This is a genomic window from Thalassospira xianhensis MCCC 1A02616, from assembly GCF_003326475.1.
Classification (GTDB): domain Bacteria; phylum Pseudomonadota; class Alphaproteobacteria; order Rhodospirillales; family Thalassospiraceae; genus Thalassospira; species Thalassospira xianhensis.
Map to the genome: position 1 here is coordinate 1 of NZ_JPWA01000027.1, position 57,671 is coordinate 57,671.

At 54.9% G+C, this 57,671-nt stretch carries 49 protein-coding genes (1 of these 49 running past the window's edge); 27 read left to right on the top strand and 22 right to left on the bottom strand.

Features of this window, described 5'->3' with window-relative positions; genetic code table 11:
• A partial coding sequence (locus TH5_RS18460) for an MFS transporter (protein ID WP_147250132.1) occupies window positions 1-879 on the top strand: 879 nt, incomplete at its 5' end.
• 3 nt (window positions 880-882) lie between these two features.
• Here TH5_RS18460 and TH5_RS18465 read toward each other — a convergent pair.
• From TH5_RS18465 to TH5_RS18475, 3 genes are all read right to left on the bottom strand, one after another.
• The gene (locus TH5_RS18465) at window positions 883-1,068 is read right to left on the bottom strand and encodes a hypothetical protein (RefSeq protein ID WP_062949325.1); all 186 of its coding nucleotides are present in this window, start codon (window positions 1,066-1,068) and stop codon (window positions 883-885) included.
• A gap of 4 nt (window positions 1,069-1,072) precedes the next feature.
• Window positions 1,073-2,641 (bottom strand): L-lactate permease, encoded by a 1,569-nt coding sequence (locus TH5_RS18470; RefSeq protein ID WP_114123128.1) that lies wholly within the window; start codon window positions 2,639-2,641, stop codon window positions 1,073-1,075.
• A 201-nt stretch (window positions 2,642-2,842) separates the two neighbouring features.
• The gene (locus TH5_RS18475; RefSeq protein WP_114123085.1) at window positions 2,843-3,859 is read right to left on the bottom strand and encodes an LLM class flavin-dependent oxidoreductase; all 1,017 of its coding nucleotides are present in this window, start codon (window positions 3,857-3,859) and stop codon (window positions 2,843-2,845) included.
• Window positions 3,860-3,994: 135 nt separating this feature from the next.
• Between TH5_RS18475 and TH5_RS18480 the strand changes: the two genes are divergently transcribed.
• Entirely contained in the window at window positions 3,995-4,504 is a 510-nt protein-coding gene (locus TH5_RS18480; RefSeq protein WP_114123086.1) for a P-loop nucleotide/nucleoside kinase family protein, read from the top strand.
• A 3-nt stretch (window positions 4,505-4,507) separates the two neighbouring features.
• Here TH5_RS18480 and TH5_RS18485 read toward each other — a convergent pair whose 3' ends face one another.
• A complete protein-coding gene (locus tag TH5_RS18485; protein ID WP_114123087.1) occupies window positions 4,508-5,425 on the bottom strand; it encodes a LysR family transcriptional regulator in 918 nt (305 codons plus the stop codon).
• 110 nt (window positions 5,426-5,535) lie between these two features.
• On the opposite strand from TH5_RS18485, the gene TH5_RS18490 reads away from it, so the two are divergent.
• Window positions 5,536-6,816, top strand: coding sequence for an MFS transporter (locus tag TH5_RS18490; RefSeq protein WP_114123088.1), 1,281 nt, complete (start codon window positions 5,536-5,538; stop codon window positions 6,814-6,816).
• Window positions 6,817-6,880: 64 nt separating this feature from the next.
• Here the strand turns inward: TH5_RS18490 and TH5_RS18495 are convergent, their stop codons facing one another.
• Window positions 6,881-7,879 (bottom strand): cysteine synthase A, encoded by a 999-nt coding sequence (locus TH5_RS18495; protein WP_007090011.1) that lies wholly within the window; start codon window positions 7,877-7,879, stop codon window positions 6,881-6,883.
• A gap of 130 nt (window positions 7,880-8,009) precedes the next feature.
• The gene (locus TH5_RS18500; protein WP_114123089.1) at window positions 8,010-8,642 is read right to left on the bottom strand and encodes an NUDIX domain-containing protein; all 633 of its coding nucleotides are present in this window, start codon (window positions 8,640-8,642) and stop codon (window positions 8,010-8,012) included.
• Window positions 8,643-9,009: 367 nt separating this feature from the next.
• Between TH5_RS18500 and TH5_RS18505 the strand changes: the two genes are divergently transcribed.
• From TH5_RS18505 to TH5_RS18515, 3 genes are all read left to right on the top strand, one after another.
• On the top strand, window positions 9,010-10,584 hold the full coding sequence (locus tag TH5_RS18505) for a sensor domain-containing diguanylate cyclase (protein WP_244204970.1): 1,575 nt from the start codon (window positions 9,010-9,012) through the stop codon (window positions 10,582-10,584).
• A gap of 47 nt (window positions 10,585-10,631) precedes the next feature.
• Entirely contained in the window at window positions 10,632-11,141 is a 510-nt protein-coding gene (locus tag TH5_RS18510) for a GNAT family N-acetyltransferase (RefSeq protein ID WP_114123091.1), read from the top strand.
• 146 nt (window positions 11,142-11,287) lie between these two features.
• The gene (locus tag TH5_RS18515) at window positions 11,288-12,748 is read left to right on the top strand and encodes an aminoacyl-histidine dipeptidase (RefSeq protein WP_114123092.1); all 1,461 of its coding nucleotides are present in this window, start codon (window positions 11,288-11,290) and stop codon (window positions 12,746-12,748) included.
• A gap of 58 nt (window positions 12,749-12,806) precedes the next feature.
• On the opposite strand, the gene TH5_RS18520 is transcribed toward TH5_RS18515, so the two are convergent.
• A complete protein-coding gene (locus TH5_RS18520; protein ID WP_114123093.1) occupies window positions 12,807-14,165 on the bottom strand; it encodes a DnaJ domain-containing protein in 1,359 nt (452 codons plus the stop codon).
• A 184-nt stretch (window positions 14,166-14,349) separates the two neighbouring features.
• On the opposite strand from TH5_RS18520, the gene TH5_RS18525 reads away from it, so the two are divergent.
• The gene (locus tag TH5_RS18525) at window positions 14,350-15,396 is read left to right on the top strand and encodes a methyltransferase domain-containing protein (RefSeq protein ID WP_114123094.1); all 1,047 of its coding nucleotides are present in this window, start codon (window positions 14,350-14,352) and stop codon (window positions 15,394-15,396) included.
• A gap of 150 nt (window positions 15,397-15,546) precedes the next feature.
• Window positions 15,547-15,672 carry a type B 50S ribosomal protein L36 gene (gene ykgO / locus TH5_RS18530; RefSeq protein WP_007090004.1) on the top strand — a complete coding sequence of 42 codons (126 nt, stop codon included), beginning with the start codon at window positions 15,547-15,549 and terminating at the stop codon, window positions 15,670-15,672.
• Between the two features lie 83 nt (window positions 15,673-15,755).
• Here the strand turns inward: ykgO and TH5_RS18535 are convergent, their stop codons facing one another.
• From TH5_RS18535 to TH5_RS18545, 3 genes are all read right to left on the bottom strand, one after another.
• Entirely contained in the window at window positions 15,756-17,594 is a 1,839-nt protein-coding gene (locus TH5_RS18535) for an adenylate/guanylate cyclase domain-containing protein (RefSeq protein ID WP_167443594.1), read from the bottom strand.
• A 97-nt stretch (window positions 17,595-17,691) separates the two neighbouring features.
• Window positions 17,692-19,536, bottom strand: coding sequence for an adenylate/guanylate cyclase domain-containing protein (locus TH5_RS18540; protein WP_114123096.1), 1,845 nt, complete (start codon window positions 19,534-19,536; stop codon window positions 17,692-17,694).
• A 45-nt stretch (window positions 19,537-19,581) separates the two neighbouring features.
• Window positions 19,582-20,019: an Lrp/AsnC family transcriptional regulator gene (locus TH5_RS18545; protein ID WP_114123097.1), complete on the bottom strand. Its 438-nt coding sequence runs from the start codon at window positions 20,017-20,019 to the stop codon at window positions 19,582-19,584.
• Window positions 20,020-20,195: 176 nt separating this feature from the next.
• Between TH5_RS18545 and TH5_RS18550 the strand changes: the two genes are divergently transcribed.
• The 4 genes from TH5_RS18550 to TH5_RS18565 all read left to right on the top strand — a co-directional run bounded on the left by TH5_RS18550 (window position 20,196) and on the right by TH5_RS18565 (window position 27,236).
• Window positions 20,196-21,278 (top strand): saccharopine dehydrogenase family protein, encoded by a 1,083-nt coding sequence (locus TH5_RS18550; protein WP_114123098.1) that lies wholly within the window; start codon window positions 20,196-20,198, stop codon window positions 21,276-21,278.
• Window positions 21,279-21,465: 187 nt separating this feature from the next.
• Window positions 21,466-23,877, top strand: coding sequence for a tetratricopeptide repeat protein (locus tag TH5_RS18555; RefSeq protein ID WP_114123099.1), 2,412 nt, complete (start codon window positions 21,466-21,468; stop codon window positions 23,875-23,877).
• Window positions 23,878-24,009: 132 nt separating this feature from the next.
• Complete coding sequence (locus tag TH5_RS18560; protein ID WP_167443595.1) at window positions 24,010-25,233, top strand: HlyD family secretion protein; 1,224 nt, start codon at window positions 24,010-24,012, stop codon at window positions 25,231-25,233.
• Window positions 25,233-27,236: a glycosyltransferase gene (locus tag TH5_RS18565; RefSeq protein ID WP_114123101.1), complete on the top strand. Its 2,004-nt coding sequence runs from the start codon at window positions 25,233-25,235 to the stop codon at window positions 27,234-27,236. Before TH5_RS18560 ends, TH5_RS18565 begins: the two co-directional genes overlap by 1 nt.
• Before the next feature lie 5 nt (window positions 27,237-27,241).
• Here the strand turns inward: TH5_RS18565 and TH5_RS18570 are convergent, their stop codons facing one another.
• The 3 genes from TH5_RS18570 to TH5_RS18580 form a co-directional block, all read right to left on the bottom strand.
• The gene (locus TH5_RS18570; RefSeq protein ID WP_114123102.1) at window positions 27,242-27,748 is read right to left on the bottom strand and encodes a universal stress protein; all 507 of its coding nucleotides are present in this window, start codon (window positions 27,746-27,748) and stop codon (window positions 27,242-27,244) included.
• Window positions 27,749-27,987: 239 nt separating this feature from the next.
• Window positions 27,988-28,746: a TIGR02186 family protein gene (locus TH5_RS18575; RefSeq protein ID WP_114123103.1), complete on the bottom strand. Its 759-nt coding sequence runs from the start codon at window positions 28,744-28,746 to the stop codon at window positions 27,988-27,990.
• Window positions 28,746-29,669 carry a sulfite exporter TauE/SafE family protein gene (locus tag TH5_RS18580; protein WP_114123104.1) on the bottom strand — a complete coding sequence of 308 codons (924 nt, stop codon included), beginning with the start codon at window positions 29,667-29,669 and terminating at the stop codon, window positions 28,746-28,748. Before TH5_RS18580 ends, TH5_RS18575 begins: the two co-directional genes overlap by 1 nt.
• Window positions 29,670-29,787: 118 nt before the next feature.
• On the opposite strand from TH5_RS18580, the gene TH5_RS18585 reads away from it, so the two are divergent.
• Window positions 29,788-30,042, top strand: coding sequence for a sulfurtransferase TusA family protein (locus TH5_RS18585; protein WP_114123105.1), 255 nt, complete (start codon window positions 29,788-29,790; stop codon window positions 30,040-30,042).
• Between the two features lie 45 nt (window positions 30,043-30,087).
• Window positions 30,088-30,594, top strand: a complete 507-nt coding sequence (locus tag TH5_RS18590) for a GNAT family N-acetyltransferase (RefSeq protein ID WP_244204971.1) — start codon at window positions 30,088-30,090, stop codon at window positions 30,592-30,594.
• On the opposite strand, the gene TH5_RS18595 is transcribed toward TH5_RS18590, so the two are convergent.
• The 4 genes from TH5_RS18595 to TH5_RS18610 all read right to left on the bottom strand — a co-directional run bounded on the left by TH5_RS18595 (window position 30,595) and on the right by TH5_RS18610 (window position 36,402).
• Window positions 30,595-31,965, bottom strand: coding sequence for a DUF2336 domain-containing protein (locus tag TH5_RS18595; RefSeq protein WP_114123107.1), 1,371 nt, complete (start codon window positions 31,963-31,965; stop codon window positions 30,595-30,597).
• Window positions 31,962-33,701, bottom strand: coding sequence for a sensor domain-containing diguanylate cyclase (locus TH5_RS18600; protein ID WP_114123108.1), 1,740 nt, complete (start codon window positions 33,699-33,701; stop codon window positions 31,962-31,964). Before TH5_RS18600 ends, TH5_RS18595 begins: the two co-directional genes overlap by 4 nt.
• Window positions 33,698-35,533 (bottom strand): sensor domain-containing phosphodiesterase, encoded by a 1,836-nt coding sequence (locus TH5_RS18605; RefSeq protein WP_244204972.1) that lies wholly within the window; start codon window positions 35,531-35,533, stop codon window positions 33,698-33,700. The genes TH5_RS18600 and TH5_RS18605 overlap by 4 nt, the downstream gene beginning before the upstream one ends.
• 182 nt (window positions 35,534-35,715) lie before the next feature.
• The gene (locus TH5_RS18610) at window positions 35,716-36,402 is read right to left on the bottom strand and encodes a GGDEF domain-containing protein (protein ID WP_114123109.1); all 687 of its coding nucleotides are present in this window, start codon (window positions 36,400-36,402) and stop codon (window positions 35,716-35,718) included.
• 148 nt (window positions 36,403-36,550) lie between these two features.
• Here TH5_RS18610 and TH5_RS18615 point away from each other — a divergent pair, with 148 nt between their 5' ends.
• Entirely contained in the window at window positions 36,551-36,862 is a 312-nt protein-coding gene (locus TH5_RS18615) for a DUF5818 domain-containing protein (RefSeq protein WP_114123110.1), read from the top strand.
• A gap of 15 nt (window positions 36,863-36,877) precedes the next feature.
• On the opposite strand, the gene TH5_RS18620 is transcribed toward TH5_RS18615, so the two are convergent.
• Window positions 36,878-37,678 (bottom strand): SPOR domain-containing protein, encoded by an 801-nt coding sequence (locus TH5_RS18620; RefSeq protein WP_114123111.1) that lies wholly within the window; start codon window positions 37,676-37,678, stop codon window positions 36,878-36,880.
• The gene (locus TH5_RS18625; protein ID WP_114123112.1) at window positions 37,679-40,063 is read right to left on the bottom strand and encodes a Lon protease family protein; all 2,385 of its coding nucleotides are present in this window, start codon (window positions 40,061-40,063) and stop codon (window positions 37,679-37,681) included.
• Window positions 40,064-40,292: 229 nt separating this feature from the next.
• On the opposite strand from TH5_RS18625, the gene TH5_RS18630 reads away from it, so the two are divergent.
• A complete protein-coding gene (locus tag TH5_RS18630; RefSeq protein ID WP_114123113.1) occupies window positions 40,293-41,177 on the top strand; it encodes a type 2 periplasmic-binding domain-containing protein in 885 nt (294 codons plus the stop codon).
• Window positions 41,178-41,191: 14 nt separating this feature from the next.
• Here the strand turns inward: TH5_RS18630 and TH5_RS18635 are convergent, their stop codons facing one another.
• A complete protein-coding gene (locus TH5_RS18635) occupies window positions 41,192-42,634 on the bottom strand; it encodes an aminotransferase-like domain-containing protein (protein WP_114123114.1) in 1,443 nt (480 codons plus the stop codon).
• A gap of 139 nt (window positions 42,635-42,773) precedes the next feature.
• Here TH5_RS18635 and TH5_RS18640 point away from each other — a divergent pair, with 139 nt between their 5' ends.
• From TH5_RS18640 to TH5_RS18685, 10 genes are all read left to right on the top strand, one after another.
• Complete coding sequence (locus TH5_RS18640; protein ID WP_231858158.1) at window positions 42,774-42,998, top strand: DUF1127 domain-containing protein; 225 nt, start codon at window positions 42,774-42,776, stop codon at window positions 42,996-42,998.
• A 116-nt stretch (window positions 42,999-43,114) separates the two neighbouring features.
• On the top strand, window positions 43,115-44,083 hold the full coding sequence (locus TH5_RS18645) for a threonine dehydratase (RefSeq protein ID WP_114123115.1): 969 nt from the start codon (window positions 43,115-43,117) through the stop codon (window positions 44,081-44,083).
• A complete protein-coding gene (locus TH5_RS18650) occupies window positions 44,080-45,513 on the top strand; it encodes a pyridoxal phosphate-dependent decarboxylase family protein (RefSeq protein ID WP_114123116.1) in 1,434 nt (477 codons plus the stop codon). Before TH5_RS18645 ends, TH5_RS18650 begins: the two co-directional genes overlap by 4 nt.
• A 48-nt stretch (window positions 45,514-45,561) precedes the next feature.
• On the top strand, window positions 45,562-46,389 hold the full coding sequence (locus TH5_RS18655; protein WP_114123117.1) for a PhzF family phenazine biosynthesis protein: 828 nt from the start codon (window positions 45,562-45,564) through the stop codon (window positions 46,387-46,389).
• Window positions 46,390-46,668: 279 nt separating this feature from the next.
• Window positions 46,669-48,540 (top strand): SLC13 family permease, encoded by a 1,872-nt coding sequence (locus TH5_RS18660; protein WP_114123118.1) that lies wholly within the window; start codon window positions 46,669-46,671, stop codon window positions 48,538-48,540.
• 161 nt (window positions 48,541-48,701) lie between these two features.
• On the top strand, window positions 48,702-49,907 hold the full coding sequence (locus tag TH5_RS18665) for a phosphoserine transaminase (protein WP_114123130.1): 1,206 nt from the start codon (window positions 48,702-48,704) through the stop codon (window positions 49,905-49,907).
• Window positions 49,908-50,050: 143 nt separating this feature from the next.
• Window positions 50,051-51,217 (top strand): ATP phosphoribosyltransferase regulatory subunit, encoded by a 1,167-nt coding sequence (locus tag TH5_RS18670; RefSeq protein ID WP_114123119.1) that lies wholly within the window; start codon window positions 50,051-50,053, stop codon window positions 51,215-51,217.
• A 36-nt stretch (window positions 51,218-51,253) separates the two neighbouring features.
• Window positions 51,254-52,549, top strand: coding sequence for an adenylosuccinate synthase (locus TH5_RS18675; protein ID WP_114123120.1), 1,296 nt, complete (start codon window positions 51,254-51,256; stop codon window positions 52,547-52,549).
• A gap of 186 nt (window positions 52,550-52,735) precedes the next feature.
• Window positions 52,736-54,901, top strand: coding sequence for a protein kinase family protein (locus tag TH5_RS18680; protein ID WP_244204973.1), 2,166 nt, complete (start codon window positions 52,736-52,738; stop codon window positions 54,899-54,901).
• Between the two features lie 9 nt (window positions 54,902-54,910).
• Entirely contained in the window at window positions 54,911-55,384 is a 474-nt protein-coding gene (locus tag TH5_RS18685) for a hypothetical protein (protein ID WP_114123121.1), read from the top strand.
• Between the two features lie 91 nt (window positions 55,385-55,475).
• On the opposite strand, the gene rpoH is transcribed toward TH5_RS18685, so the two are convergent.
• Together rpoH and TH5_RS18695 are read right to left on the bottom strand one after the other, a co-directional pair.
• A complete protein-coding gene (gene rpoH / locus TH5_RS18690) occupies window positions 55,476-56,342 on the bottom strand; it encodes an RNA polymerase sigma factor RpoH (protein ID WP_114123122.1) in 867 nt (288 codons plus the stop codon).
• Window positions 56,343-56,453: 111 nt separating this feature from the next.
• Window positions 56,454-57,449, bottom strand: a complete 996-nt coding sequence (locus TH5_RS18695) for an RluA family pseudouridine synthase (RefSeq protein WP_244204974.1) — start codon at window positions 57,447-57,449, stop codon at window positions 56,454-56,456.
• 212 nt (window positions 57,450-57,661) lie between these two features.
• Here TH5_RS18695 and TH5_RS18700 point away from each other — a divergent pair, with 212 nt between their 5' ends.
• On the top strand, window positions 57,662-57,671 hold the beginning of the coding sequence (locus TH5_RS18700; protein ID WP_147250133.1) for a hypothetical protein. 356 nt of this gene lie beyond the right edge of the window; only the first 10 of its 366 coding nucleotides appear in the window; it begins with the start codon at window positions 57,662-57,664; its stop codon lies off the right edge, out of view.

Sequence of the window (57,671 nt, forward strand, 5' to 3'; positions counted from 1 at the left end):
CTGGCGGTGGCGGTTATGATTGCCGGGGCCAGCACCGGTCTGGCATCGCCGCCGATGGCTGCTGCTGTTGCGGTGGCAGTGCGACGTGACCGGCAGGATATGACCAATACCGTGATCAATGCCGGGACCAGTGTTGGCGTGATGTTGTCGTGGCCAATTGCGTTGATGATTGGTGGCCAATGGCGGCTTGTCTTTGCGGTATTTGCCGGTGCCGCCATTATCCTGACGATTGTCCTTATACGGACAATTCCGCGCGGGACAAAGGCCGCGGCCACACAGTCCAAAGGTGGAATGCTGTCCCTGAAAGGGGATGTCGCCAGATTGATTTGCGCGGCCTTTCTGATGGGGGCGGCAAGCACGGCAATCTGGTCATTTGGCGGGCAGCTTGCACGGATGCAGCTTGATCTGGGGGAAAGCGGCAGCGGTGCATTGTGGGTTGCCATCGGGATCGGTGGTATTGCCGGTGCGTGGGCAGGGGCATTTTTGGCCCGGTTCGGGATCAACCGGGTGCACTGGGCTTTTCTGGCACTGATGGCGATCGGTATTCTTGCTGCGGGAACAGGCACGTTTATGGCCGTAACGTTCGCAGGCGGGGTTTTGTTTGGCGGGGCCTATGTCACGTTAACGGGGGTGTATCTGGTGTGGGGTGTGCGGGCACTTCGGGATCGGCCCGCCACTGGCCTGATGATCGGTTTTTTGACCATTGCCATCGGTCAGACGGCTGGCGCACCGGTTTTCGGGTTCCTGCTGGACCGCATGGGGCCAGATCGTGCCGTGGTTATTTTTGCCTGTCTTGGCCTTCTGGCCGGGACAATGAGAACACGCAAAAAACGGGTTGCCGTTGATCCTGAAATCCGGCGGGCAACCCCTACCGGCTAGCAGCTATTTCTTGATGACGATCAGGGCCATGATGGCTGCAAACAGGCCAAACAGAATGCCGCCCACAGGTATGCCAGACAGGATGCCGGAAAGGGCGGCATCTTCGTTGATCAGGGCTTCGAACGCGACCAGCGGCAGGATCAGGGATGCCAGAAACAGAAAGACCGGATTGAACAGTTTGTTTTTCATGGTCTTAACCCCCGATCATCGCAATCAGCAACAGGCCCAGCGCCATGAAGCCGCAAAGGGCGGTCAGAAGGACACCGGTTTTCAGCACGACCGATAAAACCGGCCCTTCCTTGCCCGAAAGCCCGACGGTCGAACAGCCGACCAGGATTTTTGACGGGGCCAGCATACTGCCAAGCGATGCGCCGGTTGCCTGTGCGGCCAGAACAAGGGCGGTGGAAATGCCCGAAAGTTCGGCGGTGTGACGCTGGAACATGCCAAAGACCACGTTGGAATTGTTGGTGCTGCCGGTCATGAAGGCCCCGAGGGCGCCGATGGCTGGTGCCACCACCGGATAGGCGATGGCAAAGGAGCCGGAAAACAGCGCAGCGCCACCTTCGGCCAGCGCGTAGGTCATGCCCGCGTGATCCATGATAATCGCAAGGCCGATAACCGGCACCATGCCGATGCTGGTCGGAAGGCCGCTTTTGACCGTGCGTTGCCAGATGCGTCTGGCGATGCCGTTATCATAGCGCCCGCGGATTTTGAAAAAGGCAAAGCTGATGGCGGCGGTATACAGCAGCAACGCGCCGGGATGGCCGAAAATGGCAATCGGTTTGGCGCTTTCGGCATCGATATTCCAGCCAAGATCGGTTGAAACCGCCGGGAAATCGAAGGTCAGGCGAAGGCCGGACAGGAAATCCTCGACCGGTGCGACGAAGGTTGCCAGACCGACAATCACCATGAAAACGAGGTAAGGGGTCAGTGCCTCGATCAAAGGCATGTGGTGATGGTCGTCTTCGGTGGTTTCGGCCACATCATCCGGATGGGGTTTCCAGAACCGGGTGACAATGATCGAGGTGACAAGCCCGGCAATCCCGGCAGTCAGCCCGCCCAGCGTCCAGACGCCGTAATTCGCCATCAGATATTGAACAACACCCATGACACCGGCAATCAGCACCAGCGGCACGATCCGGCGACGCACGGTGCGAAAACCGCCATCCAGCCACAGAACCGCCGCCCCACAGGTAAAGCCCGACAGGCCAAGCAGAATGGCGGAATAATGCGTTAGTTCAGTGCCGGGAATGCCGGTAACGCCGATCAGGGCCTCGAACGAGGTTGCCATATTGCCAAACAGCACCGACCAGCTATGGCCGATCATCGGGGCGGCAACCGCGATGACGGGCGAGAACCCCATGCCGAGCAAAAGCGGGGCGATCACCGCAATCGGCACACCGAACCCGGCGACGCCCTGCAGGAAGGTGGCAAACACATAACCAAGGATCAGCAACTGCAACGGGCGATCATCGGTTAGCTGGCGGATGGCCCGCCCGATGGTCTTGATGGCCCCGGCTTCTTCGGCCGCGAAATAAAGGATCAGGGCAGCCCAGACGATATAAAGGATATAAAGTGCCAGCATCACGCCCTTGGCCTGCGCGATGATCAGCATATCGGTCGGCGCACCAAACGCGATCATGGCGATGGCAACGGTGACGAACCATGCGGCCGCACCGGCGCGTGCCGCGCCCCAGTTTGCCTTGATCATCAGAAACAGAATGGTGGCGATTGGCAGGGCAGCCAGAAGGAAGTCTGTCATGGGGGCGAGCCAAAACCTTTTGGAACAATGTGTTGCGGTTGATTTCCCAACCGGGCCGACATCTTGTCCCAGCGCATCTGCAAGCGCAAGAAAACAGTTGGGGTCAGTGCGGATGCATTTCATATGATGAAATACAAGAACGGGCCCGATCAGCATGGATCGGGCCCGATAATTACCTGATGAAGTGTTTCAGGCGCAGTTTCATGCGATTTTTTCGGCCTGTTCGGCGTCAAGTTCGTCACGCAGTTCGGCGGCAATCGAGAATGATTTCAGCCGTGCCGCGTGATCAAAGATATTGGCGGTGACCATGATTTCATCGGCCTTGGTCATGTAAATGAAATCGCGCAGTTTTTTGCGTACGGTATCGCGCGAGCCGATTGCGGCACAGCGCATGGCATGATCAACCCCGGCCTTTTCCACCCGGTTCCAGATGTCATCCATCGATTTGACGGGTTTGGGTAATTGGCCCGGCGAACCGCGCCGCAAATTCAGGAATTGCTGCTGCATGGAGGTGGCAATAAATTCGCCTTCCTCGTCGGTATCGGCGGCAAAGAAGCCCATTGCGGCAATCGCATAGGGTTTATCAAGCTGTTTGCTGGGCTCGAACCGGTGGCGATACAGCGACAGCGCATCCATCAGCATATCGGGCGCAAAGTGTGACGCAAAGGCAAAGGGCAGGCCAAGACGGGCCGCCAGATCAGCGGAAAACAGGCTGCTGCCCAGAAGCCACATCGGGACTTCGGAGCCATAACCCGGAACGGCCCGGATTGGCGGGTTGCCTTCAAGCGGGGCAAGGAATTGCTGAACCTGAAGCACGTCCTGAATGAAGCGTTCCTCGGTCCCGTGCATATCACGACGAAGGGCGGCGGCGGTGCGTTGGTCGGTACCCGGTGCCCGTCCGATACCCAGATCGATACGGCCGGGATACAGGGCATCAAGGGTGCCGAACTGTTCGGCAATCACCAGCGGCGCATGGTTGGGCAGCATCACGCCGCCTGAACCGACACGAATGGTTTTGGTGCCCGCCGCAACATGCGACATGACGACCGAGGTTGCGGCACTGGCGATGCCGGGCATGTTGTGATGTTCGGCCAGCCAGTAACGATGAAAGCCGAGCTTTTCGGCATGCTGGGCGAGTTCAAGCGTATTGCGCAAGGCATCGCGCGGGTGCTCGCCCTCGTTAACGGGGCAAAGATCAAGAACGGAAAAACGGGGCATAGGCATAATCCCAGTTGGGCGCAGGCCGAAAACGGCGCGCCGGATTTCAGTGTTGGGATTAATCTAGCCCAAAATCAGATGCTTGCCAGTGCGGGAGTGTCGGTTTTAGGGTCAGGACCGGAGAAAGGATAGAATATGCTGATCATTTTTGGCGGTTTGCCCGGTGTTGGCAAGACATCCATCGCACGCACACTGGCACAAAAAATCGGTGCGGTGCATCTTCGGATCGACACGATAGAGCAGGCGATCCTTGATGCCGGGGTGCCGCCCGATGATGATATCGGTCCGGTCGGCTATATGGTTGCCAACCGGCAGGCCACCGATAACCTTAAGCTCGGCCTGACAGTGATCGGCGATGCGGTCAATTCGGTTGAAGAAACCCGAAGTGAATGGCGACTGGCAGCAGAGCACGCCGGGAAACCGTATGTGCAGATTGAACTGATCTGTTCCGATCCGGGGGAGCATCGCCACCGTGTCGAAACGCGGTCTTGCGATATTGAAAACCTGCATCAGCCCGATTGGGACAAGGTCCTTGGCCGTCATTACGAGCCGTGGGACGGGGTTGATCTGATCATTGATACGGCAAAGATGACGGTCGATCAGGCGGTTGATGCGATCTGTGATGTCGTCAATAAAAACAAATAATATTCAGTTGCTTATGTCGCTTTCCTGATCTTCTGCGCGATGCGCATTCAGCGTGCGGCTGACGAAGTTGCGCAGTACGGTCGAGATATCGTTGCTGCGATAGGCCAGTGCCAGATGCGCCATCGGGACATCCCCCGCGACCTTGCGATAGACCACCCCGTTGACCTGCAATTGTGCCATGGCGGCGGGGACAAGCGAGAAGCCAAGTTCGGCAGCGACAAAGTTGATCACCGATCCCAATTGCGGCGCGCTTTGCCCCATGACCGGTTCAAACCCGGCGGCACGGCAGGCGGCAACGACGATATCAAAATGGGTTGGTCCGACCTGGCGCGGGGTCAGGATCAGGGCGTCATCGCGCAGGGTTTCGAGTGCCACCGTTTCACTTTGTGCCGCCGGATGACCCGCCGGAAGCACGATCAGCATCGGTTCGGATTTCAGGCGATGCAGTTTGATGGCATCGCTGTTGGCAGCACCTTGGCGCAGGAAGACGGCATCGAGCTGTTCGTCCATCAATGCATTCAAAAGGCGGGCTGAATTGTTTTCTTCCAGCGTCATTTCAATCCCCGGATAGGACCGGCGGAAATCACGGAAAACGCGTGGGACGCTGGGGCTGAAGGCTGCGGATGCGGTGAAGCCCACCCGGATCGAGCCGATTTCACCGCGACCGGCGCGACGGGCTGCACGGATGGCGCGTTCGGCCAGTTCGGGGAAATGCTGCACGATATCGCGAAAGGCAGTTCCGGCCTCGGTCAATTCCGCGCCATGCGGGACGCGGTGAAATAGCTGGGTGCCGATTTCGGTTTCAAGATCGCGGATCTGCTGGCTTAGCGGCGGTTGACCAATGCCGATGCGCGCTGCGGCACGGGTAAAGTTCCCCTCGCGGGCGACTTCAAGAAAATATCGAATATGGCGCAGTTCCATCCGGTATCTCTAAAACATATCGAAAACGACTGTGACATATATTGGACGGATATCGGGAAAGCTGCAATCCTTTCGGTCAGATCAGAATTCTTCAAAACGAGGCCGGAAGTATGAGTGCCTATCGGGCGAAAAGCCCCGCAGCGCAGGCTGCCAATGATGACATCAAGCCAGTAGTTGCCGGGGCCGAGCCGGTTTATACCGAACCGGGATCGCCGGAATTTCGCCGGATCAGTCTGGCGCTGTTTCTGGCGGGCTATGCGACCTTTTCGCTGATTTACTGCGTGCAGCCGCTTTTACCGGAACTGGCGCGTGATTTTGCCGTTAGCCCGGCATCGAGTTCGCTTGCGCTGTCACTGACGACCGGGTTCCTTGCCTTTGCCATCCTGCTTGCCGGGGCGGTATCCGAAGCGTTTGGGCGTAAGCAGTTGATGTTTGCGTCGATGTGCGGGGCATCGCTTTTGAACCTGATTGCGCCATTGCTTTCCGATTGGCATGCATTTCTGGTGGTGCGTGCGCTTGAGGGCCTGATTTTGGGCGGGGTTCCTGCGGTCGCGATGGCGTATCTGGCCGAAGAAATGCATCCGCGCGGCCTTGGCACCACGATGGGGATTTATATCAGCGGGACCGCCCTTGGCGGCATGAGTGGCCGCGTGGTGATCGGCATTCTGACCGATATGTTTGGCTGGCATCTGGCACTTGGTGCGATGGGCGCACTTGGGCTGCTCGCCGCCCTTGGGTTTGTCATCCTGCTGCCTGCCTCGCGCAATTTCGTGCGCCGCCCCGGTTTTCAATTGTCATATCATGTCCGGGCGTGGGAAGGGCATCTGCGCCATGCCGGCCTGCCATTCGTGTTCCTGATCGGGGCATTTGCGATGGGCTGTTTTGTGACGGTCTATAATTATGCCGGGTTCCGTTTATCCGCGGCCCCCTATGACCTGAGCCAGGGGCAGATCAGTCTGATTTTTGTGGTTTATCTTTGCGGGATGGTGACGTCATCCATTGCCGGTGCCATGTCCGACCGGATCGGCCGGGGCCCGGTTTTGCTGGCGGGGATCCTGATTGCAGGTGTTGGGGTTGCCTTGACCCTGCTTTCCAGCCTTTGGGGCATGATCGGCGGGATCATGGTTCTGACCAGCGGGTTCTTTGTGGCCCATTCGGTGGCAAGTGGCTGGGTCGGGCGGATGGCAAAGCAATCCAAGGGACATGCGTCATCGCTTTATCTGCTGGCCTATTATCTGGGGTCGAGCATCATGGGATCGGTCGGTGGCTGGTTCTGGTCGCATGGCGGCTGGGACGCGGTGGCGGCATTTGCCGGGGCACTTCTGATTGGTGCGGCGATTTGCGGAACTTACCTTTGGCAGGCCGCAAGACGGGCTGAGGCCGTTGCCTGACATATAAAAAGAAACCCCCGCCAGAAGGCGGGGGTTTTTGTTTGATAGCCGGTAACAGGCGGGCTTAGAGCCAGTCCGGGCTCGGCAAACCTTTTTCCTTGAGGAAGGCCGGGTTCCACAGCTTGCTTTGATAGCGGGTGCCAAGGTCACACAGGATGGTGACGATGGTTTTGCCCGGGCCGAGTTCACGGGCCAGACGTACCGCACCGGCGATGTTGATCCCGGTCGAACCGCCCATGCACAGCCCTTCTTCCTTGAGCAGATCAAAGACGATCGGCAGCATTTCATCATCTGAAATCTGGAACGGGTGATCGATATCGATGCCTTCGAGGTTGGCGGTAATCCGTCCCTGACCGATCCCTTCGGAGATCGAGCTTCCTTCGGATTTCAGTTCGCCAAATTTATAGTGGCTGTAAAGAGCCGCCCCCATCGGATCGGCAAGACCGATCTGAATGTCCTTGTTGCGATCCTTAAGCGCCATCGATACACCGGCAAGCGTCCCGCCAGTACCGACCGCACAGATAAAGCCATCGATCTTGCCATCGGTCTGTTCCCAGATTTCGGGGCCGGTGGTGTCGATATGGCCCTGACGGTTGGCGACGTTATCGAACTGGTTGGCCCAGATGGCACCGTTCGGTTCGGTCTTTGCCAGTTCTTCGGCCAGACGGCGCGAGACGTGAACATAGTTGTTCTGATCGCGATAGGGGACGGCGGGGACTTCGCGAAGGTCGGCACCCAGCAAACGCAGCAGGTCTTTCTTTTCCTGGCTTTGCGTTTCGGGGATGACGATCACGGTGCGATAGCCAAGCGCGTTGCCGACAACGGCAAGACCGATGCCGGTATTACCCGCAGTGCCTTCGACAATCACGCCACCGGGCTTAAGCAGGCCGCGTTTTTCCGCGTCGCGAATGATGGCAAGGGCCGCGCGGTCTTTGACCGATCCGCCCGGATTGGCATATTCCGCCTTGCCCAGAATGGTGCAGCCCGTTAGCTCGGAAACCTTTCTGAGTTTCACAAGCGGGGTGCGGCCAATGGCTTCAATGGTGCCATTGCGAATGTCCATGACAGACTCCAAGCGTGGTTAGAACGTGTTTTGTTACCTGTTGATTGGGTCTTTTATACACAAAAGTCAAGATTGATTAAAAATTACCACTAAATTTGTGTGTTAATTAACTCGCATCCGGCAAACACGTTTACACGCCCGAAACCCCAGCTTCCCGGCGAATACGGTCGCGATTGAGCATCAGCCATTGAATGGCAATCGTCGCCGTTGCATTGCAGAGTTGTCCATCACGCAACATGGCAAAGCATTCATCGGACGATACCGTATAGACACGAATGTCTTCGCCTTCTTCCTCAAGCCCGTGCAGGCCACTGGCACCCGATGCATCGACCCGGCCATAATACATTGTCACCGTCTCGCTCGAACAGCCGGGTGTCACATAATAGCGTGAAATCAGTTCAAGTTCGCCGATGATCGAACAACCGGCTTCTTCCATGGTTTCGCGGTTCGCGACATCCTGCATTTCCTCGCCGTCCTCGACGATGCCAGCGACAATTTCCGTCAGCCAAAGCGGCATTTCAGGGAACCGCTGATGGACCGAAATGGCCCCAGGGCGGAATTGTTCGATCAAAACGACTTCATCGCGCACCGGGTCATAGGGCAGGACAGCGACGGCATGGCCGCGTTCAAGAACCTCGCGCTGCAGAACCGCACTTTGGCCGCCGTTAAACAACTTGTGACGGAGTTCATAGACATCGAGTTTGAAGTGACCATCCCAGCCGCGTGTCCGGCGGATGATTTCGTAATTATTTTGCTGTTGCATAAATTTTGCCCGGTCATGGTTCTGGAATTTCTATTCCGTCGACAACATATATCCCATGGTTTCACAACAGCTTTGTGAAGAGAAGAGGGCAGTGGAAATTCGTGATTGGCGAGAGAAATCATGACAACGCACGCAGAAGGAACCCTGAATATTGCAATGCAACTATTCGCAAGGGTGAAAGCGACCGTGTCGTATTTTAATTATTGTTAATATAGTATAGCATTTGATCAGTTAGCGCGCGGAATAAACGCCACCAGGCCGGATAGATGGCGCGTTAGATCGCATTGGCGGGGATAACGGGGCTTTGATGCGATTCGAACCGACAGAAATTGCGCGTCTTTACGGGCGATCGCGAGTGGGAGTTGTCGTGCACAGGGATTTGACCGCTGTGTATGTCAATGATGCCTACGCGAAAATGCTTGGTCGCAAAGATGTGAAGGATTTCATGTCGGAGCCTGACCTTCGGCAATATATCCCGCCAAGTTTCCATTACGAAGCGGCCAAGCTGGTGGCGGAATTTCAGGAAGCCACCGGGTTCCATGGCTGGAAAAAGGTTTATAACCTGCGTACCGATGGCACGCCGGTCTGGATGGAGATCAGCGACGAGACCGTTGAATGGGCCGAGGAAAATGCTGTCCTGACAACTGCGCAGCTGATTGATAACGGCACGACCGCGATGCAGGTCGATCACATGCTGGGCCGGTCCTTTATCGGTGTGATGGTCCATCGCGATATGACAGCGCTTTATGTCAATGATGCCTTTGCCCGCCTGATGGGGGCGGATAATGCCAGTGCATTCATGGAAAAGCCCGACATATTGCGATTTATTCCCGACGCGGATCGCGAACGTGCCTTAAAGCATGTTGCCGATATTCTGCATGGCGAACGGGAAGGCGAACGCCATCGTGTGCGTGATGTTCTTGATAACGGCAATATCGTCTGGCGGGACCTGACCGATGAACGCATCCTGTGGCATGATGGTCGTCCGGCTATTTTGACGACCGCGCATGATGTACGCGAAGAAGTCGAAATGAACGAAGCCCTGATGCGGACCAAGGCCGGCCTTGAAGAAGCCGTGACCGAAGTCATCCGCATGGTGCCGTCAGCGGTTGCAATGCTTGATATCCGTCAGAATGTTGTGAATTACAACCGCGAATTTGCCCGTCTGTTTGGCGCAGAATCCGGCAACAGCGATGATGCGCCCGTCTTTGATATCACGATCCTGCGCGAGATGTATGACGCCATGATCAAAAGCGGCCACGGGCACGCCAATAACGAAAGTGTCAGAACACCATCCGGTTGCCATGCCGATATCCGCATGAACCTGATGGAAGATGGCGGCGTGATGGTTTCCGCACTGGATATTTCCAGCCATAAACGCAAGGAACAGCATCTTGATGCGCTGGCGTCGACCGATCCGCTGACCGGGGCATTGAACCGGCGCGGATTTGAATCGGCGGTCAGCCGACTGCGTGAAATCCGGCAACTGAAGGGCAAGGTCTGGCAGTTCGGGTTGGTGGTTCTGGATGTCGATTATTTCAAATATGTCAATGACACCTATGGCCATTCGGTCGGTGACCGGGTTCTTGAGAAAATCGCAGTAACCCTGCGCCAGGCGCTTCGAGATGATGATCTTGTCGTGCGTCTGGGCGGCGAGGAATTTGCCGTTCTGTTGCCGTCGGCAACAGCAGCAGTGACCAAACGGATCGCCGAACGGCTGGCAACAATGATCCGTGCAATCGAAATACCGGTTGGCAATAGCGGCGATGAGAACGTTACCATCACGGCAAGTTTTGGTGTCACCGTTGGCGGGGAATTGCGCGGGCATTTTGTCGAGCTGGAGCAGGCGATGCTGACGGCAGACCGGGCGATGTATGCCGCCAAGGAAGCCGGTCGTGACTGCATCAAGTTCCTGACCTTTGATGACGATATCGACAGTTGATCCGGACTGAATTACCGTATCGCTTTGCGTAAAGTGGCAGGCGAAAAATGAACATTCGCGATATGCAGGCGATGGATGGAAGCGCGGTTGTCGATATCTATGATCGGGCGCTTAAATCCGGTCATGCATCCTTTCAACAAAATGGCGGAACATGGGCCGACTGGGATGGCGGGCATTTGACGAAATGCCGCTATGTCGCGCTTGACGATGCCGGACAGGTAACCGGTTGGGCCGGATTATCCGCCGTTTCGGGGCGGTGTGCCTTTGCCGGTGTTGCCGAGGTATCGGTTTATGTCGATCCGCGCTGTCAGGGGCAGGGGATCGGGAGCCGTTTGATGCAGGCATTGATCGAAGGTTCTGAACAAAACGGTTTTTGGTCACTGGAAGCCGGAATATTTCCCGAAAATACCGGAAGTGTTGCCCTGCATCGAAAGCACGGATTCGAAGTCCTGTGCCGCCGCACAGGGTTCGGACGTATGGGATATGGACCGATGCAGGGGAAATGGCGCGATGTGTTGCTGCTGGAGCGGCGGAGCAGGAGGATCGGGATCGACTAGTTAGCGCAGCCACCAATCCGGAAAGGAGTGTGCGTAAAATCCCTTAGATGATCTGGAAATTGATCCGCCGATGCGTTAAGCAGCTAGGGCACCCGCGAAATGCCCGTTACATACGCGGCAAATAAACGATACAGGAGAGCGCCACCGTGAATGAAATCAGCAAAATTGCCCCGGTCGCAATCTGGGAGAACTTCCAGAAACTTTGCGACACCCCGCGCCCGTCGACCAAGGAAGAAGCCGTTTTGCAGCTTCTGGAAAATATGGCCGATGCCAAGGGTTTTGAGCATTTCCGCGACAGCGGTAGCAACCTTGTTATTTCCATTCCGGCGAAACCGGGATTCGAGAATCGCAAGATGGCGATCCTTCAGGCCCATGTTGATATGGTGACGCAGGCCAATAGTGGTTCGACCCACAATTTTGATACCGATCCGATCCGCATGCTGATGAATGGCGAATGGATCACGGCGGATAACACCACCCTTGGTGCTGATAACGGCATCGGTGCGGCGGCGATGATGGGCTTCATGACCGAAGAAGGTCTTGAACACGGTCCGCTGGAACTGTTGTTCACGGTTGATGAAGAACGCGGTCTGACCGGTGCGATGAATCTGGAGCCCGGCCGACTTAAGGGCGAAATCCTTCTGAACCTTGATACCGAGGACGAATACGAGCTTTGCGTGGGCTGTGCCGGTGGTGGCGATCTGGTCGCGAGTTTTGCCTATACCCCCGAAGCCGTTGAAAGCGGACAGGTTGCACGTGAAATTGCCCTGACCGGTCTTAAGGGCGGGCATTCAGGGATCGATATCATCCTTGGACTTGGGAATGCCAACAAGCTGATGGCGCGTTTCCTCCGTACCGCCATTCGTGATCTTGGCGCGCGGATCGTTACCATCAATGCCGGTACGGCGCGTAACGCGATCCCGCGGGAATCCTTTGCAACGGTCGTTCTGCCGTCTGACAAGGCATCGGCCTTTGATGGTGCACTGAGCGGCTTTGCAGCCGAGATCAAAGACGAGATCGGCGCGATCGAGCCGAACTTTGCCATTGCAGCCAAAGATGCCGCGGTGCCCGCAAAAGCGATGAGTGCAACGGACTCCAAACGTTTCAATAACGCGGTTGTCGGGGCGCCGAACGGTGTGCACGCCATGAGCACCAGCGTTGAAGGTGTTGTTGAGACGTCGATCAATCTGGCGATTGTCAAGCTGGCCGATGGCAAGGCGGATGTTACCCTTTCGGCGCGCAGTTCGATCAATTCGGCGCGTGATGCCCTTCGCGAGGTTGCGACATCGGTGTTTGAAAATATCGGGGCCACGGTGAAGTGGGGCGATGCCTATCCGGGTTGGAAGCCGAATGCGGACAGCGAAGTCGTCAATATGATGAAGACCGTTCATCGCGACATGTTTGGCAAGGATCCTGAAATCCGGGTCATTCATGCCGGTCTGGAATGTGGTGTATTGGGGGCGAAATATCCGCATTGGGATATGGTTTCATTCGGCCCGACCATTAAACGCGCACATAGCCCGGACGAGTGCGTCCATGTGCCAAGTGTCCTGCGTTTCTGGGATTATCTTCTGGCGGCGCTGAAGGCGATTCCGGTCAAAAACTGATTTTGGTTACTTGGTAACCTACAGATTAGAAGTCTGTTGCGACTGACCGTATTTGCGGTCAGTCGCAACTGTTTGTGGCACACCACTCATCGCGTGCCTTTGCGCCGCTTCCGGGCACCAGCGCATCCAGATTGACAAAGCCGGTCTCGCCAAGGGCGGTTTCAATTTCAATCCAGAAATCCTCGCTTGGTCCGTCGATATAGACGGTTTCAAAGCGTGCCAGACGCCGCATGACCGGATATTCGATGCCGGGGCCTTCGCGCATGTTCAGAAGATCACGATCGATGTAATAGGGATCGCGTTCCTCGCCGATGATTTGTTCGACTTTGCGCGTCAGTTCGCTGGTCTTTTCGGACACAAGTTTCGGAATGTCGTGACTGACAAAGCCCTGTCCCGGCCCAAATGCAACCAGCAGACAGAAAATGACAACAAATAGCGGGCTTAGATGCAAAAGTGCATCAAGCATACCGGCCTGTTTCCATTCGCTGCGTACCCGGCGAAGGGGCTTTCCGTCATCCAGACGCCGCAGATTGGCGCGGATCTGTTCGGCCAGCACCGACCGGTTGGTGCCGATGAAATCACTGGCCTGTAATAAGACGGCCCGGGCAAGCGGTTTATTTCCGCTGCGTTCGAAGGCGGTGGCCTGCGTGAACAGAAGTTTTGCATTGCCTTCCGCGGGGAGGGTACCACCCCGCATATTGCCAATAATGGCCCGCCATGCAGGAATAAAGCTGCGCCAGCCCCAGAAACCCCGCAGCCATGTTTTGAAGCTGGCTTTGAGTGCCATGCGCTTTGCCCCCTTCGGGGCAAGATTGGCCGTGATCTTTTCGATTTTCAGGGAATTCAGAAAGCCGCGAACAATGGTGAATTCCACCTGACGGGGTTGGGCTGATACGACTTCGGTGACCGCACAGCGCACAAATCCGGCCTGATCCGGGTTCGTACGGTTTTTTGCATGGCGTTTGGCCCCCGGATGAATGTTTGATTTGCGGGCCGCGTTGCGTTCCTGCTGCTGGCGATAGGCCTCGTTGGCACGTGCAAACCTGTCTTCTTCGCTTTCGCGGTTGGTTTCGGCCTTGCGACCGGTACCGGCAAAGCCCTGTCGGGTGCGTTGCGATCCGGCATTTTTCGCCCCGGCAGCCTGCGGACCATAGGGGCCGTTTTGCTGTTTGCCTGCTGTGTCGCCGGTGCTGTTTTTACCGTTGCGAGGCGTATTTGGTGGAGCCTTGCGTGTGCCGATCAGGATTTCATAGGCTTCGGTGATGTCCTTGAATTTTTCTTCGGCATCGATATCTGCATTTCGATCAGGATGAAATTCGAACGCCAGTTTGCGATAGGCAAGCTTGATTTCCTTTGCGCTGGCACCGGGCGCAATTTTAAGCAGGCGATAATAGGTCTCGTGGTGATCCTGACTCATTCGTGAAGGGCATCCCGCACATAAATATTGTCCCGAAGCCGGACAGGTAAAACATGTTCAATTTATATTCGTATCGACGTCAGGATCATATGATTGAAATCTTAACACGTTGTCACTTTTGCGTATTTGCCATATTTTGCAAGAATTGATCCGTCCACCGCGAACCGCTTAGCGAGTATCCGCCTTGAAACTTAAATTCTGGCAACGCAATGCCGACCATGACGGCGATGTCCTTGACCACGGTGATGGTTACGGTGGTGATATGCCCGAATTTGTGATGCCGGATGGCCACAGGCTTAGCCTTGGGACAAAGCTTCGCGCTCGTTGGCAGGGGTATGACAACCCGGTCGAATATTATCTTCTGCAAAAAGAAATCGATGATTACCGGGCGTGGCTTCACAAAATGCGCCTGTTTCTTGCCCGGCCGGTCGAGCCGGAACTGGGCGAGCTTGAACTTGATGATGAAATTGGTCGCTGGCCGCCAGAACGGGTCAAGCTTTATGCCAAGCTGTTTGATCGCGGGATCATGATCCCCGGTGGTCATGATTATGCACTGGAACTGGCAAAGCCGCTTGCGCTTGACGAAACCATGAGCTGTCTTGAAATCGGCGCGAAGCTTGGCGGGGTGGCGCGGTTGCTTGCCGATAAGCTGGGGGTCTGGGTCACAGCCTATGAACGTGATGGTGAACTGGCGTTGCTGGGTATGGAGCGATCCGTTCAGGCCGGTGTTCAGAAAAAGGTCCCGGTGCAGGCATTCGACCCGTCCAGCCCGGAATTGCGCAAAGCCTATTTTAACGTGGTCTATTCGTTTGGGGACCTGTTCCACATTGAAAACAAGGATGTTCTGCTGGTGTCGCTGGCGGAAACGTTGCGCGATCATGGCCAGATATTGCTGACAGACTATGTCCTGACATCCGAAGGGCACGAAGATGCCGTCGCCGAATGGGCCAAGCACGAGGATTTCCGACCTTACCCCTGGACGGCGGACCATTACAAGAATGCACTGGGCAAGCTGAAATTCGACATTCGTATCGCCAAGGACGAGTCAGATGTTCATGTAAAGCAGATCAAGACCGCGTGGATGGCGATGCTTGCCGATATCCAGAATAGCGGATTGGACCCGGATGTTCTGGCATATCTGGTGCCGGAGATGGAAATGTGGATGAATCGCGTAAAAATGCTTGAAAACGGGACGCTGGCATTTTATCGGTTCTACGCAACGATCAGGTGATCGACCGGTTTCATGTCTGCTGCTGGCGACGAATGAATGGACTTTGTCCCGAATTCTGTCGCTGCAACCTGTTTTAGGTGTTGACAGGGGCAGGGTGTACTTCTATTTTCCGGCTTCCTCGAAGGGGCCAAGTTTCTAAGGTTTACTATTATGAAGATCCGGAACTCATTGAAATCCGCGAAGCTGCGGGAAAAAGGCTGCCGTATCGTGCGCCGCCGTGGCCGCGTATACGTGATCAATAAAAAGAACCCGCGTTTCAAGGCGCGCCAGGGTTAATTCCCGGTACCTTGTTCTCACAGGTTTTACAAAACGCCGCATCGGTTCATCCAATGCGGCGTTTTGTGTTTTGTGGTGTGCCCCTAATCAATACCATCAATCGGAATGGTATAGACAGCGGTTGTTTCACTGCGTCCGCGCAGCAGGATTTCATCGGCAAGGCGGGCCTGGGCCGGGTCTGAAAGCTGTTCGAATGTGGTGCTTGCAATCAGGATGCGCGTGCCCAGTTCCTTGTTCTTGGCTTCCAGCCGGGCTGCACTGTTGACCGCATCGCCATGTACGGTGAATGTCAGTCGGTCCGGTGCCCCGACATTTCCTGCGACCAGCAGGCCGGTATTGATCCCGCAACGACAGCGCAGTTCTTCGCCGTCGAACAGATGGTTATGCACCAGCTTTTGCAGGGCGACAGCCGTGCGGACCGCCGCATCAGCGTGACCGGGTACCTCGTCAAAGGCATTGAATACGGCAAGGATGGCATCGCCCTGGAACTGGGTGATGATGCCGCCGTTTTCTTCGATGATTGCGGTGGCCTTCGCGAAATAGGCATTCAGGATCGTTACGATCCGTTGCGGGGCTATCTTTTCGCTGAGTGTCGTAAAGCCGACCAGATCAACGAACAGGATCGATGCCTCGCACTGATGGGATTGCACATTACCGGTGTCATCATCGGCGGCCAGCAACTGCTGGGCAATGGTGACAGGCAGGAATTTGCCAAACAGCCGTCCGATGCGTTCCCGGTCACGCAGGGTAATCGCCATTTTGTTAAACGACCGTGATGCATCGTTGAATTCGATGATGTGGCTGCCGGGCAGTATTGGAAGATTATCGAGAATACCGGTTTCAAGTTGGCGTGTTGCGGCTGAAAACCGTTTAAGTGGTCGCGTGAAGTAATGCGCGATCATGACGGCGAGAATGATTGCAAGGACCATAATTGCCGTTCCGATCATGGTCGCGAGCTTCAGGCGTTCCCATTCACGGGTAAAGACCGTCGGATCAAAATGCATCCCCATGAGAATGGGAAGGCCTGCCGATTCTTCAAATTTCCGGGTGATGATAACGTGATATCCGTCATCGGTTTCAAGTGCGGCGGCCTGTGATCCGCTGGTTCCGTCCCGCGATGGGGTATTGTCAAAATCAAATGTCTGCCATTGCTTCATACGCGCAAGAACCGGATCGGCAAGATCGTCAATACGAGGCAGGACGCCAAGGATATCATTGGACCCAAGATTTTCGGGCGGGTGCAACTGGTGCCAGTCCGATAGGGAAGGATGGGCAATGACATGTTCGTTGACGATAACAAAGGGGGTGCGCCCGGCCTCTGTCGGGTCGGTTTTCAGATCGCGTGAAAAATCGCCAAGCGAGACAAGCTGCACAAGCGACCCGACATATTGCCCCCTTTGAAACAACGGAATCATTTCGCTGATCACGACCTGATTGACCAGACTGTTCCAGCGCGGAAACTGTGTGATGCTTTGACCCGGACCATAGGCCATCAGGGATCGGGCGATGATGTCTTCTTCGGGATCGGCTTTGCCGGAAAGAGGTTTGTCCGTTTTTGGATCATAGCCCCGGAAATGGCCGTCGGGTGTCAAAAGGCCGATGGCTGTGACGTCAAGTTCATTGGTAACAAGGGCGGCCAGGGTCTTGTCCCATATGGCAGCATTATCCGGTGACAGATCACCATGCGCCACTTCGCGTGCAACCCATAGATTGCGGCGTTGCATCCGGTCGATCCGGGCGCGCATGGCGTCTTGTGCGTCTTCCAGATCGGCATGTGTCATCGCAATCCACAGATTGCGGGTATTGTCATAGGCCGTATCAAGACCAAGACGGAGCGCCAGTCCCACACCCAGTACGCTGGTAATAAAAAACGCACCCAGCAATACGCCAAGTATCGAAAAACGCCCCCTGCGTTCAGTCATCATGTTCCCCGTATGCCCCCGAAGACCCAGTTTGTGTCACCGGGTTGTCGGTAAAGTTTACTGATGATTGATGACGATGGAAAGAATATCGCGTGCTTTAGCGACGGCAGGTGTAAAGCAGGGTTTCGCTATGGCGGCCACGCAGTTGAATTTGACCGGCTTTGATCACCCGTTCCGGATTGGAAAGCAGGTCGCGTGTGCTGTCTGACAGCAGGATGCGCGTGCCAAGCACCTTGTTTTCACGCTCAAGCCGGGATGCGGTATTAACGGCATCGCCGTGCACGGTAAAGGACAGGCGGGCACTTGCCCCGACATTCCCGGCGATCATACGCCCGGTATTGACCCCACAGCGGCAATGAATGGAAAGTCCGTCAAACTGTTGGGTTTCAACGGCATGCTGAATGGCAATAGCCGAATCAAGGGCTGCATCGGCATGGTCGTGCAACTCGTCAAAAGCATTGAACACTGCAAGAATGGCATCACCCTGGAACTGGGTGATAATCCCGCCATGTTCTTCGATGATGTTGGTCGCGCAGTCGAAATAGGCGTTCAGCATTGAAATGATCTGCTGCGGTTCGAGTTCTTCACACAGGGTTGTAAAGCTCTCGATATCGACAAACAGGACCGTTGCCTCGCACTGCTGGGGCGGGAGGACACCGGAATCGGTTCCCGATGCCAGAAGTTTGCGGGCAATCGATGCCGGCAGGAATTTACCAAACAGGCTGCTGATCCGTTCGCGATCATGCACGGCCTTGATCATGTGATTGAAGGATCGGGCGGCATCATCATATTCGCGAATGCGGCTGCCTTTCAGGTCAGGGAAGTCCTGATTTTCGATGCCATCTTCCTCAAACGCACGGGCAGCAGCGGCAAAGCGCCGGATCGGTTTGGTAAAGTGACGGGCAATGATTACCGCAACGATGATCGACAGCAGCAGGACCGCACCGCCCATCACAGATGCCAGAACAAGCCGGTTCCATTCGTCATCGAACAGTTCTTCTTCGAAATGCAGGCCAATGATGATCGGAGAGAAAGGAGTATCCATCATCTGTTTCGTGACAATCATTGAATAACGACCGTCAAGATCAAGGCCGGAAAGACGAAGGTTGCTGATTTCGGGGCGTTGTTTGCTTTCATTGCCGATATCGATGGATTCGGATTTTCCAATGTTTGCCAGTACAGGGTCGCCAATATCATTGATCGTCGGCAAGGGGATCGGACTGCGCGCGATATCAGCGCCATTTACGAGTGCCGATGCGGTGCTATCCCCCCATTCGCGAAGGCGGGGGTGGGCCATCACACGGTTTCCGGCAATCAGGACAAACGGCACACCGGGCAGGTCTTCGCGCCCGCGGATCAGGCTGTTCGACAGGTTTGAAAGCGACAGATACTGGATGAAGGTGCCAAGATAACGCCCGTCGGCAAACAGGGGAATCCAGTCGGCAATCACCGTTTGTTTGAAGTAGGGATCCCATCGCGGGAAGCTGGTGTGATTGACGGTTGGCCCGCGCAAATGCGCCAGTTCCGAGAAAAGCACATCATCAACGGGCAGGGTGCGGCGGATTTCGCGCATATCTTCGGGGTCATAACCGATGAACTGACGATCCCCCGTGATCAGGCCATAGGCCATCACATCCATTTGGGATGCCGAAAGCGCGCGCATCGCGTTGTTCCAGCCGTATTGGAAGCTTGGATCAAGCGCACCACTGGCGACCTGATCGGCGACCCATATGGCCCGTTTACCCACATTGTCCATCCGTTCATGCATGGTGCGCTGGACCGATGTCAGGTCCAGATCGCTTAGCATGACCCAAAGATTGCGGGTGTTTTGATAGGCCGCGCCAAGTCCGACATAAAGGGCAATCCCGACACCAAGAATGCTGGTGACAGAAAACCCGGCAAGCAGAACAGTCAGGACAGAATATCTGCGTTTTTCAGCCAATTTTTTGAAAATTCCCGAACAGAGGCTCCCCAACCCGGGGGCAGTCTATCGTCTATCAAATTTCGTGGAAAGGATGATTGAGCTTGCCGTGCGTTTAATTCCGGGCAGAGCCCCGATTTGGTCCAGAACGGTATCGAGTTCCTCGGATGTATCGGCGGCAATTTCCGCGATCAGGTCATATTCGCCAGAAATCGCAAGGCAGCGAATGCAGTGCGTGATCTTCTGAAGCGCACCAACAACCCCGGCGGACTGTTTCTGTTCGACCTGTATCATGACTTCGGCAAGCAGAAGCGATCTGGCTTCTTCGCCAAGCTGCACGGTGTATCCCGTTATGATTTTTGCTTTTTCAAGGCGCTCGAGGCGTTCCTGAACGGCACTGCGCGACAGATCGACATCGCGGGCAAGTGCCGCAATAGGGATGCGGGCATTTTGTTGCAGCCGGGCGATCAGGCGGCGGTCAATTTCATCAAGGTTACGTTTCATCGGAATTGCCCGTTATTTTAACGGTTAAATCATTGGAAATGACAGTATCGCCGGGTTGTAACCGGCAGTCCAGCGGAAGACCATCAAGACAGCATAACAATAACGTTATCAGGGCCGTAATAAGGCGGGGCAACGCATCACATGCGGTCACAGCGTCAGAATGGGAGTTTGCTGAAATGAAAAAAGTTTTGATCCTTGGGGCAGGTAAAATCGGCCGTATTGCCGCGGTTATGTTGAATGAAAGTGGTGCATATGCGGTGACACTGGCAGATTCCAACGGACATATGCTTGAAATTTGCGCCAAGGATGGTGCGGCAACGCTGGTAAAAGTCGATGTCACCGACGAGGTCGCATTGACGGACGTTGCCAAAGGCCATGATGCCATCCTGTCGACCTGTCCGTTTTATCTTAATGTCGCGATTGCACGCGTGGCCCGGGCGGTTGGCGCATCCTATTTCGACGTTACCGAGGATGTCGAAACCACCCGTGCGATCCGCGATATCGCCAAGGATGCCGATGGGGCCTTTGTGCCGCAATGTGGTCTGGCACCGGGTTTTATTTCGATTGCAGCCCATGATCTGTTCAAGCGGTTTGACAGTGTTCAGAACCTGCGTCTTCGTGTCGGTGCCCTGCCGCAAAACCCGACCAACCGGTTGAAATATAACCTGACATGGTCGACGGACGGACTGATCAATGAATATCTGAACCCGTGCGAAGCGATCCACAAGGGCAAACGGATCGAGGTTCTGCCGCTGGAAGGATATGAGCGTTTCACCATTGATGGCACGGAATATGAAGCGTTCAATACCTCGGGCGGGGTAGGTGCGCTTTGTGACATGCTTGAAGGCAAGGTCGAGAACCTTGATTACAAGACGGTGCGTTACCCGGGGCATCAGGAAATCCTGAAAATCCTGATCGAAGACCTCGGGCTTGGCAAACGTCCTGATCTGATGAAGGAAATCTTTGAAAAGTCGCTGCCGATCACAAGCCAGGACGTGATTGTGATCTTTGCCGATGCCATCGGCACCCGCGATGGCGAACTGTGCGAGGAAAACTTTATCCGCAAGGTTCATGGCACGGTAATCGGTGGCAGGAACTGGTCGGCGATCCAGATTACGACATCGGCCGGGCTTTGTGCGGTGATGGATATGGTCCTGACCGGGAAGCTGGTGGGCAAGGGATATATCCGGCAGGAACAGGTTTCGCTTGATGATTTCCTTGCCAACCGTTTCGGTCGTTACTTCAGCCACGAGGGTTGATTTATCACCCCCGCATCATGCTTTTTGGCATGATGACAAACTTTGCCACCCGGTCTTGTCAGGCCGGGTGGTTTTTTGTGCGTCCTTGCCATAGTCAGGACCCATATTTTGTGGCAAAGACGTGGTTTGTTAACGCTTGGTCACTATGGTGGCGAATTAAACAAACTCTCGGGTGGCGATACGATCCTTGTCTGAACTTGGCGAGATGTTCCGGTTTGCAATCGACCTGTTTGAAACGGGTCAACTGGCGGAGGCCGAAAGCGCCTGCCGCAAGATGACGCTTGCCTATCCGCAGGCGGCAGAAGCCATGCATCTGGCCGGTCTGGTTGCCATGAAACAGGGCAATGGCGATATCGCTGCCGAACGCATGGGCCGGGCTGCAATCGCGGATGCCAACAACGCCGAAATCCAGCATGACCATGCGCAGGCCCTGAAAGCGGTTGGCAAGCTGCGCGAGGCCGTCGGTGCCTTCAAGCGCGCGATTCGTCTATGCCCCGATTCCCCGGCACTTTACTGCAATATTGCCAATACCTATCGCCAGCTTGATGAGCTTGAACTGGCGCATGAAAACTACATGCTGGCCCTTCGGCTGGCGCCCGATGTTGCCGAAATTCATGCCAATCTTGGTGCCTGCCAATATGCCATGGGCGATATCGCAGGCGCAGAGGCATCCTGCACAACCGCACTTAAGCTGCGCGACGATATCGTCAATGCGCTGGTTTTGATGGGGCAGATCAGGCTGGATCAGGGGCGGACGGTTTCCGCATCCGAGCCGCTTTTGCGTGCCCTTGAACTGCAACCGGGACATCAGCGCGCCCTGACGGCTTATGGTGATGCGCTTTTCCGGTTGGGGCAGTTTGCCGGTGCGTTGCATTGTCTGCGTCAGGTTCTCGCGCTTGATCCGCAGGATGCTGTTGCCAGACGCACGCTGGCACTTTTGTATTTGCGAACCGGGCAGGGGATCGAGGCCATTGGCGCGTTGGAAACCCTTTTGCATGCCAACCCGGAAGACGCCGAACTTCTTCTGATGATGGGCGAGGCCTTAAGCCTTGCTGGGCGGCATAGCGAAGCCGTGGAAAGGTTTGGTGCCGCAATTGGTGCTGGTGGCGGTGATGATGCTGTATTCCGGCTGGCTGTCGAGCTGGCAGAAGAAGGCGATGCGGCATCTGCCCAATCGGTTCTGCAAAACGCAATAGATCGCAAGATTGCCATGGGGGACAACACGGCGCTGTTCAGAACAGCCCGTCGGCTTCTTTTTGCCCCGGTCCCTGCCGATCTGGCGGCCCAGAATGACGAGGTCGTTCGTGATCTTCTGGACGATACCCTTGATGATGACGATCTCGACCTTGATCTTGGCCAAAGCGACCTGATTGATCCGATCACCCTGACACGTTTCCCGCCGGTATGGCGTGCAGCCCTTCGCCCTGAAGGCGATGCGCAATTGCGCGCGGTTGGTCATTACTGGGAACGGCTGGTTTCAGGTTATGACGTGCCCCATGTTGCGGCGCGGACCCGGCCAAAGGGCGGCAAGGTTCGGCTTGGCGTTGTATCGGCCAATATGCGCGATAACGGTATTGGGCGATGGATTGCGGGGCTTGTCCGTGCGATTGATCGCGACCGGTTTGATATCACGGTCATCCGACCGCCACTGGGTGAAGATGATATTACTGCCCGTGTCGATGCCGAGGCCGATCTGGTGGTGCCATTGCCGCTTGATCCGTTGCATTCGGCGCGGGTGATTGCGGGCCTTGACCTTGATGTTTTGCATTATGTCGATCCGCAGGCCGATGCCTATACGATGTTGCTGGCAAGCTGGCGGTTGGCGCCGTTGCAAATTGCCGGTGGCGGAATTGCCGCGACGACGGGGCTTTCAAACATTGACTGCCACCTGATTGCCGAGGATTGGGAAACAGCGGGCGGTGAAACCCGCTTTAGCGAGGAACTGATCCGTCTGCCCGGATTGTTTGTCAACGCAACAAGGCCAGATGAGATCACGCTGTCGCCGGGAGATTTGCAGCGCCGCTGGCGGATTGATCAGGACCGGAATACCTATCTTTGTCCGCAGCCGCTTGATGTTCTGACGGCGGATTTTGATCCGCTGATTGCCGAAATCCTGCGTCTTGATGAAACCGCCGAACTTCTGCTGATTGCGCCCGAACGCGATAGCTGGGACGCGGCATGGGGGCGGCGGTTTGCGGTCAATTATGCCGATGTGGCCGGACGCATGCGCTTTGTCTCGGTTCGCAGCCGTGCCGATCTTCATTCCCTGCTATGTGCGGTGGATGTCGTTCTTGAAAGTCCGGCATGGAATGATGCGATGCTGGCATTTGATTGTCTTGGCCTTGGTGTGCCGCTGGTAACCCTGCCGGGCAAGGGCGCGCGATCACGGCGCAGCCATACGTGTTATCGCCAGATTTCGGTATTTGATTGTGTTGCCTATCATTCCGCCGACTATGTTGAAACCGCGCTGACGCTGGCGATGGATAAACGACGGCGTTCGGTCGTCTCGCAGGCGATCCGCAATCGTGCCCATGTTCTGTTCGGCCAGCGGTCTTCTTTTGATTCCTACATGAACTTCCTTGAAGATCGCACGGCTTAATATTCGCCTTTTGCGATATGAATTTGCCAAAAGTTCCTTGTTTTTCAATCCATAGACTTGAAAACTTCGTACAGCATTCTCAATCTATAAGTGTTGCGCATTGCATCATTCCCCATGGATCGGAGAGACAGTATGAAGTTCGGTTTGACGCGCGGCCAGATGGTAAGACTGGCTGTCGCCGCCGTAATTATTGTTGTTGCGATATGGCAGCTGGCGCCTCTGACTGTTGCTGATATTCGGCCGAACGGTGTTGTTAACGCCAAGCTTGTGACCATTCAGGCACCGATCAGCGGTCAACTTGTGCGCGCCATTCCTGATATTGGCGAGCCTATAAAAGCGGGCCAGGTTGTAACGCGTATTACTGATGATACCGAACCACAGGCGTTGCTTGCCCAGCTTGACGGTGAAAACCAGTTGCTGCGTTCGCGAGAAACGGCCTTACTTGAAAAGCTTAATGCGCTGGATGCCCTGAAAACCGAGCTTACCACCCGTGTCAAAGACATGATTTCGGGGTCGCAGCTTAACCTGCGTTTTCGTCTTCTGGAGGCCGAAGCACGTCGTAAAAGCTGGCAATCGGTCGTCAAGGAACGTGAACTGACATTGGCACGGCAACGCACCCTGTTTGGGGATGGTCATGTTGCCCGTGTCCGGGTTGACGAAGCAGAGTCACTTCTGGAACAAGCCCAGCAGGAAGTTGAACGCGCCAAAGCCGATGCCGAGCGATTCCGCGAGGAGGGCGAGGCGGTCGGTAAAGGCATTTTTGTCGGTGATGGCCAAAATGATGTCCCCTATTCACAGCAACGTCTTGATGAAGTGGTTCTTGCAATTGCCGATCTGAATGTGCAGTTGGCAGAAACCCGGGGGCGTATGGGCGCGATTGACCGGCAGTTTCGCGAGGAAACCATGCGGGCGGGCCGACGTGAGTCGATGCAGGTCCGCAGCCCGATTGACGGCCTTGTCTGGCGTCGAATGGCATCCGAGCTATCAACGGTGACAAAGAATAACGATCTGGCAAAGCTTCTGGATTGTTCGGCAATTCATATTGAAGTTCCGGTCGATGAAGGCATGTCCGATACGCTGCTGCCCGGAAGCGATGTGAGCGTAAGACTTCAGGGTTCGTCGGAAATCTATCGCGGAGTTGTGGTTGGTATTCGCGGTACCCGTGCCGTAACACCCGAGCTTGAATATGCGGCTATCCCGCCGCTTTTGAAAAAGGACGAGGTTCTTCTGGTGGTCGAGATGCCCGAAGCCGACTTTGCCAGCAGCCCGCAAACATTTTGCAATGTGGGGCGCCGCGCCGAAGTGCAGATACCGGGTCGTTTTGACGGCTGGTTCACCAGCAGTGAGGAAAGCTGATGAACCTTTGGGTGCAGTTTGCCCCTTTGGCACTGGTTATTGGTGTCATGATGCTTGTGTCGCCAATTCTGCCGCGTGACAGGTTATGGGCACGCTGGCTGGTGGTGATCTTTCTGATCGCGCTTATCGCCCGTTATCTGCCTTGGCGTATTACGGAAACCGTTCTCCCGGCGGACCTGTCAACCGCGCAAGGCTGGTGGATTGTTTTTCTGTTCGCAATTGAGATCGTTTTTCTGTGCGATATGCTCCGCCAGTCGCTGATCCATTGCAAGATCGTCAATCGTAGTGCCGAGGCAGATGCTGCCTTGCAACGATTGCAGGCACGTCCGGTCGAGGCATGGCCGACTGTCGATGTTTTCATTCCGTCTTATAACGAACCGCTTGATGTGCTTGAACGCAGTATCGTCGGGGCGCTGGCGCTGGATTATCCGAAACTGAAGGTCTGGGTGCTTGATGATGGCAAACGTGACTGGCTGCGGGAGTTTTGCGAGAAGAAAGGTGCGAATTACATCATTCGCAAGGACGGCACCCACGCCAAGGCAGGAAATGTCAATAATGGCCTGTCGCAGTCGAACGGTGATCTGGTGTGCATTTTTGATGCCGATTTTGTCCCATATCGCAATTTCCTGAAACGTGTTGTCGGATTTTTTGAAGAGTCCGACATTGGCATTGTTCAGACGCCGCAGCATTTCTTCAACAAGGATCCGATGCAGCGCAATCTTTGGATTGCAGATCGCTGGCCTGATGAACAACGATTGTTTTTCGACCATATAGCGCCATCGCTTGATGCATGGGACTCAATGTTTTGTTGCGGGTCCTGCATGGTGATGCGACGCAAGGCGCTTGACGAGATTGGCGGGGTGCCGACCGCATCCATTACCGAAGACATCCTGACTTCGCTTGAAATGCTGCGCAAAGGGTATCGAACCCGATATTTAAATGAAAAGCTGTCAATCGGTCTGGCTGCAGAAAGCCTTTTGGCATTCCATACCCAGAGGGAACGCTGGTGTCAGGGCGGAATACAGACCCTGTTCCTCAAGGCCGGGCCACTAGGGCCGGGGCTTTCGGTTTGGCAACGGATACTGCTGTTTCCGATATATTGGGTATTTCACATTCCGGCCCGCTTGCTTGTGATCATGATCCCGATTTTTTACTTCTGGTTCGGACTGCAGCCGCTCGAAAATGCGCGGAGCTGGGAAATATTCTATTGGCAGTTACCTGTTCTGATCGGCGGATGGGGAACAGCGATGTGGCACAATGGCAGACAGGCCTATCCCATCGTTAACGAGGGGCCAGCGGTGCTGGTGTCACTTCGGTTATTCCCGATTGTTGTGTCATCCCTGATCCGGCCATTTGGGCGTCCCTTCAAGGTGACACCCAAAGGATCGCAATCGGGAGCAGGAAGTTCATTCACCGAGGCGATCATTCTTGGTGTCCTGTTTCTGCTGACGGTCGGCGGGTTTTTTTACAATATCGATACCGACATCCGGATCATCGACAATGCCAATTTCCTTCTCGTTGGTGGTTTGTGGGCATCAATCAACGCGCTGACACTGCTTGTGGCATTGCTGATCTGCTTTGAAAGTCCGGTGCAACGGCAACAGGAACGTTTTCCGGTTAGCCTGACGGCAAAGATCAAGGCAGAAGAACATCCGGAACCGCTTGATGTCATGATTACAGACATGTCGCTTGGCGGGGTTCGTCTTGAAACCCGATTGCCCGATGCCAAGGCTGCCGCCTTTGGCAAGAACCGGAAAATTGAACTGCATGCAGAAGATTTACCGCCCTTGACCGGGATTCTGGCGCGTTCGTTCGAGCGCGATGACGGAGTACATGTATTTACACTGGATTTTGAACCTGAACCGCAGGATGCAGAACGCGATGCTTTGATACGCGCGCTTTATACCAGCGGGATCGACAATGCGACTAAACCCGCCCACAGTCTGGAACTGTGGGGGGCGATATTCCGGCGCATATTCGGTCGTGGTCCGGTTCGGGGCTAGGTTAATCAGCTAAGCGCGTCGATATCGGCTTCTGACAGGGCTGCGGGGACGATGGTCAATGGCAGGCGCAATTGACCAACCACATCCCGGTTGGTCAGGGCCGTGATCAGCGGGCCGGGGCCGTCGCTGTTGGTGCCGGCTGCCAGAACCAGAATGGAAATCTGTTCTTCTTCGTCCAGAACCTTGAGTAGTTCGTCCTTGAGGCGACCCTCGCGAATGAACAGAAGAGGCATGGAGCCGGTTTGCTCATGCACATAGGCAGCAAGCTCGTTGATACGGTTTTCGGCATCTTCACGCGCTTCTTCCTGCATCAGATCGCCAACGGCCATCCAGTGCTGGAATTCGGCTGGCTGGATCACGCTTAGCAATGCGACGCGTCCGCCGGTATGCTGCGCACGGCGGCAGGCATATCGAAGCGCCTTGGTCATTTCGTCACTGTCGTCGACCACGACAAGGAACGTGCGATCCGTGGTGGCAGCGCGCAGTTCTTGGTCGGCATCAAATGAATTCATGTCGTCCTGCCCTGAATAAAAACGGGTTCCGAATGTGTTGCGCCAACTTGCGGGGCGAGGCGCTGTCACGCCGGATCAGCAAAGTTTGCCGTAACTTAAGGACTGTTTCCAAGTTATTTTTCAAGCATCCCGGCAAAGAAACTATCTTTACGCTACTGCAAAACATGATGGTGCATGTGCGAAAACAGTGCCCGGATAAGGACGCATCGCAATAGTTCAATCAAGGATTGAAGTCTGGATTACCTTTGGCGGAACACGACGCTTGCCGTCCATCCGGCGGCGACTGCAATGATCACGGCGATGATACCGTAAAGTGCAGAATACCGGTGTGCGAAGTCATAAACTTCGGCGCTGACGCCGGTTTTGGATACGACCAGTGGCGTTGTCTTGATGCTGGCAATGCGACCGTCCCGGATCAGATAGACATTGATGGTGTATGTACCGGTCGGGGTGTTGGCCGGAAAATGGATGTCGGTTCGAAACAGTTGATTGGACAGGAAGCTGATTTTTGCCGGTCGCTGATTGAAAAGACCCGCTGCACGCATGTTTCGCAACAGGGCATCGCGGTAATCGCTGCTGTTGCGATCCTTGTCATCGATCTCGGTCACAAAGCGCTGATGTTCAAGCCCGATACGGTAATCATTATAAAGCTGTGAATTGGCGATGATTTCCATTGGCCGGTTCGACGCACTGGCATAATAGGCAGGCACATTGCGGAATGTGGCACTTTCACTATTGACCCAGATGCCGACTTTGCGTTCCTTTCGCCGCACGACCATATCCTGATCGGGGCCTCTGACCGTCACGATCACATCGCCTTCGCTTTGTACCGCGCCGAACAAAAGCACGTCGGTTCCTGTGAAACCGGTAGTAATGGCAACAAGATGATTGGAAAGGTCGACAACCAGCGCGTCGGCGCGTGCCCGGTCCTGTGCGAGCACGGCAAGCACCGCTGCAACGGCAAGCAGTGTGCGGATGATCGCGCCCGATTTGTGCATTACAAATTCTCCGGCGCGATGGAATAAAGTTCGGTCGGTGTGATCACGAGATCGAACAGAAGTTTCAGGCAAACCGAAAGAACCAGAAGCCCCAGCATTGCCCGCAAATGTTCCGCTTTAAGACGCGATCCGAATTGTGCCCCGAATTGTGCCCCGATGACGCCGCCGATCAAAAGCAGGATGGCAAGGGCAACATCAACGGTTTGCGTCTGAATGGATTGCAGGAAAGTAACGTTGGCGGTCACGAAAATGATCTGGAACAGCGATGTCCCGATGACGACACTGGTCGGCATGCCAAGGATATAAATCATCGCCGGAACCATCACAAAGCCACCACCAACCCCCATCAGAGCGGTCAGAAGCCCGACAAAGAAGCCGACAAGAAGCGGCAGCAAGGCGCTGATATAAAGCCCCGAGCGGTAAAACCGCATTTTCAGGGGCAGGCCATGGACAAAGCTGTGCTGGTGTTTCTTGGTCCGACGGAATGATCCACCGCGGCGCCGTGTGCGGAAAATGGCGCGCGATGCCTCGATCAGCATCATGCCGCCAATGATCCCCAAAAAGATCACGTAGCAAAGCGAAATGACCAGATCAATTTGACCGAGGGAACGTAACCATGCAAAAACCCAGACACCAATTGTGGATCCGGCTATACCACCCGCCAGAAGGACAAGGCCCATTTTCAGGTCGACATTACCGCGTCGCCAATGGGCAAAAACGCCTGAAACCGAAGATGCGACAATCTGGTTTGCAGCGGTTGCAACCGATACAGCAGGGGGGATACCATAGAAAATCAAAAGCGGCGTGATCAAAAATCCGCCGCCAACTCCGAACAACCCGGACAAAAATCCGACGCCGCCGCCTAGCCCCAGTATCAGAAAAATGTTTACCGACATCTCGGCAATAGGCAAATAGATTTGCATCGCGGGCGGGCATCAGCGTTTGATTGATTCTGAGAAATCAGTCTAACATATTGTGCAAATGCAACAATCGCCAATTCACTGATTGGCCGGGATAATCCGATTTTTTGTAAGGTTTTTCATGTCGCTTACTCCAGAAGCTCCCTTTGACCTTGTTCTTGATGCCCGTGGATTGATTTGTCCGATGCCGGTGCTGAAGGCAAAAAAGGCATTGCGTGATGTGCCTGCAGGCGGTGTGCTTAAGGTTTTGGCGACCGACCCGGGGTCGGTCGCAGATATGAAATCCTTTTGCGAAATGACCGGGAACCGCCTGTTGTCATCGACACAGGAAAATGATGTGTTTATCTATCATATCGAGCATCTGGCCGCGAAATAACCAGAACAAGCGTGCCCATCACGTCCGGAAATGAAAGTTGCCGCCATGTCTGCCTCATCCTCGACCCTGCAGTGGGTGCATTGCGCCTTTAATGAGATGACACCGCTTCAGGTCCATGACCTGTTGCGATTACGTCAACAGATTTTCATCATCGAACAGGAATGCATTTTCCCCGAGATCGACGGGCTTGATCCGCTTTGTCAGCATGTTTTGGGATTGCTGGACGGCAAAGTGGTTGCCGCTGCGCGGATTGTGGCACCCGGTATCGATCCCGACCATTCCGCACAGGGACAGCATCCGGCGATCGGCCGTGTCGTTGCCAGCCCCGATTTGCGCGGCCAGGGTATTGGCCGCAAACTGATGTTGCAGGCCATCGCATCCTGCCACGATACCTTTGCGGGCAAGGGCATTTTCCTGAATGCCCAGCTGTATCTTAAAAACTTTTACGAGGCATTGGGCTTCATGCAGTTCGGCGAAGCCTTCTATGAAGATGGCATCGCCCATATTTCAATGCTGCGCTCGCCCGATAGCAGGCAGGAGCAACTGCACTGATCAGCGCAGCCCGACCGTTGCCATACCGGTAAAGAATTCAAGCTGCCACTTCATGTCTTCTTCGCTTAGGGGGTAATCCTCGCCACGGGGATTAAGCGTCTGGCCGGGCGGGACATGCCCAAGCTTGACCTGAATTTTCACGGCCAGTTCCGCCGGAAGCCCTGCCTTCCATGCCAGCGAAACGACACCTTTGGCCGAATGGGTGTTAAGGACTTTGGTTACGGCTTCTGGCGGAATACCGGCAAGCACGGCAAGGGCAGCGCGGGCAAACTTGACATCATTGGCTGCCAACGCTTTGGCAACTTCCTTGTCGGTCAGTTTACCTTTGCTATGCAGGGCCAACGCCTTTTCATAGGAAGATTCTTCTTCCTCGTTCGTCGCTGCGGCCTCGGCACCACCGGACTTGGCCGCCGTTTTCTGTTCTGCCTGCTTCTGCTTGGCCTTGCGGGTTTCAACGGGTGTATCTTCGCGTTTGTCGAACTCGCCGGATGAAATGCGGCGATTGACGACTTCGCGCACCGCGTCGAGCTGTTCCTTCTTCAGGTCCTTGCGCCGTTCCAGCACGCCGATCAGGTTTTCAGCGACAAAACGTGCCAGTTTGCCTGCTGCCGTCGGTGGCAGTTCCGGGCGTTCAACCAATGGTTTGTGCCATTCCGGATAATCCGGTGCACGATCAATCAGTTGATCAAGGGTTTCTTCGCGGATTTGCGCCGACTTGTTGCCCAGAAGATGCGAAATCGCATCCTTGTCGCTGCTGGCGGCAATCGCATCGGCAAGTTTTTCACCAACATTGCGACGGCGCGAGATAAAGCTAAGCGATCCTCTTCCCGAACTGCCTTCGATAATTTCCAGAAGATCGGTTTCTGTCAGAACCGGAGAATATTGCAGGACCGGTCCGCAGACGACACTTTCGGTATCGCGCGCAAGTTGCTGGATGATCGGCTGTGGCGCGTTGGCGATATCCTTGAGCGTTTCCGAAATAACCTGGCGGACATGGACGGCCTGATCGCGGGCAAGCTTGTCCAGCGCTTCATAGGTCATCCGGCGCAGTTTATCGGTTTCATTCGGTGTCAGTCCGGCCGAAAGATTGGCAATCTTTTCGGCAAGGCTTCCACGAACGCTGTCGTCCTTGTCGTCGGTGAGCAGGACGTCGGCTTGCACAGGGGTTGCATGGTTTGCCGCAATATGGCGCCGCACCTGGGAATCTGCATCATTTGCAAGGTAATACAGAATTTCCGGTTTGGTATCATGACGTTGCGCCAGCACACCGCGAACATTCGCATCCGGGCTGGCGGCCATGTCTTTGGCTTCATCATACGTGATCGGGGTTTCCCGACGTTTGGTGAAGACCCGCTGCAAAAAACCCTTCATAGGGGCGTCTCCTGATCTTCTATTCTTGCCGGACTGTTCGATCCGGGAGGGGCGGCGATGCCGAAACTGCCTTTGCCGTGTTTTTTGACCTGATACATGGTCTGATCGGCACGAAGCACAAGCTGTTCAAGCGGTTCTTTCGAACCGGCATCTCGCACGGCAATGCCCACCGAAATGCCAAGCGGACGATCCTTGGCACCGGAAAACGACGATAAGGTGGCGCTCTTGTCAAGAAGGATGCGCGCGCGTTGCGATGCGGTTGCCATATCCGCCCCGTCGAGCCAGACCACGAATTCATCGCCGCCAAGGCGCGCGACAAGATCAATCGAGCGGGTGTTGTCCAAAAGGATGCGGGTCAGCGCCAGAATGGCCTGATCCCCGGTCTGATGACCATGAACGTCGTTGACCAGCTTGAAATTATCCATGTCGACATACATCAGGGCCGCAGGCATGTCATCATGCACAAGGCGGGCGTGGCGGCGGCCCAATTCGTCAAAGAAGGCACGTCGGTTCAAAAGCCCGGTAAGGCCATCGGTTCGCGACAGGGTAACGATCCGGTCATGTTGGGCTGCCTGTTCAATCGCGATCCCGATCTGGTCCGATACTTCGGACATGATGGCACGTTCGCCTTCATTCGGGGCGGGGTGATCGGCATTGAAGATAAATATAACCGCGCCATTCACCTGCTGATGATAATGGCAACGCTGGGCCAGAACCCGATAATTTTCGATTTCGGCTTCAAACACCTCATCGGTATTGCCAAGCTGGTTCAATGCCTGTTTGGCAATCGGATCAAGGTCTTCGGGGCCGTGACATGCGATTACTTCGATCTTGTCGGTTTCCTCGTTGCGGCGAAAAATGGCGCAGCCCGCGCAGGCCAGGGCGCGGGCGCTGGCATCCGCCGCACCTTTAAGCACAAGCGTCGGGTCGATTTCATCGCGCATGGTGCGTACGATATAGGTCATCAACCGGTCGCGGTTTCGGGCCGTGGCAACTTCGCTTTCGCGCCGACGCTGTTCGGTGATGTCATGAGCAAGACCGCGCGTACCGGTCCAGCGACCGTCACGCGTGTATACCGGGGTCGATGAAACGGCGAGGCAGGCAGCATTGCCATTGGCCCGTCTGAGCCAGATCGGTACATCGCGGACGGCCTTCTGGCTGCGAAACACAATTTCGCTATCCTGGTCCGCAGTATCCAGAAGAAAATCAAGGGGCGATCGACCGACAAGTTCATCGGCCTTGTAACCCAGGGCACCACGTGGCGAGACAAAAATGAAATTGCCGGTATCGTCGGTTTCCCAGGCAAAGGCGGATGATACTTCGACGATGTCGCGATAGCGCTGCCGCGAGTCAATCAGCGCATCGCGCAGATTGCGATCCATACTGACGTCGCGCGGTAAAAGTAGAACCCGATCATCTGCCATTGGCAATGCAGTCAGTTCAAGCGTTGCCGTACCGCGTTGTACCTCGAATGTCAGGAGTTCGACAACTCCGCCTGGTGTTGTGATGGCGCGTAAAACCAGCTTGTTTATTTCCGGAAACAGACCGTCACGAATGCCTTCGGCGAAGCTTCGGGCATTTTTATTGGCAAACAGGGGGGTGCCGTTCTTGTCCATGACCATGACGGGTGCCTCGGCATCGGCCATGGTCTGCGGATCAAGAATGAAACCCTGATCTGATGACATATCGTTATATGCGGACATTTCCTTGTCGGCATCCTTGTGATGCTGTTTCATTGCCCGCCTCCGGTTGCGTTGGCGGTCTGCGCGTTACCTGGTGATCCGGTGTTTACACTGGCAAGCGTTACAGGCGCGCCAAGATGATATCCCTGACCGTAATCAATGCCCAGATCGCGAACCAGTTCGAAGCTGGCCTGATCATAGATCATTTCCGCAATCGTATGGATACCAAGGTCGCGGCAGAGCAGGGCTGTGGCCTTGATAAAGGCGCGGCCTTTGGGTTTGGCCAAAGCCGTACGCATTGCACCACCATCAAATTTGATGATGTCGACGTCAAGGGCGCTCAGATATTCGAAATTGGCGGCCCCGGCACCGAAATCATCAAGACAGACAAGGTGCCCGCGTGCACGTAGCCGTTGCAAGCCGTCATTCACGTCTCGAAGGCCACGAATGCGCGATGTCTCGGTTACCTCGAACATGATCTTTGCCGGGTCAATGTCGTAACGATCAAGGATTTGTTCCAATGCCGGCAGGAAATCCTGCTGTTCCAATGAATGGCCCGACAAATTGACAGCAACAGAATGAGTTACAAGTTCTGGTTCAAGCGTCACATGATCAAGTACTTTCTGGCACATCGCCAGATCGAACTCGGTAATCAGGCCCGTACCTTCGGCAAAATGGATGATCTGATCAACGGCAAGTGCGCTGCTGCCATCGTGGAAACGTGCAAGCGCCTCGTAATGGTGCATTTCAAGGCTGCCAAGATGCACGATTGGTTGCAGGGCCACGGCAAATGAGCCGTTCTGAACAATTTCGCGAAACGCGCGGACCGATTTCAGGGTTTCCTGAATCAGATGGGGCAGGCTGGCCGAAAGGCGTTCGGCCGAAACATCCGTATTCGCATCGCTACGATGTTGCAGGCGGTTAAGCGCATAGGCCACAGCGCGTGTCAGGTTGGTTTCCTTTTCCCCGCCCGCCATCGGCTGACGGACATTTTGTGTCAGGCGATGAAAACCGCTGGCAAGATCATAATCACGTCCAAACAGATCGTTGGTGGATAGTGTTGAGGCTCCCGAAGTACCGGAACTACCGGTGGCAAGGTTCAGGTTTTTGAAAGGATCTGCGGTATTTGCCGCATCGCTGCAATCGGGATCGTCAAGATCGGCGCGCAGGGCACTTGCATAAGCGACAATCCGCCGTTCCAGTTCGATCATCGGCTCGTCAACCAGATGGTTGTTATTGGTGTCAGAGTTTGCAGTGTTCCTGCGGGAACCAATTCCGATCCCGATCAACCGGGCCAGTTCGTTGGTGGCGTCGGTTTCAGCCTGGCTGCGAAGGGCGGCAAGGTTTTCCAGCACAACAAGGGCCTCGCTATGGCTTGATGCCACACGCGCCATTGTTTCGGAACGCTGTTCGGTTTTGCCTGATTTGGAATTTGCCGAGGACAGCGTATTTTGCAGGATCAGCCGGTCAATCCCGGATCGCGCGCGCGGGCGGATCGCCCGATGACGGGCGGCAATGAAATACCGTCCGATCGGTTCGGAAATCATATAGCCGCTCAGTGACAGGGGAACCGGGTTGCCAAGGGCGGTGCCATCATCCTCGATCAACTGGAAATCAAGGTCGAGTTCCTCAAGGCGCTTGATCCCGGAAGTGGCATGAAGATAGGCCCGCAAAAGCGGCCGTTCCGAACGGATAACCAGTTTATCAAGGGCTTCGCCAATCAATCGTTCCGGTGGGCAGCCCAGAAGGCTTTCGGTCGCACCAGCCACAAACAGGATGTATCCGTTCTCGTCGACTTCAAGCAACATGTCCGCCCAGCAGAACGCCATGGCAGCCAGAAGATCCCTGTCGTTCGTTTCTGCTGAATAGCCAATATTGTCTGTCATAAGAGAACCATCACCAGCCTGCCCCCAAAAGCTTCGGATATGCTCCGAAGTCATTTTCCCCGTTTTTTATAAATAGCGATCTTGGGGGGTAATATGAAGGAAAAGCATTTAATAAACAAAAAATGCCTGTCGATATCCGATATGGGAGCGGGGTGGGATGGTTTCAGGCCCGATAAGCGCGTTCAGGCCGCGTTATGGCTGTTTCGGGGAAGGGCGCGTTTTGCATGCTTGTTGGCATACATTGCATCATCGGCCTGTTTCAAAAGGTCGGTGACATCGCTGTTAGCGTGATAAATCGTAAAACCGAAGCTGGCCCGGATCGGAAGGGCCGTACCTTGCCAGATCAGGGGGAAGCGTAAGGTGGCTTTTTCAAGGTCTCTGATCCGGGGCTCGGCGACATCGGGATTACTGCCAACCATCAGAATGGCAAACTCATCCCCGCCAAACCGGGCGACAAAATCGTCGGCACGCGTGTGCGTGCGAAGGTTCTGGCCGAAATGACGCAGAATGGCATCGCCCGCCGCATGACCATGATGATCATTGATCAGCTTGAAGCCGTCCAGATCCGCAATCACCAGAAGCCCGCTTTCCTTATAGCGCGCAGCGCGTGCCATTGCCTCACGGGTGCGGCGAAGGAAGCCACGTCGATTGTAAAGACCGGTCAGTTCATCGGTCTCGACCATTTGTTCAAGCTGGCGGATACGGTTCTGCTGCTGATCAAGGCGGCTTTGCATGTCACGTGCAAGATCGACAAGCGTTGCAAACGCATCTGTGCTTTCGGTTTCAACGGTTGCACGGGTATTGGCGTCCGTGCGCGGTTGAAATTCTTCAGCCAGTTGTTTCAAAAGCTCTAGATGCGAGTTGTTCATCTTTGATCTTGTTATCAATGACAATGCGAATTGAAACGCGTAAAACGTTTGCAGGATCCTTTTTAAAATCCAGTGCGTTACAACATCCTTAACGAGCGGCATAAGGTTTTGTGACGATAAGAAACCGCACGAGCACAGGAGAACCATAATGAAAACCGGAATAGGCGCTGTTTCTGGCAAGTTTTCTGCAATTCTTGCCGCCGGAATGCTGCTGTCGGCATGCTCGGCATTTCAGAAAGAAAATATGACCCTGACCGGGGAAATCACCGATAATGGCCGGGAATGCGTTACATTCCGTGCTGATGACGGAACGCTTTATGCGTTGGCAAACAAGGCAACCCGATTCCGTCCTGGTGACAAGGTTCGTGTGACCGGTCATGGCGCATTGATGACCACCTGTACCGAAGCAGAAACGCTGATCGTCGATAAGATTGTGTTGTTGGGTGGTGAGGCAAACTAGAGCCAATTCCCGGCTCTATTGATCCCGCGTCGCGAAGCAGTCCGTGCCGTCAGCCAAAAGCTGGCGGCATTTTGTTTCGGCGCTGGCCATATCATTGAAGCCGCCCAGGCGAAGCCGGTGAAAGATACCCTTGGGGCCCAGATCAGCCGTCGAGAGACTGCGTTGATGGGATTTTGCCAAATCCGGATAGCGGATCATGAAGCTTGCCCAATAGGTCTGTGCGCTGATCGTGTCGTGAAATGCACCAAGCTGAATCGCAAATGCATTATCTGTGGCGGGGGGAAACATGCTTGAGCCTGTTATCGCCGCAGTTTGGGATGGACCGCTTTCGGGCACTGTTGCGGATATCGCTGGCTGGGGGGTATCTGCAGTCGAAACCGTTTCTACCGGTGCCGGTTTCGCCATTACAATTGGTGCAGGTTTGGTTTTAGTCGCGCGTTTTACAACAGTTGCCTGCGACGGCGCACGTTTGATGCCCTGCTTTTCCATTCGATATTGTTCGGCAAGGCTTGGTCGTTCGGTATCTTCAAGCAAAACCGGTTCGGTTCGGATCGTGCCGGGTAAAAGGCTGAAAGGCTGATTGATCGGGGAAGGGCTACTGGCATGAACCGGGATATCCGTCGGGATGGCGTCCAGACCTGATTTGATTTCTTCGGTGGCAGGGACGGTTCTGTCGCTGACATTGCCGATATACTGTGCACCAACATTATCCATCGTCATGATCAGAAAGAGACCGGCGGCAATGCATCCCGTTGCAGTGCTGGGCATGCCGAACCAGCAATGGTTGCGAGCAGGGGGCATTGCCGCTTTCGTCATTTACTGCTCCGTCCATGCCGGAAAAGCATGGCGTTCACGCAGGATGCGATCGTTCTGGCGCAGTCGTTCCATCGCCTTGCCATACACACTGTCGGCAGTGTATTGGCCTTCGGGATGGTCGCCACACGGTTTGCCTGCCAGCAGTTCGATGGCATCATTAATGTGTTCGACCGTCCAGATATTGAACTTGCCCTGACGGATTGCCTGAACGACTTCTTCGCGCAGCACGACATTTTCCGCATTGGCCAGCGGGATGATCACCCCCTGATCGCCAGTAAAGCCCTGATCGGCGCAAATGCGATAAAATCCTTCGATCTTGTGCGAAATGCCCCCGACCGGTTGTGCTTGTCCGAACTGGTTCATTGATCCTGTTACACCAATATTCTGGCGCATGGGGATGTTCGAGATTGCCGAGATGATCGCGCAAAGTTCTGCCATGGAGGCAGAATCACCTTCGATCCCGCCATAGTTCTGCTCGAAAGTGACATTACAGGCAAAGGAGAGAGGGAATTCCTGCGCAAAGCGGGATTTAAGGAACCCTTCGATGGTCATGACCGATTTCTGTTGCAGGGGGCCGGACATATCGACCATGCGTTCGATGTTCAAAACCCCGAGACTGCCGACATAGGACCGTGCTGACACTCGCGCGGGCAGGCCAAAGGCATGGTCGCCATAATCCAGAACGGTCAGGGCGTTGACTTGCCCGACAACCGCACCATAGCTGTCGATCAGGATTTCACGTCGTTGAACCCGTTCATGGGACCGGTCTTCGAGGCGGCTGTTGCGATGGCGGCGTTCTTCGATGGCACGACGGACGTCGGCAGCCCGGATGCTGCCGCGCTTGTCGGTCTTGGCCAACGCACCTGCTTCGATGGCGACATCTTCGACCCGTTCGATCTGGGCTGTCAGTTTGTCACGTTCCCCGGCCCAGCGTGCTGCCTGGCCCAGCAATTGACGGATTGCACCGTTGTCAAGTGGAATACCGGTGCGCGACAGGGCAGATTCGCGCAGTAACCCAGTATAAATCGAAATATTGCGACCTGCTGCGGGCATATCGGCGTCGATATCAGCCTTGACCCGGAAATGGTTGCGGAAATCAACATCCAGCGAGAAGAAGGTATAGTAGTATTTCGGCGCGCCGACGATCACGACCTTGACGTCAAGCGGGATCGGGCGTGGTTCCGGCGCGCCTGCAGTCGGCGGGCCGGATTTATGGGTTTCTTCGATCCGGATTTCGCCATCGCGAAGGGCTGCTTTAAGAAACGCCCAGCTGTCTTCATGTTCGACCAGCGATTCCGCGCGCAGAACCAGAACGCCACCATTGGCGCGGTGCAGGGCGCCGGGTTTGATCAGGCTGAAATGCGGGTGCATGCCGCCAGCCACTGGGCGATATTGGATTTGACCAAACAGATTATCGTAGCTTGGGCTTGGTTCCAGAACGACATCGGGATGTTTATCGCGCGAATGATCGATCAGAAGGTTGACCGCATAACGGTCATCGACGGTTTCGGGCATTTTGCCGTCGCCACTGTCGATGGCGGGTTGGTCGCTGGCTTCTTCGAACGCGTCGATATTATCCAGAATGTCTTTTTCAAGTGCCTCGAACCAGGCCTTCATGCCCGGTGATGTGAACTTGTCGCGAATTTTGCGAATACGCGGTTTCAGAACAACTTTGGCTGCTCCGCGGCGAAGCGCATCAAGCGTATCGGCGATCTGTTCTTCAAGATCGCGGGTCGAAAGCAGCGTCTTGCGGGCTTCTTCGGCGACTTCTTCAAATGCATCTTCGGCTTCGGCACGACGTTCCTTGGGGATTTCGTCAAGAGAAACCGGCTCGCCTTCTTCGTTCAGCGCGACGATCATTACGCCTTTTTCGTTTTCCTGAACGTCCAGCCCACGTTCGCGAGCATATTCGCGCAGGGCGTCGAATTTCTCGCGCAGCTGGGTGCGAGCTTCTTCCGTCTGGGTCTGGGTTTCGGTCAGATGAGCCGGGGCGTTGAACGCCGATGCAAATGCCTCGCGCAGGTGCGATACCAGCGTTTCCATCGCATCGGCGAGCTTGCGGCCTTCACCGGCGGGCAAGGCGTAGGGGCGCGGGCGATTGGTACGCGAAAAGTTGTTCAGATATACCCAGTCCTGTGGGGCCGGGCGTTCTTCCATCGACTTCTTCAGATAATCGAGCGTTGCCGTCATGCGACCGGCGCGATCAAGGCCAAGAACAAAGATATTAAATCCCGGCTCGGACATCGAAAGACCGAACTTCAATGCCTCTGCGGCGCGGTAATGTGATGAAAAATCGAAAATCTCAGGGGACTGGTCTTTGTGCGGGCTGCGAATCCGGAAATGTGGGAAACCACAATCATCAGCGTCGAGGCGGGAAACTGGCATTTGCTGTCTTTCTGCTGCCCAAAAGGATGTGATCAGACAGGCACGCCGATCACGAAATCTTATCTTGGAAGCAACGCGATAGGCCGGTCAAGTGCAGCTTGCTGATTTTGCATTTGCAGATGCCTGGCAGGGATGGATCATCCTTCTGTCGACCTTGACGTTACGAACAGCTATCCCCATTGATTGAGTAATAAACTCAACAAAGCTTTGAAGGGGAATCGGGGACGGCATGGGGCATTTGTCTCGTATTCGAAGCTGTACAATCTTTGGCCTGTATCTGCTTGCCTCGATTGGCGGAGGAATTGGCGTTTCCGGCGCGCAGGAAACCATCATTACCTATCGTCCTCCGCCAGAAGCGGCAGAAAATCATGTTTATCCACAACGACTTCTGGCCGAAGCCCTTAACCGGACAGCGGATCGATACGGCGATGTGCGCATTACGCAGGCATTTGCCACCGTTTCGCGCGACAGAAGCAAGGTTCTTCTTGAAGAAGGTCGGTATTTGCATGTTATGGCCGAAGTCCCGCGACCGAATTGGGAAACCGATCTGATCCCGATTTATATTCCGCTTCGCAAAGGGCTTCAGGGATACCGGCTGTTTTTCATAAACCGCGAACTCCAGCCTTTGATGGACAAGGTTGAAACACTTGACGATCTCAGGCGGTTTTCGACCGGCTCGGGCGCACAATGGTCGACCACCCTGATCCTTGAAAATGCGGGGTTTGATGTTGTAACCGGGCACGACTACGAAACAATGTTTGATATGTTCAGCTTGCGTCGTTTTCAGACATTCAGCCGGGGCATCAACGAAATATTCTTTGAGCTCGACACCATGTCAGACAAATATCCCGACATGTATATCGAAACCGGACTGGCTCTTCATGTACCGTTGCCAGTGTATTTTTTCGTGACACCGACAAAACCGAAGCTGGCCGAACGTATCGAACTTGGCCTTCGCGAAATGATCGCCGATGGCAGTTTTGATAAACTGTTCATGGAATATCACGGCGATCTGATCCGGCGGGCAAATCTTGCAAATCGAAAGATATTCCGTCTCGAGAACCCGAATCTGAGCAACCGGATCCCGCTAGAAAACCCTGATCTGTGGTACTGATTACCTGATCTGGCCTACATTACGACCGTATTGCCAAATTCGCTGGTTTGCAGAAGCCGTTCGACAATCTGAACACCTTCACGTAGCCGTTCGGTCGATTTTTCCGCGCCAAAACAAAGTCGGAGACCGCGTGGTGGATGCCCGACGGAAAACTGTTGTGCAGCCGTCAAAAGAACACCGTTGTTGGCCGCATTCATCACCAGTTCGCCAGGGTCAATATGATCAGGCAGGCCAAGCCAGATATGATAATTGGTGGGATGGAACCGCACGTCATATCCCTTGAGCGTGCCAAGAATGATCGAAAGACGTCTTGCGGCTTCTTCGCGATGCCAGGCTTCGTATCGTTTAAGACTGCCATCCTCGATCAGCCGTGAAACCAGTTCAAGATTGATGGCCGACACCATCCAGCAGGTGGATCGGATGGCGCTGGCAAGTTTGGCGATCATTTCGCCCGGCGCATGGATATAACCGACCCGAAGACCGCCACCGATGCTTTTGGATACGCCGTCCAGATAGATGCTGCGTTCAGGCGCAAAGCATGACAGCGGGGGTGGGGCGTCGGGATTGAGGAAATGATAAATTCCGTCTTCAATCAAAAGCAGATCGTATTTGCGCAGCAGTTCGGCGATTTCCATGCGGCGCTTCTGGCTCATGGTGCTGCAAAGCGGATTATGCAGTGTCGGCATCAGATAGATCGCGCGCGGGCTTTGCGTGCGGCACAGATTTTCCAGTGCTTCGGGAATAATGCCTTCTTCGTCCATAGAAACACCGCGCAGGCGGAATTGCAGAAGATTGGCCAGGCTGCGCAGGTTCGGATAGGTCAATTCCTCGCACAGGACCAGATCACCCGGCCGTACGGTTGCCAGTAATGAAACCGTCATGCCGTGCTGAACGCCTGCGGTTGGCAGGACACGTTCCGGATTGTCATCCAGTCCAAGGGCGCCTGCCATCGAGGCGAGAGCACGCCGGTGACCCGGCATGCCATATTCCGACTTGTAAGTGATCATGTCGTTTAACGGCGTGCTTTTGGCAACGTCGATTAGGACATTGCGAATATGGTCTTCGCGCGGGGGCAGGGGGCAATTCATCCGGAAATTGACCGGGCCGATATCTTCGGCGTCGTCATTTGCCGTTTCCCGGGTCATTGTGCCGATATTGTTGCTGAAATGGCCCGGTGCGGGGACCGTTACCGCCATGTCCAATTCGCTTTGCAATCCCCCCAGCACGTATGTGCCTCGCCCGACTTCACCTGCGACAAGCCCCAGTCTTTCCGCCTCGCGATAGGACCGGGTGATTGTGCCGACGGTGACGCCAAGGTGATAGGCGAGATCGCGATGGGTGGGAAGGCGGTCGCCGGGTTTGAGTGACCCGTCATTAACCGCGCCGCGGATGGCGTGTGCGATCTGTCGATAAACAGGGCCGCTGCCGCCTTCAATGTTTGGAAACCATATTGTCATGGTGACAATGTTTAAATTGACATGGCGACAATGTCAATGACAAAACGAAATCGGTACAATTAATCGACAGGAGGAAGTGATGGTAAATTGTAACGATACAATCCGGTTTTCCGAAATCAATATCAAAGGAAACGCACAGATGAACACCAAAGGCGCCGTCAAGGCGACTACCTGGCGTTCTGCTGTTGCCGGCATCGCTGTCTCCGTGTTGGAACGTGTTCGCGTATGGCAAGAAAGTGCACGCAATCGCAGAATGTTAGAGCAACTTGACGATCATCTTTTGAAAGATGTCGGAATGACGCGGTCTGATCTGGATCGTGAATTGTCAAGGCCGTTCTGGATAGGGTTCCCCCCGCGCAGCTAGGTGAAGTTGCGCCGAACGGAGGTTCACGCTCCCTCGTGCCTCCGTTCGAACCTTGTCTGGAATTGTACCAATAATTCACATTCGATTGTACTCATAAACTATCCTAAAGGGTGACAATGTCGTTGTTTACGGTAAACGAACTTCGCGAGGCTGCGGCTTATGTCCATGAATATGTGGCGCCGACGCCGACTATTCGCTGGCCGTTGCTGGATCGGGCGACGGGATTGTCCCTGTATGTGAAACATGAAAACCATACACGCCTTGGGGCGTTCAAAATTCGCGGCGGGCTGACATTTTGCCGTTATCTGAAAACCTCGCTTGGCGTATCGCGCGGTATCATAAGTGCCACACGCGGCAATCATGGGCAAAGCCTTGCGCATGCGGCCAGTCAGTCGGGTATTTCGGCAACCATTATCGTCCCGCATGGCAATTCGGTTGAAAAGAACGCAGCGATGCGGGCCTGGGGGGCCGAGGTCATCGAGCATGGCGATGACTTTCAGGACGCGGCCGAATATGCCGCCCAACATGCCGTGGCCGAGGATCTTGTAATGGTGCCGCCATTCCACCCGGAACTTGTGCGTGGTGTTGCATCATATGGGCTGGAACTGTTTGACGCGGTCAAAAAGCTTGACCGGATTTATGTGCCGATTGGCATGGGATCAGGGATCTGTTCGTTGATTACGGTGCGCGATGCATTGGGCCTTGATACCGAAATTATCGGTGTTGTCGCGGAGGGTGCAGATGCTGTCCTGCAATCCTTCAGGGCGGGCAAGGTAATTACAACGCCAACGGCGAATACGTTTGCAGATGGTGTTGCCTGTCGCAGTCCTGACCCGGCTGCGTTTGAAATCATCAAAGCCGGTGCATCCGATATCGTCGCTGTCAGTGACGATCAAATCCGTGATGCAATGTGCCTTTATTTCAGTTCCTGCCACACCCTTGCCGAAGGGGCCGGAGCCGTTGCGCTTGCGGCAGCCATTGCGGATCGTGAACGCAATATCGGCAAGAAGACGGCTGTCATTCTGAGCGGTGCCAATATTGATCGGGCCGACTATGCCCGCATCCTGAACGGAGATACCCAATGAGCCGCCCCTTAAATCGTGCCGAAAGCAGCCCCACTGCACCAACGGCGCGTCATCTGATGTTTGACGATCTTGAACAGCTTGACCAGATCCTGGCCGCAACCAGCGATATGGCACGCGCTTTTGTTCAGGGTGCGGATGACATGGATGTAACCTGCCGCGACTTTTCTGCCTTTGATCCCTCGCGCCCGATGCCGGGGCAGGGTCGCGGTACGCTTGATGCGTTGCGGGCAGCGAAGGAAGAAATTCTGCCGCTGCTCGCCGCATCAATCGGTCCCCGTTATCTGGGTTTTGTAACCGGTGGAACGACACCGGCGGCTCTTGCTGGTGATTGGCTGACTGCTGCAGTTGACCAGAACGCCACCGGACCGGAAGGCAGTGTTACGGCGGCGGTCGAGGAACAGGTGATCAGTTGGCTGTGCGACTTGGCCGGTTTGCCCAAGGGGCGGTTTGACGGTGTTTTGACCACCGGGGCGACGGTATCCAACCTTTTGGGGCTTGTTGCCGGTCGCCAGTGGTGCGGCCAGCAGATCGGTGTTGATGTTGACGCTGATGGGGCCGGTGTTCTTCCGAGTTTTGAAATCTTTGCGGCGAGCCCGCATGCCAGCATGATCAAGGATTTATCGGTCACCGGTATCGGTCGTAACAGCTTTACCAGGGTTGCGACCCAACCCGGGACCGAAGAAACCGATATTGCCGATCTTAAGGCGAAGCTTGCGGCAAGTACGGCCAAGGCCAAGATGGTCATTGCATCTGCCGGAACGGTGAACGCCACCGATTTCGACAATCTGGTCGCTATTGCCGATTTGTGTGCGGCGTTTGGGGCGTGGCTGCATGTGGATGCGGCGTTTGGTATGTTTGCTGCCCTTGATGATCGTCGTGCCCATTTGCTGGCGGGGCTTGACCGTGCGGATTCCATCACGTCCGACGGTCATAAATGGCTGAATGTTCCCTATGATTGCGGAATTTTCCTGACCCGGCATATCCGTGTACTTGAAACCTGCTGCCGGGCATTTGCGCCTTATCTGCAGACCGAGGCGGTCGGTAATATGTATATCAATCGCGGGGTGGAAAACTCCCGCCGGTTCCGGGCCTTGCCGCTTTGGCTGGCGATGGTGGCCTATGGTCGCGAGGGATTTACCGGGATTGTTCGGGCGAACTGTGATCAGGCCGCTGATCTGGCGCAGTGGGTGCGCAGTCATGACCGGCTTGAATTGCTGAGTGAGCCTAAACTCAACGTGGCCATGTTTACCGGGCCGGGCAGCGATGATGACAATCGCGCCTTGCTGGCGCGTATCAATGCTACCGGCAAACTGTTCATGACGCCGACGATTTATGGCGGCCGGTTCGGGTTCCGGGCAGCGTTCAGTAACTGGCGCATGCGAGATCACGATATGGATATCGTCAAGGGCACCATCGACAGCGTGCTGTAACAGCTTTGTTTTTCAACATATGTGAAGATCATTCAGGATAGACGACTTATGACCACACTTCCGATTTACCAGATTGATGCTTTCGCAGACCGTATGTTTGCGGGCAATCCGGCGGCGGTGGTGCCGCTTGATGGCTGGCTGGCTGATGCGGTGATGCAGAATATCGCCTTGGAAAATAACCTGTCGGAAACAGCCTTCGTCGTGAAACTTGATCCGGCGAAGGATGATGGAGCCGATTTTCATATCCGGTGGTTCACGCCAACGGTCGAGGTGCCCCTTTGTGGTCACGCAACACTGGCGAGTGCGTTTGTCATTTTCAATATACTGGGCTTGGACGGTGATATAATACGGTTGCAAAGTGCCAGCGGAATTCTGACCGCGCGGCGCGATGGCGATATGATTGTGCTTGATTTTCCCAAACAATCGATTGCCCCTGACGATGTTCCCGCGCACGTTCTTGCCGCCATATCCGACGCAGCTCCGCGGGAGACTTTCCGTGTTACCAGCCGGGATACCGATTTTGTCGTGGTTTATGACGATGCATCGGTGGTGCGGAACATGACGCCAGATATGTCAGCATTGGGGAAACTTGCCGAACGCGGCGTGATCGTTACCGCACCGGGCGATCAGTCGGGCATTGATATGGTATCGCGGTATTTCCTGCCTGCTCTTGGCATCGATGAGGACCCTGTAACCGGCTACATGCATTGCGTTGTCTCGCCTTATTGGGCGGAACGTATTGGCAAGTCCAATGTCGTTGGATATCAGGCATCCAAGCGTGGCGGGATTGTTGATTGTACGGTTGATGGTGATCGCGTCCATCTGAAGGGCAATGCGCTTTTGTATCTTAAGGGCGAGATTTATCTGCCTGATTGACGACGGACAGACTGTCGGAATGCGATCATTGCAATGGCGGGCAGGGCACAACACTGTCCGCCATTTTTATTGAGAATGGCTGGTTTCCTGTGATTTTGCGTGGGTGGTTGATCTACCCACTATCGCGCAGGGCCGCGATCACACGTTTGATTTTTATTGACCTCTTGCGGGGGCTTTCGTCTAAGTAAAGGCAAAATACGACTTTCGGGGAATAGGACGGCACCTGAAATGGGCCACCAGAACCCCGTATCAAAGCGCTGTTGCAGGGGAAGATAGATCGTGATCGATAGTGTTGTCGCCAGTTCTGCGACGCCATTACAGATGTGGGTGGTTCTGGCGCTGGTCGCCGGATCGCTGGTGCTGTACGGGCTGGAACGCATATCGCTTGAGCTGACCAGTATGGCGCTGGTTGCCACTTTGCTGCTGTTCTTCAATTTCTTTCCGCTGCCCGATGCCGATGGCAACAACCTGCTTGATGCTGGTGCGCTGATGTCGGGGTTTGCCAACCCCGCCTTGCTGACAGTGCTTTCATTGCTGGTCGTCGGGCAGGGCATGGTACTGACCGGCGGGGTCAGTTATATCGCTGGTCTGATTACCGAACATGGCGGCAAGAATGCCTCGATGGCGATTTTTGTCGGCTTGTTTGTCGTGATGCTGATGTCGGCATTCCTGAACAACACCCCGGTCGTTGTTATCTTCATACCAATCATTCAGGCGCTGTCGGAGCGTATTCAGCGTTCGCCCAGTGCATTGATGATCCCGTTGTCTTACGTCGCCATTCTGGGTGGGATGACGACCCTGATCGGGTCTTCGACCAACCTTCTGGTATCAAGCTCGTTGATCGAACTTGGGATGCCTGCACTCGAGTTTTTTGAATTCACGGTGATTGGCAGTGTGCTGGCGCTGGTGGGCTTTATCTATGTGCTGTTCGTCGCGCCCCGCCTTTTGCCCGCGCTGGCATCGATGCGCAGCAAGCTTGCCAATCCCGATAGCAGCGGCAAACAATTCATCGCCCAGATCACGGTCGGCCCGGCGTCTCAGATGATCGGTACCCGTCCTGTGGCCGGGTTCTTTAAAAACCTGCCCAATATTACGATCCAGATGATTGTTCGGCGTGAACATGCCGATCTGCCGCCGTTTGACGAAGATATGGAAATTCAGGCAGGTGACGTTCTTGTCGTTGCAGCAACGCGCAAGGCCCTGACCGAGGCGTTGCAAAAAGATCCGGGCCTGCTGCATGCGGAAGCCGCGGCCGTCCATGAAGGCGGTGAAGAAATCCCGCAAAAATCGACCCAGCTTCTGGCCGAGGTCATGCTGCCGCCAGGATCGCGTCTGATCGGTTTTAACCTTGAACAGATTGGTTTCCGCTATCAGTACAAATGCCTTGTTCTTGGCATTCAGCGCCGTTCGCGCATGATCCGCACGCAGATGACCGAAATCCGCCTTGAAGCCGGTGACGTTCTTTTGGTGCAGGGGCGGTCCGAGGATGTTGAAGCCCTTCGTACCATTCGCGATGTGGTTTTGCTGGAATGGTCGACGCGTACCTTGCCGCGCCCGTTCCATGCCCGTCGTGCGGCGACCATTTTCCTTGGTGTGATTGCGGTGGCGGCGACCGGTGTGGTGCCGATCATGGTTTCGAGCTTTATCGGTGCGGCACTGATGATTGCGTCGGGGGCGCTTAACCTGCGTCAGGCGTCGCGCGCGATTGATCGGAAGATCGTACTGCTGGTGGCGGCTGCCCTTGCCCTTGGCAATGCCTTGCAACTGACTGGCGGTGCGGAATTCGTGGCCGATCAGTTGCTAGCGGCAACGCGCGGGGCACCGGCACCGGTGATTTTGTCGCTGTTCTTCCTGATTGTTGCGGTCTTTACCAACGTTCTGTCGAACAATGCCTGTGCCGTTCTGTTTACGCCAATCGGCATCGGTATGGCCCAAAACCTGGGGGTGGAGCCACACATTTTTGCGATTGCGGTGGTGATGGCGGCGAACTGTTCGTTTGCATCACCGGTCGGGTATCAGACCAACCTTCTGGTGATGGGGCCGGGGCATTACCGATTTGTCGATTTCCTGCGCGCCGGGACGCCGTTGATCATCATTCTGTGGCTGGCATTTAGTCTGTTTGCGCCGTGGTATTACGACATCCCGTTCTGATCTGAAATGCCTGTGCGCGATTGGCTGATCTGTCATGCAAATGCGTGCAGTTATAATGCGCCAAAGGCGTTTGACTTTTGGGCGTGCCGCAATAGGATCGGGCTCCGATTTTGACGCAGAATGGTGTGCCTGCACCGTTCGATTATCTCAGGAATATGCCGATGGCCCATAATGCCAATGTAACCGCCAATTCCACTGATGCCTTTGCCAAGCCAGACCAGCGCCCCGCAAGCCCGAATTTTTCGTCGGGCCCGTGCAAAAAACGTCCCGGCTGGTCGGCAGATGCACTTGATACCCGTGTTCTTGGCCGGTCGCATCGTTCCAAATTCGGCAAGGAACGCATGGAAGAGGTCATTGACCGTTCGCGTGCGATCCTGAACCTGCCTGATGATTATCTGCTTGGTGTCGTTCCGGCGTCCGATACCGGTGCGGTGGAAATGGCGATGTGGTCGCTTTTGGGTCCGCGCGGCGTTGATATGCTGGCATGGGAAAGTTTCGGTTCGCTTTGGGTGACCGATGTCCTGAAGCAACTTAATCTGCCCGACGTCCGTGTCATGGAAGCCGATTACGGCAAGCTGCCCGATCTTGGTGCCGTTGATTTCGACCGCGACGTTGTTTTCACATGGAATGGAACGACTGCTGGTGTGCGGGTGCCTGATGGCAACTGGATCGCATCGGACCGCAAGGGCCTTACAATTTGCGATGCCACCTCGGCGATTTTTGCCATGGAACTGCCTTGGGACAAGCTCGACGTGGTGACTTATAGCTGGCAGAAAGTTCTGGGTGGCGAGGGCGGTCATGGCATTATTATCCTTAGCCCGCGTGCGGTTCAGCGCCTTGAAAGCCACAACCCGGCCTGGCCAATGCCGAAAATTTTCCGTATGACCAAGGGCGGCAAGCTGATCGATGGTATTTTTCGAGGGGAAACCATCAACACCCCGTCGATGCTGGTGGTTGAGGATGCCATTGACGCCCTGAAATGGGCCGAAGATATCGGCGGTCTTGAGGGGTTGCTGAAACGCACCCGTCAGAATCGCGCCCATCTTGATGAATGGCTTGCCGAAAGTGACTGGGCGGCTGATTTGTCGGAAAAGCCGGAAACGGCGTCCAATACATCGATGTGCATCAAGATTGTCGATCCATGGGCATTGTCATTGCCATCAGAAAAACAGGCAGCATTGCCAAAACGCATTTCGCAAATCCTTGAGGCCGAAGAAATCGCGATGGATATTAATGGCTATCGCGATGCGCCTCCGGGGCTTCGGATTTGGGGTGGTGCGACTGTGGAACCAAGTGATGTCAAAGCGTTGCTGCCGTGGCTTGATTGGGCATATGCGACGGTCAAAGCCGAAATTCAGGCTGGCTGATCGGCATTTCGTAAGTATTATTTGCGTCTTCGGGGGTTTTCCCGTTGCCCTGTCCGGCACAAAGCGTTAGTAACCGCTACCGGATATATACATCAGGCACGACCTGAACCGATTTTGCGCGCCTTGTCCGGAAAGCACACATAATGACCGAACTTGCCAGGAAAGCTCTTTTGCCCGCCGGCCTTCAGGATGTTCTGCCTGGAACCGCCGCACGGGAGGCTGACATCCGCGAAAAGCTGATGAGCAGTTTCGCACATGCGGGCTATGACCGGGTTAAGACGCCGCTGGTCGAATTCGAAGAGAGCCTTCTGGAAGGTGCGGCCCCCGAACTTGCAACCCAAACGTTCCGCCTGATGGACCCTGTGTCGCACCGGATGATGGGCGTTCGTTCTGATATGACGCCACAGGTCGGCCGCATTGCCGCAACCCGTCTGGGGGACGCGCCGCGTCCGCTGCGTCTTTCCTATTCCGGCGATGTATTGCGGATCAAGGGCACACAGTTGCGCCCGGAACGCCAGTTTGCCCAGGTTGGGGCGGAGTTGATCGGGGTTTCCAGTGCTGCAGCAGATACCGAAATCGTTTTGCTTGCGCTTGAGGCGTTGGAGCATGTTGGCCTGCCCGATGTTTCCGTCGATCTGAATTTGCCGACCCTGCCGGTGCGTCTGTTTGATGCCTTTGGTGTTGCCGCCGATGATCGTGAAACGCTGATCGCGGCCCTTGAGCATCGTGATGTCGCGGCGGTCAAAGCGGTTAGTGGCAATGTAACCGACGTGCTTGTTGCCTTGCTTGAAGCCGCTGGTCCAGCACAGGCGGCATTGCCGAAGCTTAAAAAACTTGAATTGCCGCTGGGTGCGTCCGAAGAATTGCACCGCCTGATCGAGGTTGCCGAACGTATTCTGGCATCCGATCTTGATGCAGCCCTGACCATCGATCCGGTTGAAATGGCTGGTTTCCGCTATCAGACCGGTGTCAGTTTTACCCTTTTTGCCAAGCATGTTCGTGGTGAACTTGGTCGTGGCGGTCGTTATCGGGCGGGCGGATCTGGTGGTGAAGCCGCAACCGGAATGTCGCTTTTCATGGATACGATTTTGCGCGGTCTTGCCGACGCAAAGCCGGTCGAACGTGTGTATCTGCCCTTGGGCACGCCACAGCGTGAAGCGCGCAAATTGCGCAAAGACGGCCATTATACCGTGGCAGCACTTGAAGGTGCGGCCGAAGCTAAGACAGAAGATGCGGCGCGCAAGGAAGCACGTCGCATGGGATGCAGTTTTATTTATCTTGGCGGCCAGATTGTGCCGCTGGGTGCGTAACCCAGAACCATTTCTTATCGCGCAAGGAGTTTTGCGATGACCAATGTTGCCGTGATCGGTTCCCAATGGGGGGACGAGGGGAAAGGCAAGATCGTCGACTGGCTGTCCGAACGGGCAGACGTCGTTGTGCGTTTCCAGGGCGGTCATAACGCCGGTCATACTTTGGTGATCGACGGAACCACTTATAAGCTGAGCCTTCTGCCGTCGGGTATCGTTCGCAAGAACAAGCTGTCGGTGATTGGCAACGGCGTTGTCGTTGATCCGTGGGCACTTCTGACCGAGATCGAACGTCTTAAGGGGCAGGGTGTTGAAATCACGCCGGAAAACCTGCGCGTTGCCGAAAATGCCTGCCTGATCCTGCCTTTGCACGGCAATCTGGACAAGGCACGTGAAGCCGCGGCAACCGGCAACAACAAGATCGGTACGACCGGTCGCGGGATCGGCCCGGCATATGAAGACCGCGTTGGCCGCCGTGCGATCCGCGTTGGCGATCTGGCCGATGTCGAACTTCTTGAAGCCAAAGTCGAAAACCTTCTGACCCACCACAATGCGCTTTTGCGTGGTCTGGGCCAGCCGGAAGTTGATGGTGCAGAACTTTTGGCACAGCTTAAGGAAATCGCACCGAAAATCCTGCCATTCTCGGACACTGTCTGGAAATCGTTGAACCAGTTCAAGGAAGCCGGTCAGCGTATCCTGTTTGAAGGCGCGCAGGGCACGATGCTTGATATCGACCATGGCACGTACCCGTTCGTGACCTCTTCCAACACGGTTTCCGGTCAGGCTGCTGCCGGTTCGGGCATGGGCCCGTCGGGGGTCGGTTATGTTCTGGGGATCACCAAGGCATACACCACGCGCGTTGGCGAAGGGCCGTTTCCGTCTGAACTATTTGATGCAGATGGTGATCGCCTGGGCGAACGCGGGCATGAATTCGGTGTGGTTACCGGGCGCAAACGTCGTTGTGGCTGGTTTGATGCGGCCCTTGTCCGTCAGTCGGTCAAGGTTAACGGTATTACCGGTATTGCATTGACCAAGCTTGACGTTCTTGACGGGTTCAAGGAAATCAAGATCTGCACTGGCTATGACATTGATGGCAAAATCTATGACCATCTTCCGGCGAACCAGCGTCTTCAGGCCAAAGCCAAACCGGTTTATGAAACCATTGAAGGCTGGTCGGAAACCACGATGGGCGCGCGTAGCTGGGCCGACCTTCCAGCGACGGCAATCAAATATGTCCGCCGGATCGAAGAACTGATTGAGGCACCGGTTGCGTTGCTCTCGACCAGCCCGGAACGCGATGACACCATTCTGGTTCACGATCCGTTCAGCGCCTGATCGCGTCTTTGAATGAAAATACAAAAGCCACCGGTTCCTCCGGTGGCTTTTTTCGTTTCAGGTGAATGATTTGGCCGATCCGGTCCTTGTGTGCGGCGCGGATAACGGCTTGCTCCGTTTTGTTATCGGCAGTATCGTTTCAGGGGACCAGAGGACACGGCAATACAGCTTTCCAGGTAGGGGGCTATGGAACGTGTTTCCTCCAACAAAGAAAAACCGGGGCTCATGGCACAAGAAGCGGAAATGCAGAAACAGGATGTTTCCGACGGCGCTGACGAACAGGATGGCGCCGGGGAGAAAAAGGATTCCCGGGCTCAGACACCAGGCTTGGGCGGAGAGGAACCCGTTGCCAGTGGCGGTGGTGGACGCAGTGTCGAAATCGGCAATTTCCGTGTGTTCTCGGATCTTCGGCTTCCTGAATACGATATGGGTAATTGCAAGGCCTATGCCGCGGATAATCTGCGCCGCGAAGAAGGTGGTGCATTCGCACTTGTCACCGACCCGACTGTTCCAACGCGTCAAGACCTGATCAGATTTTTGACGGGGGTGCACATCGGTGGGCAGATTGATCTTCTGGACCATGAAATTGCCCACTGGCCGCTACTGGACCGCAAGACAATGGTGCTTTTCTATGAAAAGCCAGCAGGTGGTCGTGTTCTGGTACCCGGTGAAAAACAGAAAAAGATAGACGAACACGATTTTGCCAAGGTTGTTATCGAACCGTTGATGCACGTTTTGCAGGCGGTGGCTGACAAAGGGCTGACGCATCGGAATATTCGTGCAGACAATCTTTTCTTTGGCGACCCTATGGCTGAAAAGGTTGTCGTTGGGGATTGTTGTGCTGCCCCTGCCGGTTTCAATCAGCCACTGGTTTACGAGACCATATCCCGCATGACTGCTGACCCGGCCGGGCGTGGTTTGGGATCGGTGCTTGACGATCTTTATGCTCTGGGCATGACGATTGCAGCCCTTGGGATCGGTCATACTCCGCTTGAGAAGCTACGCGAACAGGACATCATCGATGTCAAACTGTCCAAGGGATCGTTCCAGGCCGTTGTCATGAATGAAAAATTGCCACTAGCTTTGATCGAACCGGTGCGCGGGCTATTGTGCGATGATTCCGATGAGCGGTGGGGTTTTTCCGAATTGCATGCCTGGATTGACGGGCGCAGGGCAAAGCCGGTGCAATCCAACACTGAACGCAGAGCTGCCCGGTCGCAGAATATTTCCGGCAAGGATTATTATACTGCGCGGTCACTGGCGCAGGGAATTGCGAAAAACTGGGTCAACTCGCTTGCACCGCTTCGCGATGGTACTGTTGAAATATGGTTGCGCCGCGGGCTTGCCGATAATGATCGCGCCAAACATATGTCCGAAGCGATACGGCAATTGCAGTGGGCTGGTGCGGATAAACGTGCGGCCGAGGATATCCTGATCGCCAAATCAATCATCATCCTTGATCCATCAGGAGCAATCCGGTTCAAGGGATTTTCCGCGATGGTTGATGGTCTGGGCAGTATGCTGTCCTATGATGTCCAGCATGGCCGAGGGCCGCAGCGTTTTGCTGATGTTGTGGTTCGCGATATTCCGTCCTTCTGGTTTGGCCGTCAGGGCGGATACAGCCCGGAAGTCCAGAAGCTGCAGCAGGCATACAAAAACCTGCGATACTATATTCAGCAGCAAAGTGCCGGTTATGGGTATGAGCGGTGCCTTTATGCCATCGTGCGCAATCAGCATTGCCTGAGCCCGATGATCGAGAAAGATTATGTTGTTGATATAACACAGCTTTTGCCTGCATTGGAAAAGGCAGCCGCAGATTTGCCTGACGATAGCTGGCCAGTGGACCGCCATATCGCGGCCTTTATCGCGACCCGCCTTGAGGATGATGTCGAGGCCCAGCTTCTTGCGCTGCAAAATCCATCTGATGAAGTCGAATATAGTCGCGCGATTATCAGTATGCTGGCACTTGTTCAATGGCGGCATGGCCCCGATAACCTGCAGAACCTGTCCCATTGGGTTGCACGTTTGATGGAGCCAGCGGTCAAGGTGTTTCATAGCAAAGCGCGCCGGGAACGGGTCGAGCACGAAATCCCGAAACTGGCCAAGCGCGGCAATCTGGTCGAACTTTACAATCTGATCAATGACGAACAGGAACGCAGAAAGGACCAGACCGAATTCATCACCGCGGTCGAGGAATATTCCGAAGCGGAAAGCGAGGTTTTTGATCTCGAATCATCAGGCCCCGCAAGGCTTGAATTGGCAGAAAAAGTGGGTCAGCAGGCTGCTGCTTTTGCATCGACCATGATTGCATTGCTGACGGTATCGGCACTGTTTCTGATGCATATCTGGTAGGGGACCGGGATGGCAAGACAATCTGGTAGTAAAAAGAAAAGTGCCTTTTCCGGTTTGTCGGTGGTGGCATCCGCCGTGCTTTTGTTCATGGTTGCCCTGCCGACATTCATTACTTTGGCAGTCGGGCTTTTGCCTTCTATGGTCGCGTTTATGTTTGATCGTAGTCAGGGGCGGACCATGTCGCGCTGTATCTTTGGCCTGAATTTTTCAGGGGTTGCGCCGTATATCATGGAAATCTGGCAACAGGGCGCGCAAACCGTTGGTGTTGCAACGCAGGAGATTTTCCAGCCCGTGGCCTTGTCGATCATGTATGGCGCAGCCGGTCTTGGTTGGCTTTTGTATCTGGCGATGCCGCCGATTGTTGCCAATGTTCTAAATCTGTCGGCCCAGCGTCGGGTTTCCGAGTTGCGCAAGAAACAGCGCGGATTAATCAAGACTTGGGGGGACAGTCTGATCAAGGAAATTGATCGTTCAGGGAGCTGACCAGTTCATTGAATGATATATCTTTTTCACAAAGAAGCGGCGGACAATTTGTCCGCCGCAGTTATATTCATTTATGAGGGTAAGTTGGGACTCACATTGGCAAATCGGTGTGGATCGATTTGCGCACTTTTTCGAAGGCACGTACTTCTATCTGGCGAATGCGTTCACGAGAAATGCCATATGCCACGCTGAGATTTTCGAGCGTCACCGGAGAGTCCAGAAGGCGACGCTGGGTGAGGATGTCGCGTTCGCGAGCGTTAAGATGCGACATAGCACTTTTCAGCAGGTTCATCCTTTGGAGAAATTCCTCGCGCTTGCCATACAGGGTTTCCTGATCTTCGTCTTCGCTTTCGATCCAGTCGACCCATTCGCCGTCGCCGTCAATGCGCACCGGTGCATTCAGAGAATGATCCGGTCCGGCGAGGCGGCGGTTCATCATGATCACGTCATCTTCGGAAACGTTCAGCTTTGTCGCGATCAGTTCCACCTGTTCCGGTTGAAGATCGCCCTCATCAATCGCCTGCATCTGGCTTTTGAGTTTCCGCAGATTAAAGAAAAGCTTTTTCTGGGCGGCGGTCGTGCCCATTTTCACCAGCGACCAGGAATGCAGGATATATTCCTGTATCGCGGCGCGGATCCACCACATCGCATAAGTTGCAAGGCGGAACCCTTTGTCCGGGTCAAATCGCTTGACCGATTGAAGCAGGCCTACATTGCCTTCGGAGATCAATTCGTTTATCGGAAGTCCATAACCGCGATAGCTCATGGCTATCTTGGCAACCAGTCGCAAATGGCTGGTGATCAGCTTTTCTGCGGCAGTTGCATCATCATTGTCACGGTATTCACACGCAAACGTCGTTTCCTGTTCAGGTGTAAGCATGGGGTAACGGCGGATGCGCTGCAAATAGACTGTCAGACCATCTTGGGAGATGATTGGAAGTGCATTTCCCTGTTTCATTGAAGCCTCCCGTTACGCTTCGTATAAGGTGCGGTTTATCCCCTAGCACCTTAGACAGGGTATACGTGGGTATTAGAAGGCGTCAATAGATTTTCGACCAAAAAGGTTAGGTCAGACTATCCCAATGGGTAGGTCAAGGCAGGTGATGAGTTCTTGTAGGTCTTTCGGAAGGGGGGCTTTGGTCAGGACGTAATCGCCTGTTTTTGGGTGCAAAAATCCCAGTGTTCTGGCATGTAGCGCCTGTTTGTCAAAGCTGTTCAGAACCTCGTGCACCCGCGAGTTGAACTTCTGGGTAAGTTTGCTTCTACCATAGACAGGATCACAAATAAGTGAGTGACCGAGATGGGTCATATGAACGCGAATTTGATGTGTTCTACCCGTTGCAAGGCGGCACTCGACAAGTGAAGCCAACGAGTCGTCACGTTTTGCCAAAACTTTGTACCGGGTGAGAGCCGGTTTTCCGCCATTTCGCAGCACCGCCATCTTTTTACGGTTGCGAGGGCTTCTGCCAATATTGCCTTCGATTATGCCCTCGCTCTGGCGGGGGACACCCCAGACCACGGCGATGTAGGCGCGTTCGATATTTTCCTTGTCCTCGGAAAACAGGGTCGAGAGTGCCCTATGGGTTGCGTCGTTCTTGGCGATCACCATGGCGCCGCTGGTGTCTTTGTCGAGCCGATGCACGATACCCGGGCGTTTGACGCCGCCAATTCCCGAAAGGCTGTCGCCGCAATGGGCCAGCAATGCATTGACCAGTGTACCGCTTTCATTGCCCGCTGCGGGGTGAACCACCATCCCGGCCGGTTTGTTGATTACCAGCAGGTGGTCGTCCTCGTACAGGATATCGAGCGCAATTTTTTCGGCCACGGGATCGGCCGCAACAGCAGGTGGAATTTCGAGTGCAAACAGATCCCCGGATTTGACCTTGTAGGACATCTTGGCAACCGGGGTGCCATTTAGCATCAGATGTCCATCCTCGATCAGGCTTTTGATACGTGAACGTGATTGCTCGGGCCATGCGGTTGCCAGAACCTTGTCGAGCCGTGCACCTTCATCCGAGGGCAGGGCAATATATTCAAGATGTTCCGCGTTCAGGCCGCTATCCATAATCACATCTGCTGTTGTTCTGGGCCATCTGGGCCGGTGATATCTGTTGCAGGGCGGTTTTAATCGCTTGACGATGAAATGCAATCCCGCTTTGCAAACTTGCAATTGGTGTTTCTTGTCGGTATGGCCTTCAATGTTGTCCTGTCTGGCATGCTGTAATGACAGCGTGCTGCAAGATCGGGCTGTTGATCAACTTATCAATCGGAAATGTGATGCGCGTTA

Coding starts and splice junctions, on each gene's coding strand:
- TH5_RS18520 (WP_114123093.1), bottom strand. CDS start 14,165: ATGAGTCAGGATCACCACGAGACCTATTATCGCCTGCTTAAAATTGCG.
- TH5_RS18560 (WP_167443595.1), top strand. CDS start 24,010: ATGAAGTTCGGTTTGACGCGCGGCCAGATGGTAAGACTGGCTGTCGCC.
- TH5_RS18615 (WP_114123110.1), top strand. CDS start 36,551: ATGAAAACCGGAATAGGCGCTGTTTCTGGCAAGTTTTCTGCAATTCTT.
- TH5_RS18680 (WP_244204973.1), top strand. CDS start 52,736: ATGGAACGTGTTTCCTCCAACAAAGAAAAACCGGGGCTCATGGCACAA.
- TH5_RS18510 (WP_114123091.1), top strand. CDS start 10,632: ATGAACATTCGCGATATGCAGGCGATGGATGGAAGCGCGGTTGTCGAT.
- TH5_RS18585 (WP_114123105.1), top strand. CDS start 29,788: ATGTCGCTTACTCCAGAAGCTCCCTTTGACCTTGTTCTTGATGCCCGT.
- ykgO (WP_007090004.1), top strand. CDS start 15,547: ATGAAGATCCGGAACTCATTGAAATCCGCGAAGCTGCGGGAAAAAGGC.
- TH5_RS18570 (WP_114123102.1), bottom strand. CDS start 27,748: ATGAATTCATTTGATGCCGACCAAGAACTGCGCGCTGCCACCACGGAT.
- TH5_RS18580 (WP_114123104.1), bottom strand. CDS start 29,669: ATGCAAATCTATTTGCCTATTGCCGAGATGTCGGTAAACATTTTTCTG.
- TH5_RS18605 (WP_244204972.1), bottom strand. CDS start 35,533: ATGACAGACAATATTGGCTATTCAGCAGAAACGAACGACAGGGATCTT.
- TH5_RS18495 (WP_007090011.1), bottom strand. CDS start 7,879: ATGGACATTCGCAATGGCACCATTGAAGCCATTGGCCGCACCCCGCTT.
- TH5_RS18620 (WP_114123111.1), bottom strand. CDS start 37,678: ATGACGAAAGCGGCAATGCCCCCTGCTCGCAACCATTGCTGGTTCGGC.
- TH5_RS18670 (WP_114123119.1), top strand. CDS start 50,051: ATGACCGAACTTGCCAGGAAAGCTCTTTTGCCCGCCGGCCTTCAGGAT.
- TH5_RS18685 (WP_114123121.1), top strand. CDS start 54,911: ATGGCAAGACAATCTGGTAGTAAAAAGAAAAGTGCCTTTTCCGGTTTG.
- TH5_RS18600 (WP_114123108.1), bottom strand. CDS start 33,701: ATGAAACAGCATCACAAGGATGCCGACAAGGAAATGTCCGCATATAAC.
- TH5_RS18695 (WP_244204974.1), bottom strand. CDS start 57,449: ATGGATAGCGGCCTGAACGCGGAACATCTTGAATATATTGCCCTGCCC.
- TH5_RS18675 (WP_114123120.1), top strand. CDS start 51,254: ATGACCAATGTTGCCGTGATCGGTTCCCAATGGGGGGACGAGGGGAAA.
- TH5_RS18635 (WP_114123114.1), bottom strand. CDS start 42,634: ATGACAATATGGTTTCCAAACATTGAAGGCGGCAGCGGCCCTGTTTAT.
- TH5_RS18590 (WP_244204971.1), top strand. CDS start 30,088: ATGTCTGCCTCATCCTCGACCCTGCAGTGGGTGCATTGCGCCTTTAAT.
- TH5_RS18550 (WP_114123098.1), top strand. CDS start 20,196: ATGAAAAAAGTTTTGATCCTTGGGGCAGGTAAAATCGGCCGTATTGCC.
- TH5_RS18565 (WP_114123101.1), top strand. CDS start 25,233: ATGAACCTTTGGGTGCAGTTTGCCCCTTTGGCACTGGTTATTGGTGTC.
- TH5_RS18545 (WP_114123097.1), bottom strand. CDS start 20,019: ATGAAACGTAACCTTGATGAAATTGACCGCCGCCTGATCGCCCGGCTG.
- TH5_RS18610 (WP_114123109.1), bottom strand. CDS start 36,402: ATGAACAACTCGCATCTAGAGCTTTTGAAACAACTGGCTGAAGAATTT.
- TH5_RS18650 (WP_114123116.1), top strand. CDS start 44,080: ATGAGCCGCCCCTTAAATCGTGCCGAAAGCAGCCCCACTGCACCAACG.
- TH5_RS18470 (WP_114123128.1), bottom strand. CDS start 2,641: ATGACAGACTTCCTTCTGGCTGCCCTGCCAATCGCCACCATTCTGTTT.
- TH5_RS18480 (WP_114123086.1), top strand. CDS start 3,995: ATGCTGATCATTTTTGGCGGTTTGCCCGGTGTTGGCAAGACATCCATC.
- TH5_RS18595 (WP_114123107.1), bottom strand. CDS start 31,965: ATGAAGGGTTTTTTGCAGCGGGTCTTCACCAAACGTCGGGAAACCCCG.
- TH5_RS18630 (WP_114123113.1), top strand. CDS start 40,293: ATGGGGCATTTGTCTCGTATTCGAAGCTGTACAATCTTTGGCCTGTAT.
- TH5_RS18465 (WP_062949325.1), bottom strand. CDS start 1,068: ATGAAAAACAAACTGTTCAATCCGGTCTTTCTGTTTCTGGCATCCCTG.
- TH5_RS18645 (WP_114123115.1), top strand. CDS start 43,115: ATGTCGTTGTTTACGGTAAACGAACTTCGCGAGGCTGCGGCTTATGTC.
- TH5_RS18575 (WP_114123103.1), bottom strand. CDS start 28,746: ATGCACAAATCGGGCGCGATCATCCGCACACTGCTTGCCGTTGCAGCG.
- TH5_RS18500 (WP_114123089.1), bottom strand. CDS start 8,642: ATGCAACAGCAAAATAATTACGAAATCATCCGCCGGACACGCGGCTGG.
- TH5_RS18490 (WP_114123088.1), top strand. CDS start 5,536: ATGAGTGCCTATCGGGCGAAAAGCCCCGCAGCGCAGGCTGCCAATGAT.
- TH5_RS18655 (WP_114123117.1), top strand. CDS start 45,562: ATGACCACACTTCCGATTTACCAGATTGATGCTTTCGCAGACCGTATG.
- TH5_RS18625 (WP_114123112.1), bottom strand. CDS start 40,063: ATGCCAGTTTCCCGCCTCGACGCTGATGATTGTGGTTTCCCACATTTC.
- TH5_RS18535 (WP_167443594.1), bottom strand. CDS start 17,594: ATGACTGAACGCAGGGGGCGTTTTTCGATACTTGGCGTATTGCTGGGT.
- TH5_RS18640 (WP_231858158.1), top strand. CDS start 42,774: ATGAACACCAAAGGCGCCGTCAAGGCGACTACCTGGCGTTCTGCTGTT.
- TH5_RS18665 (WP_114123130.1), top strand. CDS start 48,702: ATGGCCCATAATGCCAATGTAACCGCCAATTCCACTGATGCCTTTGCC.
- rpoH (WP_114123122.1), bottom strand. CDS start 56,342: ATGAAACAGGGAAATGCACTTCCAATCATCTCCCAAGATGGTCTGACA.
- TH5_RS18485 (WP_114123087.1), bottom strand. CDS start 5,425: ATGGAACTGCGCCATATTCGATATTTTCTTGAAGTCGCCCGCGAGGGG.
- TH5_RS18475 (WP_114123085.1), bottom strand. CDS start 3,859: ATGCCCCGTTTTTCCGTTCTTGATCTTTGCCCCGTTAACGAGGGCGAG.